Origin of the sequence: Halalkalibacter wakoensis JCM 9140 (assembly GCF_000513095.1) — a bacterium.
Classification (GTDB): Bacteria; Bacillota; Bacilli; order Bacillales; family Bacillaceae_D; genus Halalkalibacter; species Halalkalibacter wakoensis.
The window spans coordinates 1-44,590 of the sequence record NZ_BAUT01000030.1 but is presented as its reverse complement, the minus strand read 5'-3'; the positions used below and the strand labels follow the sequence as shown (position 1 = coordinate 44,590).

Genomic DNA, 44,590 nt, shown 5'->3' with positions numbered 1-44,590 from the left:
AGACTCCTGCGGGAGCAGTGACCCACGTGTGAGACCCCGCAGGCGACAGCCGAGGAGGCTCACCGGGCACCCGCGGAAAGCGTAGTGTCATTCTCCTGCGGCAGTTAGGCACTTTTTCAGTGGCCTCAAATAGAGGCTCGCCGCCTCCTTGCGGGCGCGAGCGAGTGGCTGCAGCGTAATGAAACGAACATGGGAAGAACACATAACCCATTAAAACAATAACAAAGTATACGAAAACAGCTTTTTACTGAAATTGTTGGACTAAACGATTTACTTCATAGAAGACTTTCTCTTCGTCAATTGTAACACACGTACTGTTCTTCACTACTTGTTTCCCTTGCACATAGACGTCTTTTACATCACGACCACTTCCGGAATAAACAAGATGTGAAATCGGATTATGAACCGGTTGATAAAAAGCTTGTTTCGTATCGATCACGATAAAGTCCGCTTCTTTTCCAACCTCTAAACTTCCAATTTGGTTATCTAACCAAATCGCCTCAGCTCCATGAATCGTCGCCATCTGCAAAGCTTTTTCCGCTGGAATGAGGGTTGCATCATTACGCACTCCTTTAAAGAGAAGCGCAGCCTGTTTAATTTCTTCAAAAAAATCCAAGTTATTATTAGAAGCAGAACTATCCGTTCCAAGTGATACGGTAATGCCTTTGTTCAACATTTCAGGAACTGGGGCTACTCCACTTGCTAATTTTAAATTGCTTATGATGTTATTAGACACTTTTACATCATACTCTGCTAAAATATCCATTTCCCAATCTTCTACATGAACGGCATGAGCCACAAGTGTTGGCTGAGAGAAGACTCCTAATTTCTCTAAGTGCTTCACAGGACGTTCCCCATACTCTTTTTCATTTTGTGCGACTTCTGCAAGGGTCTCAGACATATGAATATGCATTGGCACCTGTAATTCAGACGCTTTCCCCACAATTTGCTCAATAAAGTCCGGTGTACACGTATACGGAGAATGAGGAGACATCATTGTTGTAATACGCCCATTGGCTTGATTGTTCCAATTTTTAGCGAAGGCCGAAGCTTCTTCTAGTTTGCTTTGACGTAACTCTTCACTACCAAAGCCAATCATTCCTCTACAAAGTCTTGCTCTAGCTCCTGATGCCTCTACTGCTTTAGCAACTTCATCCATGTTGTCATACATATCAACAAATGTGGTTGTACCTGTACGAAGCATTTCGATTAGAGATAAGTACGTTCCCCATTTGGCATGATCTTTTGTATATTGTGCCTCAATTGGCCACATTTTTTCTTCAAGCCATTGCTGCAGCGGAAGGTCATCTGCATACCCACGCAATAGTGACATCGATGCATGGCCATGTGTATTTACAAGCCCAGGTAAAACATAATCTCCATTCACATCTATCACTTCATCATACTTCTCCAAATCCGTTGGGATTTCTCCTACATATGTTAATTTTCCATTTTCAAAAGCTACCGCACCATTTTTATAAACCTGATTCATCTGATCCATCGTCATAATTGTTCCATTAATAAGTATTGTTTTTGACATGCTCCTACCCTTTCTCTAAAACCGTTTAGAAAGGCTGTCTATATGACAGCCCTTCTTCTTATTAGTTCAATCTATTTTTTTCTACTGGCATCCAGCCTTGCCCATCAACCCATTCAATAAACACTTCATAGCGTTCGCCTGAATTGTTTTTGTCACTTACTTCCCCACGAGCTCTCGTAGCTGAACCTCCATTGCCAAGCCACCAAATTTGTATATCAGAAAACCCAGTTGCCTGTTGAATCGCTCTTACCATCTCATTCCAGTTCGTACCATCACGTGTGAAGTCTGGAGTAAATTCACCTGTTTGTGCTGTTCCAACAGGGCTCCACTCTCCTTCTGGAACTTGTACCACTTCATCTTCTTCTAACTCTGACTCATCAACAGATTCGTCCTCTTCACGTATCTCTGACTCATTTTCGTTCGAATTGTCGTTTGATTCAATAGGGTCGGGAACCGATGGTGCTTCATTGTCCTCTATGTCACTTTGTTGCTCTTGATCTTCACTAACTGTTTCTTCGCTTTTTATCGAGCTGAAAAAAATTTGTACGGCCACTACAATAATAAGGATGGTTACGATTGCTATCGCCACATTTAGAATGCGATTGTTACGTTTCTTTTTGCGTTGGTCATAACGGTATCCTTGCATATTTCCACTCCCTTGTAACAAATCTCTTTGTCGTTATTATACAAGATCTTTCTAAAAAGAGCGAGATGTCCTTATTACAACGTTTTACACAATCAAAAAAGCTACTACATGAAAAAAGGAAAGAAGACTTTTGCCTCAATCCCTTATCATATAAGCAGCTTTATCTATTATTTAATATCTACAATCTTTATTTCCATTTCGCCACCTGGTGTATTAACGGAAACTTTATCATTAATGCCTCGTCCTAATAAACTTTGTGCCATAGGAGAGTCATTAGAAATTTTCCCTTCAGAAGGATCGGATTCCGCACTTCCTACAATGGTATATTCTTCTTCATCTCCATCTGGAAGTTCGATGAACCTAACTGTTTTTCCTAAAGAGACGACATTTGCAGCGCCTTCTTCTTCCTCAATCATGACTGCATTTCGAATCATTTTTTCTAATTGAGCAATACGTCCTTCTACGAAAGCTTGCTCTTCTTTTGCTGAATCATACTCGGAATTCTCAGAAAGGTCTCCAAAGCTACGTGCAATCTTTATCCGTTCAACGACTTCTTTACGTCGCTCCGTTTTCAGATACTCTAGTTCGTCTTCTAACTTTTTCTTCCCATCCATCGTCATATAATGCTTTTTCTCTTCTGCCATGTACTTTCACTCCTCATCTACTACGATCAATATAAAATAATTCCAGTTTATACATATGTAGACTAAAAACTCGGGTAGCCGAGTTTTTAATCATCTCATAACACATAGACCTGCTTCTTATGCTATTACAAAATCGCTTTCTCTTCAATAATTGTGCGAATTTTTGTTACCATTAGATCAATTGCGACACGATTCTGTCCACCCTCGGGTACAATGACATCGGCATATCGTTTTGTTGGCTCAATAAATTGTAAATGCATTGGCCTTACAATAGACGTATATTGATCGATGACAGATTGAATGGATCGACCACGTTCTTCTATATCTCTTACTAAACGGCGAATAATACGAATATCTGCATCAGCATCAACGAACAATTTGATATCCATCATATTCCTTAAACGTTCGTCTTCCAAAATCAAAATGCCTTCAACAATAATAACATCCTTTGGATCAATTGTGATCACATCATTTGATCTTGTATGAGCCTTATAATCATAGACAGGTTTATTAACTCCTTTTCCTTGAGAAAGCATCTGCAAGTGTTCTAATAGCAAATCGTTGTCGAATGCCAACGGATGATCATAATTTGTCTCAAGACGCTCCTCAAAGCTTAGATGACTTTGATCTTTATAATAGGCATCTTGCTCAATTAACACAATTGATTGTTCATTAAACTGATAGAAAATTTCTTTCGCTACCGTTGTTTTGCCAGATCCTGTTCCACCAGCAACCCCGATAACAATAGGCTTTTTTGACATTATCTAACCTCTTTACGCATCATGTTTTGCGGATATACTGCTTGATCTACTTTAAAGCGGACGATTTGAAGCGGGTGTCTTGCAGCATCAATTTCATTTCCCTCTTCATCCCAGATCGTTCCTACTTTTTGAATGAAGTTTGAAATTTCTGGGCCAAAAAATTCTACTTCATCTCCACTCTTAAAATGGTTACGTTGCTGCAATGTAACCATAGATGTCTCAGCATCATAGTCTAACACCAAACCTGCAAAATCATACTTTGTCCGTTTTGGATGTTTTCCATACATTTGTTCGTCAACTGTTGGAATACCTTCAAAAAATTGTGGAGCAAAATCACGATTTGCACATTTTTCAAGCTCGTCCAACCATGCTTTATCAATCTGGAAGTTATCAGGATCCGCACAGTAAGCATCAATCACTTTACGGTACACCGATGTAACTGTTGCAACATAGTGAATGGATTTCATACGTCCTTCCACCTTCAAGCTATCAATTCCAGCCTCAATCATTTTGGGAATCGCCTGAACGAGGTTTAAATCTTTTGGACTCATTGTATACTGAGGATCACCTTCCTCAAACAACGCTTTTTCGCCATTTTCATTTGTTTCAAATAAGTCATATTCCCAACGACAGGATTGACAGCACCCTCCTCTATTGGAGTCACGAGCCGTCATATGGTTACTTAATACACAACGACCTGAATAAGAAATGCACATCGCTCCATGAATGAACGCTTCAATCTCTATATCCACTTTCTTTTTCATTTCAAGCATTTCTTCAAGTCCAACTTCACGAGCTAACACCACTCGATGAAGACCTTCTTCTTTCCAGTACTTAACAGCAAGCCAGTTGCTTAATGATTGTTGTGTACTTAAATGAACCTCTACTTTAGGTGCAACACGTTTGCAAGTCTCAATTATGAGAGGATCCGCGACAATAATGCCTGTCACGCCCACCTCTTGAAGAGATTGTAAATATTCCTCAAGTCCGTCCATGTTCTCGTTATGTGCAAAAATATTTGTTGTTACATATATTTTCGCTCCATATTTATTCGCAAACTCTACTCCTTCTTTCATTTCCTCTATTGAAAAGTTATCTGCGTTTGAACGTAAACCAAACTCGCGTCCTCCAATAAACACAGCGTCAGCACCGTAATGCACCGCAACTTTTAACTTTTCTAAACTACCTGCTGGTGCCAACAGTTCCGGTTTTTTGGTAATAACTCGCTTTCCATCTTTTTTCGGTTCTGCAATAGTTGTCATTTTTTTACCTCCCTTCTTAATAAACCGTTTCTTTAAAGAAAAATCCGGTATCTATTTTTCGATTAGCTGGCTGAATCTCTTCTATCTTCTCAAGATATTCCTCTTTACGGTCCTCATAACGCTCACGATCGTTGGCACATAGGTCAATTGCTTCACGGTAAAGAGCTGTAACAGCCTCCATATAATCTGTTGATTTCAATAATCCATCGATTTTGAAGCAATCGATCTCAGCGTCGATCATCTCTTCTAACTCATCAATGATACAAATATCATTTGGACTCATAATATGTGTCCCATTTTCATCTTCGAAGATTGGGTAACGTGCATTGCGTTCTGGATCAAACAGATGCAAATTCCGCTGTTTATCACGTTTTTCAACGGCTAAATTTTTGCCTTGGAATTGCATATAGTTTCCAATTAACGTTCGTTTTGATTGGAACATACTTGTCATACCATGTACTTGTACCTCGACTTCGACCTCGGCATTTTCCTTGATTTCAACAATGGCGTCCATGCTGATCTCACGAGCTAGAACGGCACGCTTAGCCCCTTTACGCCCCCAATAATTAGCTGTAAACCAATTTGTCGCAGTTTGCTCTGTATTCCAATGCAGTTTCAAGTCTGGAGCAACTTCACGTACAGTCATTAAAACAGCCGGATCTCCAAATGTAACCCCATCGACCTGTACTTCATTTAGAAATTGAACATAATCAGCCAATTCATCAATTTTTTCATTATGAAAAAGAGCATTCATAGCAACATACACTTTTTTTCCTAAGTCATGAGCCATTTTTGTCGCTTCTTTTACGGCATCTCTTTTAAATTCTCCCGCTAAACGAAGTCCGTAACGTTCTTCCCCAATTACAATTGCGTCTGCACCTGCAGCAAACAATCGCTTCACTGCATCCAAATCTTTCGGTGTAACGAGTAATTCAGGTGTTTTCACCATTTTTCTTCCTCCTATTTCTTAATGCTAACAGCTAGTCCATCTCCCACTGGCAAAATTCTTGTCTCGTAGTCTGGATGTTTCATCAACCATTCATTATAAGTTTTTATCTTTGCTGCTATTTTTTGCAATCGTTTATTTTCTATGTCTTCTTCTGCAACTAATCCACGGAATAAGACATTATCTGAGTAAATTACACCACCATGTTTGACGTATTTCCCGTATAAATCGAAAAAACGTTGATACTGGCCTTTCGCGGCATCAATAAATAATACATCAAAAAGGGGTTCTGATTCAAGTGTTTGAGCCAAATCAAGTGCGTCTCCAAACGTTACTTGAATCTGATTGGTTAGTCCAAGTTCAACAATATTTCTTTTCGCTTCATGAAATCGTTCTTCATCTCTTTCGATTGTCACGATTTGAACGTCTGGCAATGCTTGTGCCATTCGAATAGCGGAATAGCCAATTGCTGCTCCTATTTCTAAAATTCGTTTGGGTTTTTGTAGCCTTAATTGTTGTAGAAGGCTTTCCATTCCAACTAAATCCATAATAGGCACTTGATTTTTTTTTGCATATTGTTCAATTTTCTCTACTAGTTCTCCACGTGTCGGAGTAAGGGATTTCAGGTAGTCTTCCACTTGATTATTGATCATCTTATTCTCTCCATTCTCATGTCTACGCCCATAAAAAAGAGGGTGTGTTTGTAAACACAGCCCCCTCATTTTCATACCCTAATCAGTTTGTTCCTCTTCTGCTTCTTGTGACTGTCCCTCAACCCACTCATCACGATATCTCAAACGAGCGGCATCATGTTCAGCGTACGTTTCTGTATAAATGACTTCCCCATTAAAACGGGCATAGAAAAACAAGTAATCTACTTCGTCCGGATTAAGAGCAGCCCTTATCGAATCTTTACCAGGGTTTGCAATAGGGCCTATTGGAATTCCTGTGTTTTGATACGTATTGTAAGGTGAGTCAATCTCTAACGCAGCATAACTAGTCATATATAGGTGTTCGCCATGTGCATAAGAAACCGTCGGATCTACTTGAAGCATCATATCACGATCTAAACGATTATATAGAACTCCAGAAATTAAGTAACGATCTTCTGACTTTTGAGCCTCTCTTTCAATAATCGAAGCGAGCGTCAAAATTTCATGAATACTATATTGACTTTCCTCTAAATCAGTCGAAAATTCATTTACTACATTTTGTGTTCCATTAAGCATCGCTTCCACAATGGTTTCGATAGACGGATTTTCGTCCATAAAATCATAGCGAGCAGGAAATAAATAGCCTTCTAATGCATAACGAATCTCATCATTTAAAATATCTTCTGTTAACATTGAGTATTGATCAATTAATGACTCGATATACTCTTCATTTGTTAAAACTTCCATAACTTCTTCTTCACTATGATCTGTTGCATTATCAATGATCTTCGCTACATCTTCCAACCAACGTCCCTCAGGAACAGTGAAAACGAGTTCTGGCTCTTGCATGACTTTACCTTCTTTTAACTCAGCAATAATCTCATCCATCGTCATGGCTGTTGATAGAGCATAATCTCCCGCTTGAAAACCAGATTCATTTTTGTAACGTACATAATACCGAAACATTGTTCCATTCCTAACCAAGCCTTCATCCTCTAAAATCGTGCCAATGTGATTAGCAGTTGACCCAATTGGAATGGTTACCTGTATTTCTTCTGGATTGTCCGAATCTATAGGACCTAACATATTAGTTAAATAAAAATAAGCACTTATAACAGAAATGATACCTATTACAAACAGTCCAATCAAACTAAAAAAAACAATCTTTCTCACAACACGAGCTTGCGAAACACGCTCTTCATACAATTCATTTCGTGGTTTTTCGTTGGAATTAGACATCATTCTCCTCCTTCCACCGTTTCATTATACCTACATTTCGACGAAAGTGAAAGAGAAAAAGCAGTACCCTGGTTTTGGGTACTGCTTTTTCTCGAAAAGTACCCTGGTTTTGGGTACTGCTTTTTCTCGAAAAGTACCCTGGTTTTGGGTACTGCTTTTTCTCGAAAAGTACCCTGGTTTTGGGTACTCCTTTAAGAGAATACTACTCTTCATCTTCTGGTTGAAACGTATTTAGCATTTCTTCAACCATGTCCCACTCTTCTTCCGTATCTACTGGGAACAAAGCAATATCATCTTCTTCCCCTTCACGATCTTCGTAGCGGAATGCAAATACTTCCACTTCTTCTTCGTCATCTTCCTCTGCTCCCACAGGAGTTACAAGGATGTATGATTTGTTCGTAGCATCGACATGGAATCGGAATAATTCATCAAAAAGATGCTCGTCCCCATTTTCATCTGGGATTACAATTCTTTCTTTTTCTTGTTCTGCCATCACTATTGCACCTCTTTGTTTTTGTTTAGGAACCTTTATGGTCAAGATAGCCTTGCAAAATCATGACCGCTGCCATCTTATCAATGACTTGCTTTCTTTTTTTACGTTTAACATCAGCAGATATAAGCATTTTTTCGGCTGCTACCGTCGTTAAACGCTCATCCCACATCTTTATCGTGCTCGAAACATATTCACTTAATTCGTCAGCAAATAATTGACTTCGCTCACCACTAGGCCCAATGGTTCCATTCATATTCTTAGGCATACCAATTACAATTGTGTCCACACCATGCTCTAAAACGAGTTCTGCAATTGCCTGATAGTCCTTTTTCTCTTCGTTTTCTTCACGCTTTATTGTGGTTAGCCCTTGAGCTGTCCATCCTAACTCATCACTCAAGGCAACACCTATTGTCTTTGTACCAACATCTAAACCAAGTGCTCTCATTCATTCTCCTTACGGTGCTGTGATAAATAGGATTTCACTAACTCTTCAATTAGTTCATCACGTTCTAACTTACGAATGAGTGTACGCGCATCTTTATGGCGCGGAATGTACGCTGGGTCTCCTGATAGTAAGTAGCCAACAATTTGGTTAATGGGGTTATAGCCTTTCTCCTCTAGTGACTCATATACAGAAAGGAGCACCTCTTGGACATCAACATCAACCGTATCATCATGAAAATTAAATTGCATCGTTTTGTCCATAGAGCTCATCACAAACACCTCTTTCATTCATTGTCATTTGACAAAACCTTCAATTTTTTGTCAAATGACTTGTCTATTTTCCATTGTACACCATAATGGTCGAATTAGGAAATCGTGTGAACATATTCTTCAACAAAAGATAAGGCAGATTCTAGCTCTGCAGGGTTTTTCCCTCCAGCTTGTGCCATATCTGGACGGCCACCACCGCCACCTCCACAACGAGTTGCAACTTCTTTCACTAATTTCCCTGCATGATATCCTTTATCAAGTAGATCCTTTGTTACACCTGCTACGATGTTTACCTTCCCATTAGAAACAGCACCTAAAACGATGATTCCGGATGTTAAATCTTGTTTCAACGTATCAACAATTCCTCGTAATCCGTCCATATCAGCAGCTTCTACTTTTTTCGCTAATACTTTTACTCCATTGATTTCAACTGCTTCATTAACAAGATTCCCAGCTTCCATATTGCCCAATTTTGCCGTTAAAGATTCATTTTCTCTTTGTAAATCGCGAATTTGTTGCAACGTTGATTCCACTCTCGCCGGAACATCTTGAACTCGTTTTACTTTTAAGTTCGCTGCAACATCCTTCAACAGCTGAATTTGTGCATTCATGTGCTCATAAGCAGCCTTACCCGTTACAGCTTCAATCCGACGAACACCTGCACCAATTCCTGATTCAGATACTAGTTTGAACATTCCAATTTCAGCTGTATTGCGAACATGGCACCCACCACATAGCTCTAAACTATAATCACCAACTTGGACCACTCGAACCGTTTCACCGTATTTTTCCCCGAATAGAGCCATCGCTCCCATTTCTTTTGCTTCATCTAATTTTTTTACCGAAATGTCTACCGCAACAGCATTCCAAATTTTTTCGTTAACAATTTCTTCAACCTTGTTTATTTCTTCAGAAGTTACTTGACCAAAATGAGAAAAGTCAAAACGCAAACGATCCTCCGAAACCATCGATCCAGCCTGGTTAACGTGAGCTCCAAGAACATCTTTCAATGCTTGATGCAATAAATGCGTAGCCGTATGGTTTTTCACAATGGAATTTCGTTCTGTTTCTTCGACCGTACATGTTACGACTGCCCCTTGCTCAAGTACTCCTTCTTTAACATAAACAGTATGAAGGTGTTGGCCGTTTGGCGCTTTTGTAACAGCTGTCACCTCTGCAAGAAGATTCTCTCCTCGAATACTACCAGTATCTGCTACTTGACCACCACTCTCTGCGTAAAATGGGGTTTCATTCAGAATAACTTGAGCTGTATTTCCAGCAGGGACAATGTCTGTTGTTTCCTTTTCATACACAATTACTTCAACTGAAGATTCAGCCTGTAAGTGATCATAGCCAATAAACGTACTTTCTACCGTGATCTTACCAAGTACCTCATCTTGTACTTGCATCGATCCAGACTCTTGACGTGCAGCACGTGCGCGTTCTCTTTGACCTTCCATCTCACGCTCAAAGCCTTCACGGTCAATTTCAAGCCCTTTTTCTTGGACGTATTCTTCCGTTAAGTCAACCGGAAAACCGTATGTGTCATATAAACGGAACACATCAGCTCCATCAATGACTTTTTTTCCAGACTCATCAGCATCTTTAAGAATCTTTTCTAAAATTGATAAGCCTTCATTTAGGGTCTCATGAAAACGTTCTTCTTCATTTTTCATTACTTTTTGGACAAATTCCGTTTTTTCTTTTACTTCCGGATAAAAATCAACCATAATATCGCCAACTACCGGAACAAGCTCAAACATAAATGGTTTGTGAATGGAAATCAATTTTGCATAGCGAACTGCTCGGCGTAGCAATCTTCTTAGAACATAGCCACGTCCTTCATTCGAAGGAAGAGCACCATCAGCAACAGCAAACGTTACGGTACGTACATGATCAGCAATGACTTTGAACGCGACATCCGTTTCCTGATTTTTTCCATATTGAACTCCAGACATGTTCTCAGTTGCTTTAATGATCGGCATAAATAAATCGGTCTCAAAGTTCGTTCGTGTATCTTGAATAACCGAAACCATTCGCTCTAGCCCCATCCCTGTATCAATGTTTTTCTTAGGAAGAGGTGTGTATGTGCCATCAGGGTTATGATTAAATTGAGAGAACACAAGGTTCCACACTTCTAAATATCGCTCATTTTCTCCACCTGGATAGAGCTCTGGATCCGTCTCATCATTGCCATAGCTTTCTCCACGATCGTAGAAAATTTCCGTATTTGGCCCACTTGGTCCTTCTCCGATATCCCAGAAGTTTCCTTCTAAACGAATGATGCGCTCTTCAGGAATTCCAATTTTCTCTTTCCAATAATCATAAGCTTCATTGTCTTCTGGATGAACGGTTACGGATAATTTTTCTGGATCAAAGCCAATCCACTTTTCACTTGTTAAGAACTCCCATGCCCACTCAATCGCTTCCTCTTTGAAATAATCGCCGATTGAGAAGTTCCCAAGCATTTCAAAAAACGTATGGTGACGAGCTGTTTTCCCAACGTTTTCGATATCATTCGTACGAATGGATTTTTGCGCATTTGTAATACGTGGATTTTCAGGGATCACACGTCCGTCAAAGTATTTCTTTAATGTTGCAACTCCACTGTTAATCCACAATAAAGAAGGATCTTCATGTGGAACTAAAGAAGCACTAGGTTCAATATCATGTCCTTTTTCCTTAAAGAAATCTAAATACATTTGTCTAACTTGAGCAGAAGTTAATGATTTCATCTTTTCTCTCTCCTTATGTATAGAAATAATTTTTGACAATAAAAAAAACCCTAATCCCTAGAAAAGGGACGAGAGTTATCACGCGGTACCACCCTAATTATAGTTAACTATATCTGTTAACTATCACTTTAACGCCTTAACGCGGCGAACGTCAGAGATTTATCTGCACTCAGGAGTAGCGTTCAAAAGCCCCTTACCCAGTGTACTTTCAGCCAAGGTACACCTCTCTTTAGAGTGGAATGCTTCATACTTGTTCCATCAACGTTTTAAACATAACAGTTTGTACGCCTTCTATTATAGAAATCCACCCAGCACTTGTCAATCTTTCATAAAATGAAAACGAATGTGCAATAAGGTTACTTTTCCAACCGCTAGAATAGGCACCGCAATTAGCATGCCAATAAAACCACCAATTTCCACTCCTACTAATAATGCAAGAATAATCAAGGCAGGATGTAAATGCAATGTCTTTCCTACAATAACTGGTGACAAAATATTGCCTTCAATTTGCTGAATGACGAAAATCAAGACAATCGTTGCAACCCCTAATTGCCATGATTGTAAAAAAGCGATGATAACAGCGGGAACTGCCCCAATAAAAGGCCCGAAATACGGAATAAGATCCATTGCCCCCATAAAAAGGCCAAGTAAAATGGGATATGGAACCCCCAGTGCCCATAGGCCAATCGTAGAAATGATGAATACCGATAATGAAACGAGTAATTGCCCCCGAATAAAGTTACCAAATGTATGATCAACATCTTTTACATATTTTTTGAGAGGCTCTCTCCAATTTCTTGGCGTGATATACCAGCATAATCGTCTAATCGCATCATGATCTTTCAAGAAAAAGAACACCAAAAATGGGATCACAATAAAAGCGAACATGGACTTTAATAAAAACAAGGCTGCTTGCTCAATTTGATCAAACGCACTTTCCCCCATTTGAACCAATTGAACACGCCACTCCTGCGTTTGATTTTGCAAAGGTGCAGGCAAGGTTTCTACATATCGCTGAATTCGTGCTGTTTCTCGTTCCAACTCCCTTATTTGTGCTGGGATTGTGTCAAAAGCGTGTTGAATCTGATTAATAAAAGAGGGAAGACCAATTGTTAGTAAAAAGCCAAATGTTAAAACAATCGCGATAAAAATAAGCAGTACGGCAATTGGTCTAGATAAACCTGAATCATGCATTTTCTCAACTAGTGGATGTAGCAAATAAGTTAGCAAAATAGCAATTCCCACTGGTAAAACAAGGGCTCTAATCATTGCTCCAAATGGAGATAGTAAAGGAGACAACTGAACAATCATATAAATGATTAATAAGGAAAGCAAAGTAAAAACAAGGCGATATAGCCACTTTTGGTTCAGTTCCATCTATACACCCCTCATCTTTTTTAAAGGCTGTTTTGCGTGCTCGTTTTTTTTGGGTTAAATAAATAAAGACTCTATAAAGAACCGATCTCACCTTGACTTAGGTGCGCATAGAAAAAGAGAGTGAACGTCACATTTACTTAGTGAATCGCGCAGCCCTCTTTACCTCATTTGATTTGTTACCTAATTTGTTACCTTTTATAAAAAGTTCTTGTTTACATTTCAACTTGAAGATCCTCTTCTTCAAATAAATCGTCGAGTGAACTAAGTGATCCATCTTCTTCAACCTGATGCGTGGACAATCGTCCTTTTACTAAACTCATTTCAATAAAGCAGTTCCAACAATAGTATTGATTGGTTCCAATTTTTCCGATATCTTTGCTTTTACAGTTTGGACATTGCATTGGCACAAGACTCCCTTCTAATCATGTAGAATGGCTCGGCCCCCAGCGATCGTTAAAGTAGATTCACTTTTTACTACCCTTCGACCTTCTACTAAATCTGCCACCAAGCCTTCCGTCACCTCATACCCTACAATCGTGCCCACTTCCTCAAGAAAATATACGTCTTCTAGCAACCCTAATTTCTCACCTTCTGCTGTTAGCAATGCGATTCCGTGAAGACGATGTTTCCCGTGTTTTAAGTGGTGTGCATGTTTTTGTTCAGGTTTAAGTTGTTGCAATGCTTGACCATCTTTAACCATAACTCCATCTGTTCCAATGCTTGTAATGCTTGAAACAGGCAAAAATAAATGTTTCTGAAACCAACCTTTTGGATCAACTAGGAAGCCACTTACCTTACCATCTTCATAGATCAAATCCAACACATGTCCGCACTCTTTACCCGTTGTAATTGATAGGACAGGTAATCCTTCAATCGTTGAAAAAGTACGCAAAAAAATCGCCACCTTTCCTAACACAACGTTAGTGTGTGGCGATTTCCTATTAATTATGTTCCTGTTTCGTTTCCACTTTTCACTGGCAAATGCTGAAGCTTTTCCTGTAACATTGAGTTTCTTAATTGTTCGTCTCTATCCGTTATAGCAGTATGGATTGCTTTTAAGTCCCCACATAACAACAGAAATTGTTTTGCCCTTGTAATTCCGGTGTAAAGCAAATTCCTTCGTAACATTCGTGCATAGTTTCGAACAACTGGCATCACAACAATTGGAAATTCACTTCCTTGTGCTTTATGAATTGAGCAACAATACGCATGTGTAATTTGATTTAAATCTTTTTTTGCGTACACCACTTCAGTTCCATCAAATGAAATAACCAATTGATCTTGACGTTCTTGATTTTCTTTTGCATAAAAAATTGCAACGATTTCACCACGGTCGCCATTATAGACATTTTCATCTGGATTATTGACAAGCTGTAGTACGATATCCCCCGTACGGTACACAACTTCACCAAAACCAATCTCCCGTCTTTGCTCCGTTTTTGGGTTAAATAAATTTTGGAGCATTGTATTAAGCTCTGTAATTCCTGCTTGTCCTTTGTACATAGGAGCTAATACTTGGATTTCTTTTGCCGTGTAACCTTTTTTCATCGCATTTTCACAAATTTGTGAGACGACTTGCTGAACGTGATCAATTTGACATGGAAAGAAGCGACGATCTGGTTGAGGGTCTGGTAAGTTTGTAGGCATTACACCTTCTTTCATCGAATGAGCTAACTCGATAATCGATGAACCTTCTGCTTGCCTGTAAATATCAATTAAATGAACGGTAGGAATCATATTCGACTCAAGGAAATCACGTAAGACTTGTCCGGGTCCAACTGATGGCAACTGGTCTTGATCACCTACAAGCACGACTTGCATTCCTTTAGGTATCGCCTTCAATAGTTGATTCATTAACCAAATATCCACCATCGACGTTTCATCAACGATTAAAAGTTCTCCTTCTAGCTGCTCATGATCGCCTTTTTCAAATCCACCACTTCCACCCTTCCAGCCTAAGAGTCGGTGAATGGTTGTAGCTGGCAACTCGGTTGCCTCACTCATTCGTTTCGCTGCTCTTCCCGTTGGGGCAACTAACAAAATAGGAAACGGGTTGCTTTTTGTATAAGCTTTTTTGTCTAACGAAAGACCATGTAGACGAGCATAAAGTTCTACAATCCCTTTTATTACCGTTGTTTTCCCCGTTCCTGGTCCTCCCGTTAAAATCATCAGTGAAGAAGAAAGAGCTGTTTGAATGGCTTCCTTTTGTGAAGAAGCATATTCCATTTTTTGTTCCTCTTCCAACTGTCCTAATGCTTTTAGAAACTCCGCTTCTGGGAATTCATCTTCAATTTCCTGACTCAGTAAACGCTGAACGCTAGAGACAATACCTTTTTCAGCAAAGTAAAGTGTCTTCACATATACTCGGTCATCTTCTGTGCGAATTTCATCCCCTTCTTGCATAAGCAAAAGCTGTTCTTCGACTTCAGCCTCTTCCAATTTACAGTCATAAGAAGACAGCAAGGATAAAACGTGTGGAATTAATTCGTCTTTTGGCAAAAAGACGTGTCCGTCGGACAAACAAAGTTCTTGTAATAAATACAAGCAGCCCGCTCGGATTCGGTCAGGATGTTTGCCTGTTATACCAATCGCAGCTCCTAGCAAATCAGCTCTTCTAAAACCAATCCCTTCCACATCCGCGATTAATTGGTAAGGGTTTGTTTGAATAATATCAAGAGCTTGTAACCCATATGCTTGGTACACTTTCATGGATAGCTCCACGCCGAAACCGTGTTTGGACAACGTCATTAACACTTGCTCTACACCTTGTTGATCAACAAGCTGTTCATATAACGAATCGGCTTTTTCTTTTGATAATTTCGGAACTTCTGCCAATGCTGTTCGATCCTCAACAATTCTAGTAATCGCTCTTTCTCCAAGCTTATCTACGATTGCTTCAGCTGTTTTGATTCCGACTCCAGGAAAGCGTCCACTTGATAAATATTGAACAATTCCATTTTTCGTCTGAGGTAGGTCTCTCCTAAATTGCTCTACTTGATACTGAAGACCAAACTTGGGGTGATCGATTACTCTCCCAAAAAACAAAAAAGTTTCCTCTTGCTCTAACTTAGGAAGAGTACCAACAATGGTTATTTTCTTTTCTTTTATCTCTTCATTTGTTTGTTGTATATGAATAAGAGCGACTGTATAGTAGTTTTCTTCATTCCGGAACACAATATGACTTACGGTTCCTTTTATAAAGCCTCGTTCAACCGATTTCTCTTCTTCAGTCACATGTCATCACCCTTATCTGATGGCTTGTTCAATCGTCTTCTTCCCATTTGCCGCTAATGCATGATCAGGCTGGATCTCAAGAGCTTTTTCAAATGCAACTAATGCATCTTCTGCCCGTTCTTGATAGGCATACGCAACTCCAACATTAAAAAATGCATCAGCATGCTGGTTATCTAACTGAACGACGCGTTCAAATTGTTCAATGGACTCCTCAATCTTTTCTAATTGAGCTAAGCATAATCCATATTGAAATAGACCGTCAACATCTTCTGGCTGAAGTTCAACCGTCCGTTTAAATGAAGCTAACGCATGTGGAAGAGCCCCTAACTGGTAATAGCTCATTCCCAGCATAAAATGAACATCTGGTTCGTCAAGCTTTTCCATTAATGCCTGTTTAAACATTTTGGTAGCTTCTTCAAATTGGTCTTGTTTATAATAAATCGTTCCTGCTCCGTAATACGCAGTGGCAGCACGTTCATCTAATCCGATCGCCTTATCAAAAAACGTTAACGCTCGTTCATAATCACCAAGTAACCCTAATAAATTCCCAAAATTAATAAAACCAGTTGGATCATTAGGATTCTCTTCAATAGCGTCATTAAAAGCTTGAGCAGCTTTTTCATATTCTTTTTCATTCATATAGGCAATACCTTTTTCATTTAACATAAGATCTCCTCCTAATTTTAAGTTGTAGCATCAGAATTGACAATGAAAAAGGAAAATACCTTTTTAGGCATTTTCCCACTTTTTGATCACATGATCGATTGTTCCTCCGCCAAGACAAACATCACCGTCATATAAAACGACAGCTTGTCCTGGTGTGACAGCACGCTGTGGCTCATGAAACGAAATACGAGTCGTTCCGTCTTCTTTCGGATAAACGGTCACTTGTTGATCCTCTTGGCGATAACGCAGCTTCGCCGTACAAGTGAATTCAGCTTTCGTTGCATAACCATTCTTGATCCAATTCATTCCGATTGCATCTAAGCCTTCAGAGTTTAGTCCTTTGTGATGGAACCCTTGTCCAACAATTAACACATTTCGCTCAAGATCTTTGTCTATCACAAACCAAGGCTCTCCAGCTCCTCCGATTCCAAGACCTTGACGCTGACCAAGCGTGTAATACATGAGACCGTCATGATGTCCTTTTACTTCTCCATCAACTGTTTGCATTTCTCCAGGTTGAGCAGGCAAGAACTCACTTAAAAACTCTTTGAAATTACGTTCACCGATAAAACAAATCCCCGTACTGTCCTTTTTCTTAGCTGTAGCAAGATTTGCTGCAAGTGCACGCTCACGCACTTCTTTTTTCGGCAAATGTCCAATTGGGAACATCGTTTTGGATAGTTGCTTTTGGGAAAGAGCATTTAAAAAGTACGTTTGATCTTTATTGTCATCAACGCCACGAAGAAGCAAAAATTCCCCATCACGCTCTTCAACACGTGCATAATGTCCAGTTGCGACATAATCTGCTCCGAGTGACATCGCATGATTTAGAAACGCTTTGAATTTGATCTCCTTGTTACACATTACATCAGGGTTCGGTGTTCGTCCCGCTTTATATTCTTCAAGGAAATACGTAAAGACTTTATCCCAGTATTGCTTCTCAAAATTCACAGCATAATAAGGGATCCCAATTTGATTACATACTTGAATGACATCCTCGTAATCCTCTGTTGCTGTACAAAATCCGTTTTCATCGGTATCATCCCAATTTTTCATGAAAATACCAATCACATCATAACCTTGCTCTTTTAAAAGCAAAGCTGTTACAGATGAATCTACACCACCAGACATTCCAACAACCACTCTTGTATCTTCTGGTCGCTTTTTCATACACTCACCACCTTTGGCTACATTCTAGCTGATATATTCTTCTTGCTGTCTAAGCCGTTTTACAATTTCGGCCGTATCTAACGCTACTCGTTCGATCTGTTCGTTTGTATTCCCGAACCCGAAACTAAAACGAATCGCTGATTGTACTCGTTCTGATTCATTCTCAAACATCGCAACCAGTACATGCGATGGTTCAATCGACCCAGCTGTACAAGCCGAACCACTTGACGCACAAATAGACGCCATGTCTAAATTCATCAACAATGATTCAATATTCACATAAGGAAAGCTAACATTTAATACATGCGGCAAACGTTCATGCTGATGTCCATTTACATAGAAATCCACTTCTTTTTTGGACCAAACATCGATTAACGTTTGAGCAAACTTTTGATAGCGCTCCGTTCGTTCCATAATAGAACGGTTCGAAAGTTCCATTGCTTTTGCAAAACCAACGACTGCTGCCACATTTTCTGTCCCGGCACGGCGCTTACGCTCTTGCTCGCCACCAAATAGAACGGGTTTTACTTTAATGCCTTCTTTCATATAGAGAAGACCAACCCCTTTAGGACCATTGATTTTATGAGCAGAAACAGAAAGCATATCAACAGGCAATTGCGAGAGATTTAATTCAACCATTCCACAAGCCTGTACAGCATCTGTATGGAAAACAGCTTGATGTTCTTGTAACAATTGACCAACCTCTTCAATCGGTTGAATCGTACCGACTTCGTTGTTTCCAAACATGAGCGTAACAAGAATTGTATCATCACGTAAGGCTTCTTGTACATCATTTAGCTTTACCCTCCCTGTTTCATCTACAGGGAGATACGTTACGTCAAACCCTCGCTTTTCAAGTTCTTGACAGGCATGTAAAACCGCATGATGTTCGACCTTAGATGTAATAATATGATTTCCTTTGCTTTTATGTTCAAGAGCATATCCGAGAATAGCCATATTGTCAGCTTCTGTACCACCGCTTGTAAAAATAAGCGTTTGCTCATGGACATTTAGTACACTTGCAATCGTCCGACGTGCCTTGTCGAGTGCTTGCCTTGCCTGCCTCCCGATTTGATGAATGCTTGACGGATTTCCAAAATGAGTTTGGAAATACGGCAGCATCTCATTCAGGACATCTGGATGAAGAGGCGAAGTAGCCGCATGGTCAACATAAATTAATTCCACTTTTCGTACACCTTCTTTTATTTATAAGAATCCCAAATAAAAAGGAGTTACATTCCTTTTTATATATAAAACATAAAATATTCTTGATCACCTGAATCTTCATATGTAGCTAAATCCTCAAGAGTCGTGTTATCAAGTACATCCTTGACAGCATCGCGAATTTTTATCCATAAATTGCGCTTGGCTGGCTCTTCATTATCCATCACTTCAACTGGACTAATAGGCCCTTCTAACACGCGAATAATATCTCCTGCTGTAATCTCTTTTGCTTCTTTTGCTAACATATACCCGCCGTAAGCACCACGAACACTCTTCACTAACATTGCATTTCGTAGTGGGGCAATGAGCTGCTCTAAATAATGTTCGGATAAATCATATTCTTTGGCGATTGATTTTAGTGAAATCGGACCTTCCCCTGCTTGTTTAGCTAACGCCATCATGATAGTGAGTCCGTAACGACCCTTTGTTGAAATCTTCATCCTTTATCCCTCTTTCCAAAATATAATCAAAGATCCGTTTGCACTGAGGCAAGGTGACTCCTACAACAGACCCAATGCCAAAACAGAAAATGAGCGTTCCAATGAAAACCGTTCCTCCAAGCAACCAGCCAATAGAAAGGACACTCACTTCCATTAGCACTCGCACATGTTGAACTTTCCAACCCGTTTTTTGCTGTAGGGCGAGCATAAGACTATCACGTGGACCGGCTCCGCAACCCGGAGCAATATATATACCGATACCATATCCGATAATGAGTATTCCTAAAAGCATCATCGAATACTGCCAAAACATTGTGGCAGGTGCAGGAATGAGCCATAAAAACAAGTCTATAAAAATGCCAAGAAACAGCATATTTAAAAAAGCACCAATTTGTGGCCAGGACTTCATTAGAAAAGCTGTTATGCTTAGTACAACAAACCCCATTATAATTGACCATGTGCCAACTGTTAAACCTAGCTGCTTGGTTAAACCAATATGTAAAACATCCCATGGCGCACCACCAAGATTGGCATGAATCATTAGTGCAATACCAAGAGCCATTACAATAAGTCCAAACATAAACGTACTCCATCGAAATAAAAAGAGACGTCTTTTCTTATTTATTTCTACTCTCCCCAAGAGAAATCCCTTCTCTCTTTAGAATTCTTTGCCATTATAGCACGAAAATCTTTAATTTGGGTCATCAGACCATAAAACCAGTCAGGATAGTTGGCTTTTGTCCCTCTATTCTATTACACTTACGTTATTACCGATAAAAGAGAGGATAAAAAGATGAAAAAACAACCACTCGCCTATCGAATGCGACCAAAAAAAATAGAAGATGTGATTGGCCAACAACATTTAATTGGTGAAGGACAATTGTTAAGACGAATGGTCGATGTAGGACAGTTGTCTTCTATGATCCTCTATGGCCCACCTGGAATTGGGAAAACGTCGATTGCAAGTAGTATTGCGGGTTCAACTGGAACACCTTCAAAAATACTTAATGCTGTTGTCCATAACAAGAAAGATATGGAGATTGCTGTTGAGGAAGCCAAAATGCATGGTCAACTCATCCTCATTCTTGATGAAGTTCACCGGTTAGATAAAGGAAAACAAGATTTTCTACTGCCGTACCTTGAAAATGGATTGCTCATCTTAATTGGGGCGACAACTGCCAACCCGTTCCATTCCATTAATCCAGCGATCCGAAGCCGTTGCCAAATTTTCGAGCTCGAGCCTCTTACTGTTGACGATATAAAACAAGCGTTGCAAAGGGCACTTCTTGATTCAGACAACGGATATGGAAATGAAGAAGTATCAATAAGTGACGAAGCCATAACTCATTTAGCCAAAGCATGTGGTGGGGATGTGCGTTCAGCCTTAAATGGATTAGAACTAGCCATTCTTTCTACCTTCCCAGATGAGTTTGGGGTAAAGACGATTTCCCTCAAAACAGCTGAGACTTGTATTCAGAAGAAAAGCTTTCAACATGATAAAGATGGAGATGCCCATTATGATGTTCTCTCTGCTTTTCAAAAATCGATTCGTGGGAGTGACGTCAATGCAGCACTCCATTATTTAGCAAGATTAATTGAAGCTGGAGATTTAATCAGTATCAATCGCAGACTTCTTGTTATTGCGTATGAAGACATTGGATTAGCCAATCCACAAGCAGGTCCAAGAACCCTTTCTGCTATAGAAGCTTCAGAGCGTTTAGGATTCCCAGAGGCACGAATTCCTTTGGCAAATGCTGTAATTGAACTATGTTTGTCCCCAAAATCCAATTCCGCCTATAAAGCACTTGATCAAGCATTAGCAGATATTCGAAGTGGTCACATTGGAGAAGTTCCAAAACATTTAAAGGATACCCACTACAAAGGGGCTATAGAGCTAGGTCGAGGAATAGACTACAAGTATCCGCATGATTATGAGCATGGCTGGGTAAAACAACAATATTTGCCTACTAAACTTAAAGAAGCACACTATTATGAACCAAAAAGAACTGGTAAATTTGAACAAGCATTAGCGGAAGTTTATGAACGCTTAAATAAATAATAATCGAAAATCGAGTCTGTATACTAAACAAACTAGTATACAGACTCTTTGTTGTTCCCTACAACGTATAGTTTCGTAGTATGTAATGTTTTAACAGCAGACATGTCTATATATCTACCTTGTTCTAATTTAATTTTCTATCACCCTTGTATAAAGAATCAATTTGCTGGTTAGAATTGGTACCAATAAGATTTCAATATTCAAGGAGTGATATAATATGAAAATTAGACAAGATGCTTGGTCACATGAAGATGACGTATTACTAGCTGAAACAGTTTTAAAACATATTCGAGAAGGAAGTACTCAACTAAGAGCTTTTGATGAAGTTGGAGATGAGTTAAACCGTACATCTGCAGCATGCGGGTTCCGTTGGAATGCAGTTGTCCGCAACCGTTATATGAAGCAAATTGCTGAAGCAAAGAAAGAGAGAAAAGAAAGAAAGCGTGCCGCATCCTTCTCTTATTATCCTCAGATGAGGCCAATGTGGACTCCTCAACCAACATTCGAAAGGTTGAACCAATCACTAGATAGTGAGATGTCTCTTGAGACCGTCATTGATTATTTACAAAACATGATGCATACCAACACACAATCATCCTCTTTACAATTAGAGAACGAAAGATTGCAACAACAAAATCAAGAGCTCGAATTACGTAATGCTGAACTTGAAAAAGAACTTAAGAAAATTAAACAGGATAATAGTATTATTGAAGAGGATTATCAATCTCTCATTCAAATCATGAACAGAGCTAGACGAATGGCTATTCTTGAAGATGAAGAGTCTCTTTCAAACGCTTCATTTAAAATGGATAAAAACGGAAATTTAGAAAAAGTTGCGAAATAATAATACTGATTAATGGGTGCCTAAAAAATGAATGATCTTCTAGGCACCCTATCACTTTGTAATCCTCATTTACCAAATAAACCTCTATCTCCATCTAGGATTGCTTTTAATACTTCTATTTTATCTTTTTTATTAATTTTCTTGATTACTTTTTTATATTCTTCATCGTCTATCTTTCCCGATGTATGAAGTGCAAAAGCTAGAGCATAGGCAATGGCTGTCGTATCAATGTTAACATTCACAGTGACGTCGACGTCAGAATTACCACTTTTTTGTACGTTTGCGCTGTTTTCTACTGCACTTCGAACACTGTCATTCAATTTCTTTTGAAGTTTATTGAATTCAGACATTTCCAACCCTCCTTGTTTAAAAAAGAGGTCGCCTCATGGGCTTTTGCCTTTTTTAGATGCCAATTTTGAGACAACCTCATTTTACTTACTTCCTTCTTCTGTCTCTAATTTCATCAGAGAGTGTTCGAACGCGAGCTTTAGATTCTGAATCGACAGTAACATCAACGAAAGCATTACCACTGTCTACTACTTTAGCGATGTTAATGTTCTTATCTTTGATTCTAAGATCATTGTCTAGCTCGTTTTTCAACACATCATCTAACGTATCTCTCTCATCTCTTCTATCTTTTCTTAACATTACTAACACCTCCTCTCTTACTTTTACCGTATTCGAAATAATGATATTGTTGTGGACAAGTGCACTAGTCAAATATTCAGTTTTCTTTAATTAGGTATCTTCCAATACACCAAAAAAGACTACTGAGTAAGCACTCAGTAGTCTTTTAAAAATTATTGATCATCAACCACAATGTAACAAGCTCTAATCGGTCCATGGACCCCGACAACTAAGTTCATTTCAATATCAGCACTATTACTAGGTCCTGAAATAAAATTCACACATGAAGGAAAACGTCCTTCTTTTTGAGCCAGTTCATGTAAATGGCTAGCTGCCTGTGTCATTCTAGGTACGATTGTACTTTTTGGAATAATGGCTATATAACTCGTTGGCAATAAACTGACAGATCTACCTTTATTTTCGTCACTTAATAGTACAACTGTGCCAGATTCAGCTAGTGTCATATCAGAAAATGTGATACCGATATCAGCTTGTTCTGCTAGCGTAATATTTTCACTTCCACGCTCTGGCTCCCATGTATGAATCTCTTTCCCTTCATTGCTTAGCTGTACCATTTTTGGATCAAGACCAAACTGAGAAAAACGCTCATCTTTCCAATTAACGATTTTCTGACCATCAAATCGCTCGATCACTTCCTCAAGTTTCTCTGGCAACTCGGCTGTCGTTACATGTTCAAAACTTGTGTGAATTTTCTCACACTGCAACTTCAACCGATCAACAAGTTGATCTTGAGATTCTCCTTTAAACACATTATGTTGTGGTTGCTTTTTCCAAACAGGACGAGCAACTTTTTCTTTACGTCGTTCTCTTCCTAAGCTTGAAGCGATTTTATTTAAGAAAGCTTCTTGATTTTGAATTGTACCATTTGTCATTTCTTATCCGCTCCCTTCTCACGATTTTTAAACCATTCTCTAAACGATTCTTTACTCGGGCTAGGGAAATCTCGGATATCAGTCCACGGTTTCACAGGTCCAGGTCCTTTTGAAATCTTTCCATCTTTAACTAAAGGACTCATCATTTGTGGAGCCATTTTCGAACCCATTCCATAAATTTTTGGCGAGCTGGCTGCCATCGCAAAACCTTTCATCGCTAGTTTTTCACCAAACGATGCTTTTCCTTGTTCCTCGACCATATTTCGACGATGTTTCACTAACAGTTCATGCAATGGAATTTTCACCGGACACGCATCGGTACAGGCTGCACACAAACTAGATGCATAAGGAAGCTCCTTGTATTCATCATATCCTCCTAACAATGGAGATAACACTGCTCCAATTGGTCCAGGATAGATCGAACCATAAGAGTGACCCCCAATATGACGATAGATTGGGCATACATTAATACAGGCAGCACAACGAATACATTGAAGGGCTGATTGGAATTCGGTACCGAGAATGTTTGAACGTCCATTATCAACAATGACAAGGTGGAATTCATCTGGACCGTCAACATCCCCTTCTTCTTTTGGTCCAGTTAATCCAGTAATATAACTAGTTAGCTTCTGGCCAACTGCACTTCTACAGAGCATACTAACAAGTACTTCAAGCTCTTCCCACGTAGGTACAATTCGTTCCATTCCCATAACCGATATTTGTGTTTTTGGCAAACTTGTTGCTAGACGTGCATTTCCTTCATTCGTTACTAATGAAATGCTACCAGATTCTGCTACAGCGAAGTTACAACCCGTAATCCCAATATCTGCTTGTAAAAATTCTTGTCGCAACTGTTCACGTGCAAACAAAGCAAGCTCTTCTGGCTTAGAAGATTTCTTGTATCCTTTTTTCACATGAAACGTATCTCGAATTTGATCTTTGTTTTTATGAAGAGCCGGTGCAACAATGTGAGAAGGTGGATCATGGTCATCAATTTGCAAAATGTATTCACCTAAATCAGACTCAATGACTTCGCATCCTACAGATTCCAAAGCTTCATTCATACTTATTTCTTCTGTTACCATTGATTTCGATTTGATAACCTTTTTAGCTTCTTTTTCTTTTACGACCTTTTTAATGTACTCATTTGCTTCTTCTGCTGTTTGCGCAAAAAAGACATGCCCACCTTTTGCTGAGACGTTTGTCGCTAATTGTTCAAGGTAATAATCAAGGTTTTCTAGCGTGTGTTGACGAATTTCCTCCGATAGTTCACGCCAATCTTCCCAATCCCCTAGCTCTTTTTCAGCGTTCGACTTTGCATTTTTCAATCTTTCCTGAGCAGAAACAACCGCGTTTCTCATAAAGTCATTTTTTAGTCCTTTGTCTACACGGCCAAAAAATTCAACTTCACCTATCTTCATTCCCATTTTCATACACCTCCTACTTTGCTGTTTGATTTAGCACTTGCGCAATATGCATTACTTTAATTGGCTTTCCTTGACGATCAATACGGCCACCAATGTTCATTAAACAACCGCAGTCAGCCCCTACCAAAACTTCCGCTTCTGTACTTTCTATATGACTTATCTTTTCATTAACCATTTGCTCTGAAATCGGTACCATTTTCACCGAGAACGTACCACCGAAACCGCAGCAATTTTCCTTGTTTGGTAAACTTGTTAATTCAAGACCCTCGACATTGTTTAATAGTTTCATTGGCGCATCTTTCACACCTAATAATCGTGTCATATGACAAGATGTATGATACGTAGCTTTCACAGGACAAGTAGCACCAACATTTTCTATTTTCAGCACATCAACGAGAAACTGCGAAAACTCAAATGTTTTCTTCGCTAATTGTTCAGCTTTTTCTTTCCATTCTGGTTCATCTTTTAAAAGATGTGGATACTCTAGAAACATCGATGCACAAGAGCCAGATGGAGTTACAACGTATTCAGACTTTTCAAATGCTTTAATCATATTTTTCGCTACATCTTTTGTTTCACGGTGATATCCACTGTTGTAAGCAGGTTGCCCACAGCATATTTGTGCAGCTGGGAAATCGACTGAACAGCCTAACCTTTCTAATACTTCAACTGTATCTTTCCCAACACCTGGATAAAACACGTCCGCTAAACATGTGATGAATAATGAGACTTTCATTGTTTTTCCACCCTCTTCATATAAGATCAGGTCATCTGATGACTACACCAAAAAATTATTCTTCCTATAAAGAGTAGAGGGGTGCTATCAAAGCACCCTCTTCTCTTAGCTTACTTACTATTATAGTATTCTAGCATTGGTTTTCAACTATTTCTTTATGCTGCACGGTTTGTTTGATCAAGTTCTTTTCGTTTTTTGCTTCCTTTCATAAAAGCAAAAATGATTCCGATTAAGACAATTGCTACCATGATCGTTCCAAGATTAAAACCAATTCCATTTAAGAAGATAAATCCAACTCCACCAGCAAAGAAAACATAGAAGACTGTTGGAATAATGGTTTTTCTTATGATCAGTCCTTCTTTCCCTAACAAGCCAGCAGCTGCAGAAGCTGCCACAACATTATGCACACAAATCATGTTTCCAGCTGCTCCACCTACTGCTTGAAGAGCAACAACCGTCGATGCTGTAACCCCAATGTTATCGGCTACACCAAATTGGAATAGCGAGAACATCATATTACTAATCGTGTTACTACCTGCTACGAAAGCCCCTAATGCTCCAATGGCTGGAGCTACAGCTGGCCAGTTATCACCAAGTAATGCTGATACACTCTCAGCTAAAACGATTGGCATGCTTTCATATCCACTTGAATTCACACCTGAGTTTAAGAATACTTGCACCATCGGAACTGCAAATAACAGAGCTGGTGCTGCGCTTACGACTGTGCCAAATGACTCTTTTACGGCTGTTTTATACTCTTGTGGTTTCATTTGGTGCATAAAATAAACGATGATTGAAACAAAGATTAATATAGTACCAGGTAAATGCAATGGAGTACTTGAGAACGAAATGGATGTTCCAAATAGTTCCGTTACATTAATTTTCACTACTTTCAACCAATCACCAAACGGAAGCGCATTCACACGAGTTAATACAAGAATAACTCCAACGATTACATATGGCATCCATGCCATTGCTGGTGAAATTTTACGAGGTGGTTTAACGTTCTCAACTTTGAGTCTACCCACCCATTCTGGATCCCAATTATTTTTAGAATCAAAATCCCAAGTTGTTTTTGGAATTAAGAATCCTTTTTTCGCTGCAGGTATAACAATTGCTAAACCAATTAATCCTCCAAATAATGATGGGAACTCTGGCCCTAAAATATTAGCTACAAGTGCATAAGGTACAGTAAAAGCTAATCCAGCAAAGATAGCAAAAGGCCAAACTGCCAATCCTTCTGTAATCGACTTGTTTTTACCAAAGAATGTCGTTAACATCGTCACCATAATTAAAGGAATAAACAATCCAACAATTCCGTGTATGATGGCTACTTCCCCACCAATTGAACGAACGTACGCATCATAAGTTACTCCAAGACTAGCAGCTGTTTCATGTACTAAAGCTGATTCTCCTAAGCCTGATTCAACCCCAATTAAAATTGGCGTTCCAACTGCTCCAAATGAGACAGGTGTTGATTGTATAATAAGAGCAACGACAACTGAAGCCATTGCAGGAAATCCAATTGCTACAAGTAGTGGTGCAACAATAGCAGCTGGCGTTCCCCATCCAGAAGCCCCTTCAATAAACGAGCCGAACAACCAACAAATGATAATTGCTTGAACTCGTCTATCTGGTGAAATATCCGTGAAGCCTTGACGAATAGTAGAAATGGCACCGCTCTCTTTTAACGCATTTAAAAGCAATATTGCTCCAAAAACAATAATCAATACTTCCAATGCCGTTGTAATCCCCCGCACACTTGCAGCGGCTACTTGATTTCCAGGTACTCCCCAAACAAACATGGAAACCGCAACGGTGACGATAAATGCTAATGCATCGCTCGCTTCGCTGGCCACTTTAATAATACTAAAAACAAAAACACTGAAAGAATAGGTACTAATGCTAATAATGCTAACGTTCCTAAATTCATATAAAAATCCCCCTCCAACTTTTCAAACCTTCAGGTCATCTGATGACCTGTTGTAAGTGCTTTCATTATAAAAAAAGTTCAAAAAACATTCAATCTTTTTCTGAAAGATTGATGAGAATCACAACAAATCTTGTATGATTACACAAAAATTTTAAAATATTTTTGTGTTTGTCATACTTTCCTTAGGGGCCGTTCCTATTTGAAACCTTTTAAAACAGTCTTTACTATTTAAAAGACTACCATGATTGACCTTATGTCAACGATTCACCGACAATCGCAACGAACTTCAAGAGGTAGGCTAAAGAAAAAGAAACGAGGAAGGCTGATCTATACTATATGCGCATGTAAAATAAATACATTTAAGGATGAAGTAACCCTAGCAGGGGAATGACACGGAGACTCCTGCGGGACCAGTGCCCCACGTGTGAGACCCCGCAGGCGACAGTGTACAGCCGAGGAGGCTCACCGGGCACCCGCGGAAAGCGAAGTGTCATTCCCGTTACCAACTAACTTATGTAAGAAAACTTCTGTTTTCTGCAAGGCTAGTGGAAAAAACGGTCATTTTTTTGCATAACCGGAAAACTTCCGCTTATTAGATCTCTTGTAAACAAAAAAACGCTACGATTTGCAGCGTTTTTTACTATACATCTTAGATTACAATATAGAGTTTTACGATCGTTAACGGAATCGTTATGATCAAGAACCTCTTTTTAGCGATTAATTTCAATATCTTTTAACAAATTCGTAATAACATGTCCAGCCATAATCAAACCAGCAACAGATGGTACAAAAGCATTTGAAGAAGGAGGCATCTTCGCTTTACGAATGCTCCCTTGCTCTGCAGCTTCAGAAACAATTTCTTGACGAATTTCTTCGCGAATTTTAATCGGTTGCTCATCTGAAAAGACAACCTCAATTCCCTTTTTAATTCCATCCTTCCGTAAGCGAGTTCGAACCACTTTCGCAATTGGATCATGACTTGTCTTTGAAATATCTGCAATGCGAAGTTTGGTTGGGTCCATTTTATTTGCTGCTCCCATACTCGAAATAATAGGAATCTTACGCTCTAAACATTGCTTCATTAGATGAATTTTGTAACTGATCGTATCACTTGCATCGATAACATAATCTAACCCATAACTAAAAAATTGCTCATATGTTTCTTCTGTATAAAACATCTTTAGAGCGATTACTTCACACTCTGGGTTAATATCTTGAATCCGTTCTTTCATTAACTCTACTTTTTGTCTTCCTACTGTCGATAGCAATGCATGAATTTGCCTGTTCACATTTGTAATATCAACATCGTCTTTATCAACTAACACTAGCCTTCCAACACCTGAACGAGCTAATGCCTCAGCTGAAAAAGATCCTACTCCTCCTATACCAAGTACAGCCACTGTACTATTTTTTAATGTCTCTAACCCATCATGACCAATTGCTAATTCATTTCTAGAAAATTGATGCAACATTTGCCTGCTCCTTCCAAACATACTCCGAATTGACTATACCATAGCCATTTATAAAAGTCTAAACGGACAAAAAAGGTCCTGACTTTTCTACGTTTTAGTATGAACATAAACTTGGCAATATTGTACAATGAAAAAACAACTTTCCAAAATGAAAAGTTGTTTTCTTCTTCTATTTCCCGTTATACTTGGTAATCATGTAATCATATGTTACAGTTATTTACTATATTATTCTTCATTTGCGGGGTGACGTTTATGGCTTTATTAGCTACACAAACGTGTATCGAAATTCGTCAAGAAATCGGTTGGACTGAAAAAAGAACGATTGAAACATCTTTTGAAATGAAGCTATTTGATGATCAATTAACAGTCAAAAATGATCATTATCCGTTAACAGCCATCTTTGATATTTCCTATCGAAAAAAACCTGGGAAAGATACGATGGGCTTTCTATACTTACATACAAACCGTGGCGTCCGGACGTATTATATTAAAGATGATGCTTATACGTTAGTAACGGCCTATAAAAAACTGAAATCAGAACGTCCCGAATTGCGCTGAATAAGCCGTTTGCGGGCGTTTTCTCGTGGAAACATCTCCATAAATCGGATACGATTCAAAAGGCGACTCCTCTGTATGTTCAATGATCCAACCTCCCCTTCATGGTGAGAGAAGGTGTCGAGTACAGAGATTTGATGATCCTTTACCCACTGAAGCGCTTGATCCCTTTGTTCATGTGTGAGGAACACAAATGAATGTGTAAACGTTTCGTTCCCGTAGGACGCATTTCTGCCTTCAGCTTTTTTAAAGTTTTTTGTTCGTTCATGAAAAATCAAGTCTTCTACCATACTGTTTGCTGTGGCCTCTTTACCTGCTCCAGGTCCAATAAAAAGAAGTTGATTGATTGAATTTCCCTCTAACGAAATCCCATTCGTTACTCCTCTTACACTTGTTAAAGGTTCCGTCTGCGTTAAAAAGGCCGGGGACACCCGTCCAGCTACGTTTTTATCTCCTAGCCAGGCTTCTGCTATTAGTTTTATTTTAAATCCAATACGCTCACCAACTTCGACATGCCAATCCATCATGGCTGAAACACCTTTCTTTGAAAAATCTTCAGCTTGCGGCCAATATCCAAAACATAAGCGACTTAGTATACGAATTTTATACCAAGCATCATATCCTTCAAGATCATCGGTCGGGTCTGCCTCAGCATACCCAAGTTGCTGAGCCTCTATTAGTACATCCGCAAAGCTGCGATTTTTTTCAATCATCTCTGTTAACATATAGTTTGTTGTTCCATTTAATATGCCCGAAACTCTTGAGATAGCTGTTGTAGCAAGTGTTCCTTTCAATGCGTTAATAATCGGAATTCCACCAGCTACAGCTGCTTCATAGCCATAATATGTAGAATTGACTTGAGCTGCCTTTTCAAGGTATTCTCCTTTTTCCGCTACTAATTTTTTATTTGCAGTAATAACTGGAATACCCTTTTCTAACCAATATTTTGTATAGGTGAGTGCTGGTTCGATTCCACCAATCGCTTCAAAAACAAGATCATAAGGTCCCGCTTCTAAAAATTGCTCCCAGTTCGTTGTAACAAGAGCATCAACATGTACGGTTCTCTTTTTTTGACGATCCTTTACTAAGATGGCAGCAACTTCAACCTTTTCTCCTAGTACTTGATGAATCTCTTCTTTCGACTGATTAAGTCTTTCATATACACCACTACCAACCGTTCCAAAACCAATTAGTCCTATCCGTTTCATTCAAAAAACCCCTCTCCAAAATAAAAAACCTTTCCTCGATAAGGAAAGGTTTTTTAGCCTTCACTTATCTTCCAGAATGATGATCATTCTGCTGAAAGTAGCACCTTTTTTTGCATGGCATGCAAAAAGGTTGCCGGGCTTCACAGGGTCAGTCCCTCCACCACTCTTGATAAGTTTGAATTATTCAAACGATCTTTTTCTATTAATCTTACCGTGATTATACGTTAGCGATCTATACCTGTCAAATGGGAATTACACATTTACCTTTTCGCTTTTCTTTCCAATCACTGACAAATTGAGATCAATTAATTGCTCAACACTTACTTCACTAGGTGCATTCGTTAGAAGGTCGCTTGCACTTGCTGTTTTCGGAAAAGCAATCGTATCGCGCAAGTTCGTACGCCCTGCTAACAACATGATTAGACGATCCAACCCTAGTGCAATCCCACCATGTGGTGGAGTTCCAAACTCAAACGCCTCTAGTAAGAAGCCAAATTGTTCACGAGCTTCCTCTTCGGAGAACCCAAGTGCTGTGAACATTTGACTTTGGATATCACTTTGATAAATACGTTGAGATCCACCACCTAACTCATATCCATTTAAGACAAGATCATAAGCATTGGCTCTTACACTGCCTGGGTCTGTTGCTAGTAATGATAAATCCTCTTGAACCGGGCTTGTAAATGGATGGTGTAAAGCTACAAAGCGTTTGGCATCCTCATCATATTCAACAAGTGGGAAATCAACAACCCATAGGAAGTTAAACTGATTTTGGTCAATTAAGTCAAACTGTTTTCCGAACTTCAAGCGCAGTGCACCTAAACTATCAAAGACAACTTGTTTCTTATCTGCACCAAAAAATAACAAGTCTCCCACTTCAGCACCTAGTGCTTCTTGAAGTGATGCTGCAATGTCTCCAGAGAAGAATTTAGCGATTGGTCCCTTTAAGCCTTCTTCCTCCACCTTTAACCATGCTAGCCCTTTTGCACCATATTGTTTCACAAAGTCTGTAAGGGCATCAATCTCTTTACGAGAAAGTTTATCTGCCCCACCTTTTAGGTTTAAGCCTTTAACAGTGCCCCCGCTTGCGAGTGCACTTTGGAACACTTTGAACTCAGAGTCTTTGACAACATCCGATAATTCAATTAGTTCCATTCCAAAACGAAGGTCTGGTTTATCTGAACCGAACCGATTCATTGCCTCATCATACGTTAGTCTAGGAAACGGCAACGTCACATCCAGCCCTTTAACTTCCTTCATAATTTTGGCCATCATCTTTTCTGTCATTGCAAGCAAATCTTCTTTGTCCATAAATGATGTTTCAATATCGACTTGAGTGAACTCTGGTTGACGATCAGCACGCAAATCTTCATCTCGGAAACAGCGAACAATTTGATAATAACGTTCAAAACCAGAAACCATTAACAATTGCTTAAATAGTTGTGGTGACTGAGGGAGCGCATAAAATTCACCGTGGTGAACACGACTCGGCACTAAATAATCACGAGCTCCTTCTGGTGTGCTTTTTGTTAACATAGGTGTCTCAATTTCCATAAATGTTTCATTATCTAGGAAGTCACGAATTAATTTTGTTGTACGATGACGCAATTTAAAGGTTTCCTGCATATCTGGACGACGAAGGTCTAAATAACGGTATTTCAAACGTACGTCTTCAGATGCATCCGTATCCGCTTCAATTTGAAATGGTAACGGCTTCGATGCATTTAAAAGATTTAATTGATGAACATGGACTTCAATAGCCCCTGTTGCCAATTTATCATTGACCGTTTTTGAATCTCTTGCGACAACTTCCCCTTCAAGCTCAATCACGTATTCATTTCGAACACGTTCTGCTGTCTGTAGAGCTTCTTGACTCACTTCAGGGTTAAAGACAACTTGCACGATCCCAGAACGATCACGAACATCTAGAAAAATAACTTGTCCTAAATCACGACGTCTTTGTACCCACCCTTTTAATTGGACACGCTGTCCAACATGTTCTTCACTTAACATTCCACAATGATGTGTTCTCCCTATCATCTTACTTACCTCCAATAGTCTTCTCTTTAATATAATCAATAAATGCCGCTAACTCGATCTCTGTTTGCTCTCCTGTTTCCATCTCTTTTACATTGATTTTTCCTTGTGACAGTTCATTATCTCCAAGCACAGCGGTAAAGCGTGCTTGAAGTCGATCAGCTGCTTTAAATTGAGCTTTCATTTTTTTGTCTAAATAGTCTTTGTCAGCACTAATACCTGCTTTTCTTAGTTCATACACAAGTTCAACCGTTTTTTCTTTTGCCGCATCCCCTAATGAAACGACATAACAATCTAATGTTGGAGTTGGTGGCAATACTTCTTGTTGAGCTTTTAACGCCATAATGACACGCTCAATACTAAAAGCAAATCCGATTCCTGGTGTTGACGGGCCACCAATCTCTTCTACAAGACCTGTGTATCTGCCTCCACCACACAAAGTTGTGATCGCACCGAACCCTTCTCCTTCTGCCATAATCTCAAATGCTGTGTGATAGTAATAATCAAGTCCACGAACAAGCGTAGCATCGACTACATACGAAATCCCAATCTTATCTAAATAGCCCTTCACACTTTCAAAATATGTACGAGATTCCTCATTCAGATAGTCAAGAATAGCTGGAGCATTTTTCATTAAAGGATGTTCTCGGTCCTTTTTACAATCTAAGATACGTAATGGATTTTTCTCTAACCTATTTTGACAATCGCTACAAAATTCAGAAATGCTCGGTTTAAAATGATCGATTAACGCTTGACGATGAGCTTCTCTGCTTTCTTGATCCCCTAAACTATTAAGCACTAATTTTATATTTTTTAACCCTAGCTCTTCATACAGGCTCATAACCAATGCGAGAACTTCGGCATCAATGGCAGGATCATGACTTCCTAACGCTTCTACTCCAAATTGAACAAATTGACGCATGCGACCTGATTGTGGCCGCTCATACCGGAACATCGGGCCTGTGTAAAACAATTTTGTAGGTTGATTCGGCTGGCCATACATTTTCTTTTCTACATAAGATCGAACAACAGCAGCTGTTCCTTCAGGTCTTAACGTTAAACTACGGTCTCCACGATCTAAAAATGTATACATTTCTTTTTGAACAATATCAGTCGTATCCCCAACACCACGTTGAAATAAATCCGTATGTTCAAAAATCGGTGTGCGGATTTCGTGATAATTGTATCTACGGCAAATATCTTTTGCTTTCTCCTCAATGTATTGCCATAGTTCAACTTCACCTGGCAGAATATCCTGCGTTCCTCGCGGGATTTGAATAGTCATTCCTATTTCCTCCAAACTTCCTTGTTATTTAAAATAAGGCTTTCTGCAGCAGTCTTTGCGAAAAGAGCCTAACATAAAAAAAGCTCGTCCCTGATGATGATTCATCAGGGACGAGCTTTAAACCCGTGGTACCACCCTAAATTGAAGTAACTTACTTCCACTTTAAACAGTTAACGCCTGTATACGTCTTTTCCTACTAGTTCGTTACGTTCAGAAAAACTCCTCCGAGGTGTTCTTTCATTAAGACAGATATGGAGGGCTCTCAGCCACGACCTCTCCTCTCTTTTTACCTGCTACCTTAATTACTATCCTCTTCGTTGGAATTCACATAATGATTTAATTGATTATAATCATACGAATGTTCAAGCTCCATGTCAATAGGCTAATTTCGATTCATTTTATCCTTCAGAATTTTCACATCACGAAGGGACAAGCCAAACTCACTTGCTAATTCAAGATTCGTAATTTGATTTTCCCGTTCGACAAAACTATGATAATCCATATTGAAAAGAGGCTGCAATTGATTGTGATGCATTTGCTGTCGCATACTTGAGCGCAATTTTCTTCAATCCTTCCCATATTGTTTCTCTTATTTTGACCAACTTTAAAGAAAAACTTACATAGGAAGAAAAAACAGTTTATTTATTTGCTCTCTACGATTAATGTGACTGGACCATCATTAACAAGCTCAACGTCCATCATAGCCCCAAATTTACCTGTTTGTACATCAATGCCTTTTGTTCGTAGTACGTCATTAAAATAGTTATAAAGTTCTTTTGCCGCTTCTGGTTTCGCTGCATTCATAAAATTAGGGCGACGACCTTTCCTACAATCTCCATATAAAGTAAACTGCGAAATCGATAAAATTTGTCCTTCAACATCCAATAAGGAATGATTCATCTTCCCTTCTTCATCTTCAAAAATGCGTAAATTCACAATTTTATCAGCCACGTAGTCTACGTCATCATTTGTGTCCTCATGTGTAATCCCTACAAGAAGTGTTAACCCTTTTTGAATCTGACCAACGACCTCACCATCTACTGTTACAGATGATTGTTTTGTTCTTTGTAGCACGACTCTCATACTTCACCTCTAATGCATTACTCTTCGTACTGAATAAATGTCGTTTAAGTGCTTAATTTTTTCAACGACTTTATGCAAATGATCAATGTTATGAATCGAGATGGTTAAATGAATCGTTGCCACTTTTTGTCTATGATCAGACCTACCAGACACAGCATTAATAACGGTACGAGACTCTGTGATGGCTTGTAATACTTCATTTAATAAACCGTTTCGATCATATGCACTAATTTCTATATCAACGTTATAGGATTTACTTTGTTGAGTATCTCCTTCCCATTCTACCGGTAGCAAGCGACCTTGTGCCTCTTCATTTTGCACATTTGCGCAGTCCGCTCTATGAATGGATACTCCCCGTCCTTTTGTGATATATCCAATAATGTCATCACCAGGAACAGGTGTACAGCAACGTGATAAGCGGATCAATAGATTATCGACCCCTTTTACTCTAACACCGGAACTGATCTTTTTATTTTTCGGACTATGTGTTTTTTGAACATCAGATAAAGCATCTGCAAGTGATTTATCTTCTTGCTCTTGATCTTGTTGCTTTCGCAATTTCTCTGTCATTCGATTGACAATTTGTTTGACGCTAATTCCACCGTAACCAGCTGCTGCAAACATGTCTTCTTCACCCGAGAAGCTAAACTTATTCGCAACTTCATTTATATTTTCCGTTGTTAACACATCTTTTGGTTCAAAATCTAATAATCGAATTTCTTTTTCAACTAATTCGCGTCCTTTTTCAACATTCTCTTCTCTACGTTCCTTTTTAAACCATTGTCTAATCTTATTTTTGGCATGAGAAGATTTAGTAATTTTCAGCCAATCTTGACTAGGGCCATAAGAATGTTTAGAAGTAAGTACTTCTACAATGTCGCCTGTATTCAGCTGGTGTTCTAGTGGAACCATCTTTCCATTTACTTTTGCCCCAATACATCGGTTTCCAATTTCACTATGAATTCGATAAGCAAAATCAAGAGGAACCGAACCCGCTGGCAACTCGATGACTTCACCTTTAGGAGTAAACACAAAAACCATATCAGAGAATAAATCTAATTTTAATGACTCCATAAACTCTTGAGCATCATTTGTGTCTGTCTGAGATTCAATCACATCTCGGAACCAACTTAGCTTATCTTCAAACGAATTTTTATTTTGTGTGAGATCTTTTCCTTCTTTGTAAGCCCAGTGAGCTGCAACCCCGTATTCAGCAATGCGATGCATTTCTTCTGTACGAATTTGTACTTCAAGTGGATCTCCGTACGGACCAACAACTGTTGTATGAAGGGATTGATACATATTAGCTTTTGGCATCGCAATATAGTCCTTGAACCTGCCAGGCATTGGTTTCCAACACGTGTGAATCACACCAAGAACCGCATAACAGTCTTTAATACTATCGACCATAATTCGTACAGCAAGCAGGTCGTAAATCTCGTTAAACTGCTTATTCTGTAAGACCATTTTTCGGTAAATACTATAAATATGCTTCGGTCGTCCGGATAACTCGGCCTTTACATGTACATCTTGCAAATTTTCACTAATCGTATCCATAACCCCTGATAAATATTTTTCACGTTCTGCTCGCTTTTTTTTCATTAGATTCACAATTCGATAGTACTGCTGTGGATCCAAGTAACGCAAAGCCGTATCTTCTAATTCCCACTTAATCGTCGAAATCCCAAGTCTATGTGCCAACGGGGCAAAAATTTCTAACGTCTCATTTGATGTCACACGTTGCTTTTCAGGTGGCATAAACTTTAACGTCCGCATATTGTGAAGACGATCTGCCAATTTAATTAAAATTACCCGAATGTCTTTTGCCATAGCAATCAGCATTTTCCGATGATTTTCTGCTTGTTGCTCTTCTTTTGATTTATACTTAAATTTCTTTAGTTTTGTTACACCATCCACTAGCATAGCCACTTGTTCATTAAAAGCATTCGTTAAGTCTTCTACCGTTACGTCTGTATCTTCAACAACATCGTGTAAAAAGGCAGCGGCTACTGTATTCGGATCAAGCTCCAGCTCAACAATGATTCCCGCAACTTGAATAGGGTGAAGAATGTATGGTTCTCCTGATTTACGGTATTGTCCTTCATGAGCTTGCTCTGCATATTCATAAGCCTTACGGAGAAATGCAACGTCACTTTCATTTAAATATTTACTTGCCTTTTCTAACACTTGATCTATCGTCATGGAATCACCTATTTACGATTCAATATTTCTTTATATTATGGGTAAGTTTCTAAACGATGTAAAGGGAAATGATGAAACTTTCTTAAAGTAAACAAAAGGTTATCCAAAAAGGGTAAATTAGCCAATTTGAATAACCATCGTTAATCATGATGAGGGCACCTCAAATGAACTAGCCAAAAACAGAATGATGTTTAGTCATTCATCTATTTTTTACGCGTAACATGTTTGAGTTTCCCAGTCATATATTTAGTTGTACGTCATTAATGAAAATAAGTCATACCCGTCTAAACGAGATCTGCCTTCTAAGTAACCTAGTTCAATCATGAAAGCAACTCCGACAACGACTCCACCTAGTTGTTCAACCATTTTAATCGTTGCTTCAATCGTTCCACCTGTTGCTAGTAAGTCGTCTGTGATCACAACTCTCTGTCCTTTTTTGATTGCATCTTTATGAATCGTTAAAGAGTCTTTTCCGTACTCTAGTCCGTAGTCGACTGAGATTACTTCACGAGGAAGTTTTCCAGCTTTTCGAACTGGAACAAATCCTACTTCCAAAGAATAGGCTATCGGACAACCGACAACAAATCCGCGTGCTTCAGGTCCAACAATGACATCGACATTTTTATCACGGGCGTAGTCTGCCATCTGGTCAATTGCCGCTTTATAAGCAGGTCCGTCTTGCATTAAGGTTGTAATATCTTTAAACCGAATCCCTTCTTTTGGGTAATCTTCAACAATTTCAATATACTTTTTAAAATCCATGTTACACCGTCTCCTTAATCGTTGTTTCCTCAGTTGTTTGTATTAGCGCCCTGTCAAACCATTGTTTTAAATCGACATAAGAAGAATAAACAAAATCATTTTCAATTAACGCCAACTCTTGTTTTTGACGATACGTCGCTGACTCTTCTAAGCCTTTTTTCTCTGGAGCTGTGGCTACATTTACAATTCCATCGTCTATTGTAACAAAACCAAGCTCATAAAACACCTTTGTCATAAACGTGATCGTTTCTTTCGACCACCCTTTATGTTTGGCCAACTGTTCGCTATGTTTCATTATATTAAATGATTTTCTTTTCAAAAGAAATGCATAGTACCATTTAAATTGTTCCCGATTAGGATTGGTCGTAAAGAAAGAATCCTCTTCATGGTAGAAAATCGTATAAATTCGACTAGGTTGTCCATATTTAGAAAACAATCGTTTTAGCTGATCACGTTCTTTAGGAATATCAAGCAATACGACAAAACGGTTGGTCAAATCAACTGTTTCTCCCTCTTCATCAAAAAGAATCGCCTCATGCTCATCAAGTCCTAGTTTTTTCTTTGTTTCCTTTTGAAATGTAACCAACAACCGACTTTCCTGTGGAATCATCATTAATCTTTCAGCAATTTTGGCTTTTTGAATGCTTCTCCAATCAAACAACTGCCACTCTGACACTCCCAAATCATCAATCATCAATTGAGCTTTCACATGTCCATTCCATTCATTAATGGAGAGTGTCCCAACAGCTGACACTTTTGCATGTGACGTAATGTCATCACTTATATAACCAAGGTGAAAGCCAATTCCATCTAACGTTGCACCGTTTTGAGCAAAAGCTACTTTTAAATGATTAGAGTCACTGCCAATCTTTCTCATTTGATCAATGTGTACATCTTGTAGCAAGACTTTTGGAGTCGGATTCTGCACACCAAAAGGAGCCAACTGCTCTAGTTGCTTAATAACGGACACAGAAATCTCATCTACCGTTGCTACTAGATCAATGGGTGTAATCGGTGTGAAATCTTCTTCTGTAAGAACTTCTTTTGCTTGCTCATTTAGCCTTTTACGCAACAAGTCCAAATCTTCTACATTCATCGTTAGTCCTGCTGCCATTGGATGTCCACCAAAATGTGGCAAAATATCTCGGCTCTTGGACAACTCTGCAAACATATCAAAACCTTCAATGCTTCTAGCAGACCCTTTCGCTAAGCCTTTCTCACGATCAATGCTTAGGACTATCGTCGGCCGATAGTAACGTTCTACTAAGCGTGATGCAACAATTCCGATTACTCCAGCATTCCATCCCTCTCCTGCAATGACCAATACATCATTGTTGTTAGGCGGATAGTGCTCTTCCACAACTCGAACGGCTAATTCCGTTATTTCACTTACAACAGCTTGACGCTCTTTATTCAAATCATCAATTTCCGACGCTAAATGTTCGGCTTCTTCCGCCGTTTCAGCTAATAGTAAATGAACAGCAGGATCGGCTGAGTCTAATCTACCTGCAGCATTAATTCTAGGACCGATCCCGAATCCAACATGATCGGCTTGAATCACTTGTGAGTCAATTCCACATTTTTTCTTTAACGCAATCAATCCAGGTTTATCTGTAGATTGTAAGACGTGGAGGCCTTCCATGACTAGGAGTCGATTTTCATCAATTAACGGGACCAAATCGGCAATGGTTCCAATGACCGCTATGTCTAGCCACTCTGTTGGTATCCTTCCGAGTAACGCTTGTGCCACTTTCAAAGCAACCCCTACACCAGCGAGGCCTTTAAATGGATACGGACAACCAGGTTTTTTAGGATTAACAATTGCATAAGCATCTGGCAATACAGGTGGAGCTTCATGGTGATCCGTTACGATAAAATCAAGATTGATTTCCTTTGCAACAGCCGCAACATGAACGGCTGCAATCCCCGTATCCACCGTCACAACTAAGCCATATCCTTCTTCTTTTGCACGCCTAATAGCAGGTTCATTCGGTCCATATCCTTCTGTAAAACGATTTGGTATATAAAAGTCTACGTCCGCGCCTAAAGATTGCAAGGCTTTGTACATTACAGTCGTACTGCTGACTCCATCAGCATCATAGTCACCAAAAATAAGAATTCGCTCTTCTTTCTCAATTGCTTCGCGAATTCTCGTTACGACTATATTCATATCATCCAATAAAAAAGGATCGTGATACTTCATTTCTTCTTTATATAAAAATTGTCTAGCAGATTCGACCGTTTCAAACCCTCGATTTAATAGCAACGTCGCTACTAGTGGAGCAATGTTTAATTGTTCAACTAATTGATCTACTTGGCTGGATGCTTGCTCTTTTATTTTCCATCTTGCTTTTGGTTTTAACATGAAAACACCCCTTGAATGTCTCATTATACAGGAGGCACCAAGGGGTTACAACGTTCAATCAGTCTTTTCCTTAGACTGGTATAATTCGTTTTGCTTATTTGTTAGATCTGTAGGATATGCAGGCGTATCCTTTTCTTTTTTTCGAGAATGAACATCGCCATCTTCTTTCATTTGCTTTGTTTTCAATCGTTTCATTTCCGCTTGCAGCTGGTAAATTTTGAACATCCCAACTGCGCCGACAATAATAGCACCCATTAATACAGAACCTAAAATCACTAAAATCAATGGCCAATCCGCTGTACCAAAAACATAATTCACCCGAACAGCTTCAACATTGACCACCGCAAAAACAGCGATTAATACTGCTGCAATCAACCCGAGAATTAAACTCCATTGTCCTCTCATTCATCCAACTCCCCTTCTCCTAGTTACTTTTTTTCTTATAAGGGTTAATATGAACAAGCACATCATGTACGTTCTTTTCTTCTAGAAGTCGTTCTTTCACCCTTTTTCCAATCGTATGACCTTCCTCCACAGATATGGACGGTTCAACCGCTACCTTAATATCAATAATCACATAATGACCATGTTCACGCGCTAAAAATTCATCGATATTCAAAACACCTTCGACACTGGCTGCTGCCTTTTTCATTTCCACCGTATCTTCCTCATGTAAAACATGATCTAATGCATTATGAATGGACTGTTTCCCCAAAGACCACGCCATTTTCCCTATAAGGATCGCGACAAATGCACTGGCTATTGAATCTCCATAAACAAGCCATGAAATATTAAGGTGTCCACCAAGAATAGCTGCCCCAATACCAATTAACGCGGCAAAAGAAGAAAATACATCTGAACGGTGATGCCATGCGTCTGTCATTAAAGCTTCACTCTTATACTTCTTACCCAATTGATACTTATAACGAAACATTAATTCTTTGACAACAATTGAGAAGATAACCGCATAAATAGCAATAACACCTGGAACTTCTACTGGTTCAAAAAAAGATTGAAATGCACCAAGAGCTATCTCAAAACCAACAATGAAAAGCAAGACAGCAACAATAATAGCGGCAACAGACTCCGCTTTTCCATGTCCATATGGATGGTCACGATCAGGTGGTAGTTTGGCTGCTCGAACACCTATTAACACGACAACTGATCCAACAACATCAGAAGCAGAGTGAACAGCATCTGCTACTAATGCTCGACTGTTTGCCATAACCCCAATGACTGCTTTAATAATAGCTAAAATAATATTGCCTATAATCCCTACCCATGCTGCAAATCGTACCTTCCGATATCGAACATCTTCTTCAGACACAACAACACCTACTTTGCTTTGTTCATACTTTTCATAGTATGCTCTTTTATCTTGTACTTATTTTACCATCTATAGTTTGGTTCATTCATCTTTCATATAACTTAACTTGTTTATGTATCTCCTAAAAAAGAGGTGTCTAAAAGGAAAAGTAATCCTTTTAAACACCTCAATCATTTAAGAATAAATCTTCGTTAAAGGGTAGGCTCTCCTTCTGGTTGCGGTTGTGAACTAAACTTCTTCTTTTTTAATTGCTTTGCTTTCCAAATTAACCATAACTGAGATGCTAGGAACATAGAAGAATACGTACCCGCAACTAGTCCCACTAGTAATGCAAAAGCGAATGAACGGATTGCCTCTCCCCCGAAAATAAAGATCGCAGCTGCTGCAAAGACGACCGTTAAAACAGTGTTAATCGACCTTGCTAATGTTTGAGTTAAACTTTTGTTAACAACTGAAGCTAAATCATCAAAGTCTTTCACTCTCTTTGTTAGCTTCATGTTCTCGCGAATGCGGTCAAACGTTACAATCGTATCATTTATAGAATACCCAACGATCGTAAGTACAGCAGCTATAAACGGTACATTAACTTCAATTTGAAGCAAACTAAAAACAGCGATAATAAAGAAAGCATCATGTAGCAGGGCAACAATCGCTGCGACTCCATACAATAATTCAAAACGAATCGTCACGTAAATAATAATCCCAATAGAGGCAATTAGTACTGAAATTAATGCATTTCGAGCAAGCTCTTGCCCTATGATTGGATCAACTGTACTAACACTGGGTTCGTGTCCAAATTCCGTTGCAAAGTAGGCTTGAATTTCGTTAATTTCTTCTGGAGTCAGAACACCAATGAATCCTACACTTGCCATTTCATTTTGATCGCCCGCAAGCTGTACATCGTCTGGAGTGAAGCCAATCTCGGCAAACTCTTCCATCACGCCTTGTTCTGTTAACGGCTCAGTCGAAAGCAAGTCCACTCTTGAACCACTTTCAAAATCGATCCCTAAATTCAACCCTAGGGTCAATAACAAAATAACGCCTAAAAGGGTAAAGAGTCCAGAAAAGGTGAAAAATTTCTTTCGATGTTTTACGAAATCTATTTCGCGATTTTGAAAATTAAAGCTCATCAATTTCACCTTCCTTCACACCGAATAGACGAGGTTTTTTATTCAGGGCTCGGCTATTTACCCATAAACCAAGTAAAAGTCTAGAACCATAGACAGCTGTAACAAAGCTAGTGAGAATACTAACAATAAGCATGACAGCAAAACCTTGTACAGAGCTTGTCCCATAAGAGAAAAGAACAGCCGCAGCTAAAATAGTCGTTATGTTTGCATCAAGAATCGTTGACAGTGATCTCCGACTTCCTGCTTTAAACGCAGACATAATCGATTTGCCTGAGCGAATTTCCTCTTTGATTCGTTCATAGGTGATAATATTTGCATCAACGGCCATCCCGACACCTAAAATTAACGCCGCTATTCCTGGTAATGTTAACACAGCATTCATCCAGTTAAACACTAACAGAACAAGGTAAATATAGGTGCTTAATGTGACAACCGCAATGACTCCCATAAAGCGATAGTAAATCAACATGTAAATAAAAATAAGCGCTACCCCGATAAAACCAGCATACACGGTTTTTTGCATCGCTTGCTCTCCTAAGGAAGCCCCAACAGAATTGGAGTACATTTCTTCTAGCTGAACAGGGAGAGCTCCAGCATTGAGTACCTCGGCTAAAAATTGTGTTTCTTCAATCGTAAAACTTCCACTGATGGTTGCTGTGTTTGAAAAAATGATTTCTCGGACGGTTGCTGCCGATAGATATTTAGGATCTTCTTTTAAAGCTTCCTCGGCATAAGAGTCAACACCCTCTTCAAAATCAAGCCACATCACAAGTAAATTTTCTGCTGGTGGCCTTGAAAGCATCTCTCTTGAGATTTGCTCCATTTGACGTGCGTCATCTAGTGTTAACGTTACAATAGGCTCATTTGTATCTGGAATGAAACGACGCTACTCGTCCCGCTT

At 39.1% G+C, this 44,590-nt stretch carries 42 protein-coding genes, 1 pseudogene, 1 riboswitch and 2 other annotated features; of the genes and pseudogenes, 3 read left to right on the top strand and 40 right to left on the bottom strand.

Features of this window, described 5'->3' with window-relative positions:
• Positions 1–244 precede the first annotated feature (244 nt).
• From JCM9140_RS12540 to JCM9140_RS12440, 21 genes are all read right to left on the bottom strand, one after another.
• Positions 245–1,540 carry an amidohydrolase family protein gene (locus tag JCM9140_RS12540; RefSeq protein ID WP_034746916.1) on the bottom strand — a complete coding sequence of 432 codons (1,296 nt, stop codon included), beginning with the start codon at positions 1,538–1,540 and terminating at the stop codon, positions 245–247.
• Positions 1,541–1,601: 61 nt separating this feature from the next.
• Positions 1,602–2,186: a DUF1510 family protein gene (locus JCM9140_RS12535; protein WP_034746913.1), complete on the bottom strand. Its 585-nt coding sequence runs from the start codon at positions 2,184–2,186 to the stop codon at positions 1,602–1,604.
• A gap of 167 nt (positions 2,187–2,353) precedes the next feature.
• Entirely contained in the window at positions 2,354–2,830 is a 477-nt protein-coding gene (greA, locus tag JCM9140_RS12530) for a transcription elongation factor GreA (protein ID WP_034746910.1), read from the bottom strand.
• A 125-nt stretch (positions 2,831–2,955) separates the two neighbouring features.
• Positions 2,956–3,591, bottom strand: coding sequence for a uridine kinase (gene udk / locus JCM9140_RS12525; RefSeq protein ID WP_034746907.1), 636 nt, complete (start codon positions 3,589–3,591; stop codon positions 2,956–2,958).
• Positions 3,591–4,853 carry a peptidase U32 family protein gene (locus JCM9140_RS12520; RefSeq protein WP_034746904.1) on the bottom strand — a complete coding sequence of 421 codons (1,263 nt, stop codon included), beginning with the start codon at positions 4,851–4,853 and terminating at the stop codon, positions 3,591–3,593. The genes udk and JCM9140_RS12520 overlap by 1 nt, the downstream gene beginning before the upstream one ends.
• Positions 4,854–4,869: 16 nt before the next feature.
• A complete protein-coding gene (locus JCM9140_RS12515) occupies positions 4,870–5,799 on the bottom strand; it encodes a peptidase U32 family protein (RefSeq protein WP_034746929.1) in 930 nt (309 codons plus the stop codon).
• Between the two features lie 14 nt (positions 5,800–5,813).
• Positions 5,814–6,452 (bottom strand): O-methyltransferase, encoded by a 639-nt coding sequence (locus JCM9140_RS12510; RefSeq protein ID WP_034746901.1) that lies wholly within the window; start codon positions 6,450–6,452, stop codon positions 5,814–5,816.
• A 78-nt stretch (positions 6,453–6,530) separates the two neighbouring features.
• Positions 6,531–7,691 carry an endolytic transglycosylase MltG gene (gene mltG, locus JCM9140_RS12505; protein WP_034746898.1) on the bottom strand — a complete coding sequence of 387 codons (1,161 nt, stop codon included), beginning with the start codon at positions 7,689–7,691 and terminating at the stop codon, positions 6,531–6,533.
• 202 nt (positions 7,692–7,893) lie between these two features.
• Positions 7,894–8,184 (bottom strand): DUF1292 domain-containing protein, encoded by a 291-nt coding sequence (locus tag JCM9140_RS12500; RefSeq protein ID WP_034746926.1) that lies wholly within the window; start codon positions 8,182–8,184, stop codon positions 7,894–7,896.
• 25 nt (positions 8,185–8,209) lie between these two features.
• A complete protein-coding gene (gene ruvX / locus JCM9140_RS12495; RefSeq protein WP_034746896.1) occupies positions 8,210–8,629 on the bottom strand; it encodes a Holliday junction resolvase RuvX in 420 nt (139 codons plus the stop codon).
• Positions 8,626–8,898: an IreB family regulatory phosphoprotein gene (locus tag JCM9140_RS12490; RefSeq protein ID WP_034746893.1), complete on the bottom strand. Its 273-nt coding sequence runs from the start codon at positions 8,896–8,898 to the stop codon at positions 8,626–8,628. The genes ruvX and JCM9140_RS12490 overlap by 4 nt, the downstream gene beginning before the upstream one ends.
• A 95-nt stretch (positions 8,899–8,993) precedes the next feature.
• Positions 8,994–11,633: an alanine--tRNA ligase gene (gene alaS / locus JCM9140_RS12485; protein WP_034746889.1), complete on the bottom strand. Its 2,640-nt coding sequence runs from the start codon at positions 11,631–11,633 to the stop codon at positions 8,994–8,996.
• Positions 11,634–11,694: 61 nt separating this feature from the next.
• Positions 11,695–11,904: a binding site (T-box leader), on the bottom strand.
• Between the two features lie 47 nt (positions 11,905–11,951).
• Positions 11,952–13,010: an AI-2E family transporter gene (locus JCM9140_RS12480; protein WP_034746886.1), complete on the bottom strand. Its 1,059-nt coding sequence runs from the start codon at positions 13,008–13,010 to the stop codon at positions 11,952–11,954.
• A gap of 212 nt (positions 13,011–13,222) precedes the next feature.
• A complete protein-coding gene (locus JCM9140_RS12475) occupies positions 13,223–13,411 on the bottom strand; it encodes a YrzR-like zinc ribbon domain (RefSeq protein WP_034746883.1) in 189 nt (62 codons plus the stop codon).
• Between the two features lie 17 nt (positions 13,412–13,428).
• The gene (locus JCM9140_RS12470; protein WP_034746880.1) at positions 13,429–13,902 is read right to left on the bottom strand and encodes a PRC-barrel domain-containing protein; all 474 of its coding nucleotides are present in this window, start codon (positions 13,900–13,902) and stop codon (positions 13,429–13,431) included.
• 53 nt (positions 13,903–13,955) lie between these two features.
• Positions 13,956–16,244, bottom strand: coding sequence for an SF1B family DNA helicase RecD2 (gene recD2, locus JCM9140_RS12465; protein ID WP_034746877.1), 2,289 nt, complete (start codon positions 16,242–16,244; stop codon positions 13,956–13,958).
• 12 nt (positions 16,245–16,256) lie between these two features.
• On the bottom strand, positions 16,257–16,910 hold the full coding sequence (locus tag JCM9140_RS12460; protein WP_034746875.1) for a tetratricopeptide repeat protein: 654 nt from the start codon (positions 16,908–16,910) through the stop codon (positions 16,257–16,259).
• Between the two features lie 63 nt (positions 16,911–16,973).
• Positions 16,974–18,080, bottom strand: coding sequence for a tRNA 2-thiouridine(34) synthase MnmA (gene mnmA / locus JCM9140_RS12455; protein ID WP_034746872.1), 1,107 nt, complete (start codon positions 18,078–18,080; stop codon positions 16,974–16,976).
• A gap of 24 nt (positions 18,081–18,104) precedes the next feature.
• Complete coding sequence (locus JCM9140_RS12450) at positions 18,105–19,265, bottom strand: cysteine desulfurase family protein (RefSeq protein WP_034746869.1); 1,161 nt, start codon at positions 19,263–19,265, stop codon at positions 18,105–18,107.
• Between the two features lie 59 nt (positions 19,266–19,324).
• Complete coding sequence (gene cymR, locus JCM9140_RS12445) at positions 19,325–19,744, bottom strand: cysteine metabolism transcriptional regulator CymR (protein ID WP_034746866.1); 420 nt, start codon at positions 19,742–19,744, stop codon at positions 19,325–19,327.
• Positions 19,689–20,384: a YczE/YyaS/YitT family protein gene (locus JCM9140_RS12440; RefSeq protein WP_464387980.1), complete on the bottom strand. Its 696-nt coding sequence runs from the start codon at positions 20,382–20,384 to the stop codon at positions 19,689–19,691. Before JCM9140_RS12440 ends, cymR begins: the two co-directional genes overlap by 56 nt.
• A 153-nt stretch (positions 20,385–20,537) precedes the next feature.
• Between JCM9140_RS12440 and JCM9140_RS12435 the strand changes: the two genes are divergently transcribed.
• Positions 20,538–21,803, top strand: a complete 1,266-nt coding sequence (locus JCM9140_RS12435) for a replication-associated recombination protein A (RefSeq protein ID WP_034746863.1) — start codon at positions 20,538–20,540, stop codon at positions 21,801–21,803.
• 217 nt (positions 21,804–22,020) lie between these two features.
• The gene (locus JCM9140_RS12430) at positions 22,021–22,647 is read left to right on the top strand and encodes an RsfA family transcriptional regulator (protein ID WP_034746861.1); all 627 of its coding nucleotides are present in this window, start codon (positions 22,021–22,023) and stop codon (positions 22,645–22,647) included.
• 65 nt (positions 22,648–22,712) lie between these two features.
• Here the strand turns inward: JCM9140_RS12430 and JCM9140_RS12425 are convergent, their stop codons facing one another.
• The 7 genes from JCM9140_RS12425 to JCM9140_RS12395 all read right to left on the bottom strand — a co-directional run bounded on the left by JCM9140_RS12425 (position 22,713) and on the right by JCM9140_RS12395 (position 29,735).
• Positions 22,713–22,997, bottom strand: coding sequence for a hypothetical protein (locus JCM9140_RS12425; protein ID WP_034746858.1), 285 nt, complete (start codon positions 22,995–22,997; stop codon positions 22,713–22,715).
• A gap of 85 nt (positions 22,998–23,082) precedes the next feature.
• Entirely contained in the window at positions 23,083–23,295 is a 213-nt protein-coding gene (locus JCM9140_RS12420) for a hypothetical protein (protein ID WP_034746856.1), read from the bottom strand.
• A gap of 152 nt (positions 23,296–23,447) precedes the next feature.
• Positions 23,448–24,167: a LutC/YkgG family protein gene (locus tag JCM9140_RS12415; protein ID WP_034746854.1), complete on the bottom strand. Its 720-nt coding sequence runs from the start codon at positions 24,165–24,167 to the stop codon at positions 23,448–23,450.
• Positions 24,164–25,594 (bottom strand): LutB/LldF family L-lactate oxidation iron-sulfur protein, encoded by a 1,431-nt coding sequence (locus JCM9140_RS12410; RefSeq protein WP_034746851.1) that lies wholly within the window; start codon positions 25,592–25,594, stop codon positions 24,164–24,166. Before JCM9140_RS12410 ends, JCM9140_RS12415 begins: the two co-directional genes overlap by 4 nt.
• Positions 25,595–25,607: 13 nt before the next feature.
• Positions 25,608–26,330, bottom strand: a complete 723-nt coding sequence (locus tag JCM9140_RS12405) for a (Fe-S)-binding protein (protein ID WP_034746848.1) — start codon at positions 26,328–26,330, stop codon at positions 25,608–25,610.
• Positions 26,331–26,485: 155 nt separating this feature from the next.
• Positions 26,486–28,189: an L-lactate permease gene (locus tag JCM9140_RS12400; protein WP_369384421.1), complete on the bottom strand. Its 1,704-nt coding sequence runs from the start codon at positions 28,187–28,189 to the stop codon at positions 26,486–26,488.
• Positions 28,190–28,973: 784 nt separating this feature from the next.
• Positions 28,974–29,735, bottom strand: coding sequence for a tRNA threonylcarbamoyladenosine dehydratase (locus JCM9140_RS12395; RefSeq protein ID WP_034746844.1), 762 nt, complete (start codon positions 29,733–29,735; stop codon positions 28,974–28,976).
• 252 nt (positions 29,736–29,987) lie between these two features.
• On the opposite strand from JCM9140_RS12395, the gene JCM9140_RS12390 reads away from it, so the two are divergent.
• A complete protein-coding gene (locus tag JCM9140_RS12390) occupies positions 29,988–30,293 on the top strand; it encodes a hypothetical protein (RefSeq protein WP_034746841.1) in 306 nt (101 codons plus the stop codon).
• Here JCM9140_RS12390 and JCM9140_RS12385 read toward each other — a convergent pair.
• From JCM9140_RS12385 to secD, 12 genes and pseudogenes are all read right to left on the bottom strand, one after another.
• Positions 30,254–31,498 carry a homoserine dehydrogenase gene (locus JCM9140_RS12385; RefSeq protein WP_052002240.1) on the bottom strand — a complete coding sequence of 415 codons (1,245 nt, stop codon included), beginning with the start codon at positions 31,496–31,498 and terminating at the stop codon, positions 30,254–30,256. The genes JCM9140_RS12390 and JCM9140_RS12385 overlap by 40 nt on opposite strands.
• A gap of 61 nt (positions 31,499–31,559) precedes the next feature.
• Positions 31,560–31,674: riboswitch (SAM riboswitch) on the bottom strand.
• A 76-nt stretch (positions 31,675–31,750) separates the two neighbouring features.
• On the bottom strand, positions 31,751–33,538 hold the full coding sequence (aspS, locus tag JCM9140_RS12380) for an aspartate--tRNA ligase (protein ID WP_034746838.1): 1,788 nt from the start codon (positions 33,536–33,538) through the stop codon (positions 31,751–31,753).
• Position 33,539: 1 nt separating this feature from the next.
• Positions 33,540–34,820, bottom strand: a complete 1,281-nt coding sequence (gene hisS, locus JCM9140_RS12375; RefSeq protein ID WP_034746835.1) for a histidine--tRNA ligase — start codon at positions 34,818–34,820, stop codon at positions 33,540–33,542.
• Between the two features lie 103 nt (positions 34,821–34,923).
• Positions 34,924–35,147: a binding site (T-box leader), on the bottom strand.
• A 55-nt stretch (positions 35,148–35,202) separates the two neighbouring features.
• Positions 35,203–35,379, bottom strand: coding sequence for a hypothetical protein (locus JCM9140_RS23770; RefSeq protein WP_156314867.1), 177 nt, complete (start codon positions 35,377–35,379; stop codon positions 35,203–35,205).
• A gap of 83 nt (positions 35,380–35,462) precedes the next feature.
• Positions 35,463–35,903, bottom strand: a complete 441-nt coding sequence (gene dtd / locus JCM9140_RS12370) for a D-aminoacyl-tRNA deacylase (protein WP_034746832.1) — start codon at positions 35,901–35,903, stop codon at positions 35,463–35,465.
• 9 nt (positions 35,904–35,912) lie between these two features.
• A complete protein-coding gene (locus tag JCM9140_RS12365) occupies positions 35,913–38,105 on the bottom strand; it encodes a RelA/SpoT family protein (RefSeq protein WP_034746829.1) in 2,193 nt (730 codons plus the stop codon).
• Positions 38,106–38,351: 246 nt separating this feature from the next.
• A complete protein-coding gene (locus tag JCM9140_RS12360) occupies positions 38,352–38,867 on the bottom strand; it encodes an adenine phosphoribosyltransferase (protein WP_034746826.1) in 516 nt (171 codons plus the stop codon).
• Between the two features lies 1 nt (position 38,868).
• Positions 38,869–41,232 carry a single-stranded-DNA-specific exonuclease RecJ gene (recJ, locus tag JCM9140_RS12355; protein ID WP_034746823.1) on the bottom strand — a complete coding sequence of 788 codons (2,364 nt, stop codon included), beginning with the start codon at positions 41,230–41,232 and terminating at the stop codon, positions 38,869–38,871.
• 54 nt (positions 41,233–41,286) lie between these two features.
• The gene (locus tag JCM9140_RS12350; protein ID WP_034746820.1) at positions 41,287–41,637 is read right to left on the bottom strand and encodes a LapA family protein; all 351 of its coding nucleotides are present in this window, start codon (positions 41,635–41,637) and stop codon (positions 41,287–41,289) included.
• A gap of 19 nt (positions 41,638–41,656) precedes the next feature.
• A complete protein-coding gene (locus JCM9140_RS12345) occupies positions 41,657–42,559 on the bottom strand; it encodes a cation diffusion facilitator family transporter (RefSeq protein WP_034746817.1) in 903 nt (300 codons plus the stop codon).
• 191 nt (positions 42,560–42,750) lie between these two features.
• A complete protein-coding gene (gene secF, locus JCM9140_RS22590) occupies positions 42,751–43,689 on the bottom strand; it encodes a protein translocase subunit SecF (RefSeq protein ID WP_052002239.1) in 939 nt (312 codons plus the stop codon).
• A pseudogene (secD, locus tag JCM9140_RS22585) lies at positions 43,679–44,569 on the bottom strand (protein translocase subunit SecD); the annotation flags it as partial. The pseudogene secD and the gene secF, both read right to left, overlap by 11 nt.
• Positions 44,570–44,590: the final 21 nt, after the last annotated feature.

Coding starts and splice junctions, on each gene's coding strand:
- JCM9140_RS12540 (WP_034746916.1), bottom strand. CDS start 1,540: ATGTCAAAAACAATACTTATTAATGGAACAATTATGACGATGGATCAG.
- JCM9140_RS12535 (WP_034746913.1), bottom strand. CDS start 2,186: ATGCAAGGATACCGTTATGACCAACGCAAAAAGAAACGTAACAATCGC.
- greA (WP_034746910.1), bottom strand. CDS start 2,830: ATGGCAGAAGAGAAAAAGCATTATATGACGATGGATGGGAAGAAAAAG.
- udk (WP_034746907.1), bottom strand. CDS start 3,591: ATGTCAAAAAAGCCTATTGTTATCGGGGTTGCTGGTGGAACAGGATCT.
- JCM9140_RS12520 (WP_034746904.1), bottom strand. CDS start 4,853: ATGACAACTATTGCAGAACCGAAAAAAGATGGAAAGCGAGTTATTACC.
- JCM9140_RS12510 (WP_034746901.1), bottom strand. CDS start 6,452: ATGATCAATAATCAAGTGGAAGACTACCTGAAATCCCTTACTCCGACA.
- mltG (WP_034746898.1), bottom strand. CDS start 7,691: ATGTCTAATTCCAACGAAAAACCACGAAATGAATTGTATGAAGAGCGT.
- JCM9140_RS12500 (WP_034746926.1), bottom strand. CDS start 8,184: ATGGCAGAACAAGAAAAAGAAAGAATTGTAATCCCAGATGAAAATGGG.
- ruvX (WP_034746896.1), bottom strand. CDS start 8,629: ATGAGAGCACTTGGTTTAGATGTTGGTACAAAGACAATAGGTGTTGCC.
- JCM9140_RS12490 (WP_034746893.1), bottom strand. CDS start 8,898: ATGAGCTCTATGGACAAAACGATGCAATTTAATTTTCATGATGATACG.
- alaS (WP_034746889.1), bottom strand. CDS start 11,633: ATGAAATCATTAACTTCTGCTCAAGTTAGACAAATGTATTTAGATTTC.
- JCM9140_RS12480 (WP_034746886.1), bottom strand. CDS start 13,010: ATGGAACTGAACCAAAAGTGGCTATATCGCCTTGTTTTTACTTTGCTT.
- JCM9140_RS12475 (WP_034746883.1), bottom strand. CDS start 13,411: ATGCAATGTCCAAACTGTAAAAGCAAAGATATCGGAAAAATTGGAACC.
- JCM9140_RS12460 (WP_034746875.1), bottom strand. CDS start 16,910: ATGTTAAATGAAAAAGGTATTGCCTATATGAATGAAAAAGAATATGAA.
- mnmA (WP_034746872.1), bottom strand. CDS start 18,080: ATGAAAAAGCGACCAGAAGATACAAGAGTGGTTGTTGGAATGTCTGGT.
- cymR (WP_034746866.1), bottom strand. CDS start 19,744: ATGAAGATTTCAACAAAGGGTCGTTACGGACTCACTATCATGATGGCG.
- JCM9140_RS12435 (WP_034746863.1), top strand. CDS start 20,538: ATGAAAAAACAACCACTCGCCTATCGAATGCGACCAAAAAAAATAGAA.
- JCM9140_RS12430 (WP_034746861.1), top strand. CDS start 22,021: ATGAAAATTAGACAAGATGCTTGGTCACATGAAGATGACGTATTACTA.
- JCM9140_RS12425 (WP_034746858.1), bottom strand. CDS start 22,997: ATGTCTGAATTCAATAAACTTCAAAAGAAATTGAATGACAGTGTTCGA.
- JCM9140_RS12420 (WP_034746856.1), bottom strand. CDS start 23,295: ATGTTAAGAAAAGATAGAAGAGATGAGAGAGATACGTTAGATGATGTG.
- JCM9140_RS12415 (WP_034746854.1), bottom strand. CDS start 24,167: ATGACAAATGGTACAATTCAAAATCAAGAAGCTTTCTTAAATAAAATC.
- JCM9140_RS12410 (WP_034746851.1), bottom strand. CDS start 25,594: ATGGGAATGAAGATAGGTGAAGTTGAATTTTTTGGCCGTGTAGACAAA.
- JCM9140_RS12405 (WP_034746848.1), bottom strand. CDS start 26,330: ATGAAAGTCTCATTATTCATCACATGTTTAGCGGACGTGTTTTATCCA.
- JCM9140_RS12395 (WP_034746844.1), bottom strand. CDS start 29,735: ATGTTGCATCAATTTTCTAGAAATGAATTAGCAATTGGTCATGATGGG.
- JCM9140_RS12390 (WP_034746841.1), top strand. CDS start 29,988: ATGGCTTTATTAGCTACACAAACGTGTATCGAAATTCGTCAAGAAATC.
- JCM9140_RS12385 (WP_052002240.1), bottom strand. CDS start 31,498: ATGAAACGGATAGGACTAATTGGTTTTGGAACGGTTGGTAGTGGTGTA.
- aspS (WP_034746838.1), bottom strand. CDS start 33,538: ATGATAGGGAGAACACATCATTGTGGAATGTTAAGTGAAGAACATGTT.
- hisS (WP_034746835.1), bottom strand. CDS start 34,820: ATGACTATTCAAATCCCGCGAGGAACGCAGGATATTCTGCCAGGTGAA.
- dtd (WP_034746832.1), bottom strand. CDS start 35,903: ATGAGAGTCGTGCTACAAAGAACAAAACAATCATCTGTAACAGTAGAT.
- JCM9140_RS12365 (WP_034746829.1), bottom strand. CDS start 38,105: ATGACGATAGATCAAGTGTTAGAAAAGGCAAGTAAATATTTAAATGAA.
- JCM9140_RS12360 (WP_034746826.1), bottom strand. CDS start 38,867: ATGGATTTTAAAAAGTATATTGAAATTGTTGAAGATTACCCAAAAGAA.
- recJ (WP_034746823.1), bottom strand. CDS start 41,232: ATGTTAAAACCAAAAGCAAGATGGAAAATAAAAGAGCAAGCATCCAGC.
- JCM9140_RS12350 (WP_034746820.1), bottom strand. CDS start 41,637: ATGAGAGGACAATGGAGTTTAATTCTCGGGTTGATTGCAGCAGTATTA.
- secF (WP_052002239.1), bottom strand. CDS start 43,689: ATGAGCTTTAATTTTCAAAATCGCGAAATAGATTTCGTAAAACATCGA.